Source organism: Lysobacter antibioticus, from assembly GCF_001442535.1.
Lineage (GTDB): Bacteria > Pseudomonadota > Gammaproteobacteria > Xanthomonadales > Xanthomonadaceae > Lysobacter > Lysobacter antibioticus.
In genome coordinates this window covers 2,410,839-2,467,198 of record NZ_CP013141.1, presented here as the reverse complement: position 1 = coordinate 2,467,198, position 56,360 = coordinate 2,410,839, and the positions used below count along the sequence as shown (strand labels likewise).

Sequence of the window (56,360 nt, the reverse complement as noted above, 5' to 3'; positions counted from 1 at the left end):
GTCCGGGTGCCCGGCCAGCGACAGACAGATCGCTTCCGCCCACCCGCAGTCGGGCGGATCCATACCGATGACGATGGGGACGTACAGGAGTTCCTCGGGCAACCCGCGTGCGATTGCGGCTTCGACGTCTTGCTTCGTCCATCCGTCTCGAAACGGTCCCATGAATGATCTGACTCCCGTATCGGCTGCGGCGCAGCCGTTTTGAGGTTCGCGCCAAGTCTGGCATGGTCCCGATGGCGCGTTCGGAAATGTCGGCGTCGGGTGAACGTTCATAGGCTGAATGGGTGCAGGGCGGTGCGCGGAATTTCACATCGAGCCTGCATGGCCTCATTACCCTGAGTTCGACACCCTGGCGAAGAGGAGCTCGGTATGTCTGCGGATACCAAGACACCGTTGGATCAGGTCAATGCGGCGCTGAACCAGCTCAAGGAAATGCGTCATTACGCCAAGAACTACGTCGAGCAGTTGACCGCGCAGTGGCTGCTGTTCGACGGCGAGTTGAAGAAGCTCAAGCAGGCGGAAAACATCGAGGAACTGATGACGCGGCAGGGCGAGTTGTACGACGCCCTGGAGAAGGAGATCGCCGAGTTGGAGGTCGTGGTGGTGGCCTTGCAGCCGGCGCCTGAGGAAGCGGCGGGTACGACGCATTGACGCCGGCCTCTCGCGATCTTCGTTTGAGGCGGGCGACCGAAGGTTGTGGCGGTTCGGCTTTGCCGAAGTAAGCGCCGAACCGGCTTTCGCAGGGGGCGCGTCAGGGCTTCGTTGATCGATAGGAACGCCAGCAGGCCTGCGGCTGCGCGGCCTTGTCGTGAGGGGCGTGGCGTCGATGCGTGGCCATGAGGCTGCGACTGTGCGCGTCCCTTGATCGCGGCTTGCGCCGCTCCTACCCCTGTGGGGTGCAGCCTCGCTGTGCGGCGATGAGGCTGCGGGCTCCGTGCGTCCTTTGGTCGTGGCTCACGCCGCTCCTGCAAGGTGCAGGCCTTTACAGAGCGGGGGCGCTTTCGGGAAAGGAGGCAGCTCCGTCCCTGTCAATATCTTAGTCGACTGGGGGCTTGCGGCAAGCCCCCGGGCGTGGTGCTCAATCGCCCGCCGTAGCGAGGCTACGGAACCGGGAGACGAGCTATGAGCATGTGGCTATCGAAGTGGGCGGTGCGGGAACAGGGCCGTGAGGGGCGCTCCGGCGAAGCGGCGACGGATATTCATGACCGCGAGGCGTGCGCGCATGACGGGCGCGAGCCGAACGCGGCAAGCGGGCACGCCGTGGTCATCGCCGGTAGCGGGCCGACCGGGTTGATGTTGGCGGGCGAGTTGGCCTTGGCGGGGATCGACGTGGCGATCGTCGAGCGGCGTGCGACCCAGGAGCTGGCCGGGTCGCGTGCGGGCGGGCTGCATGCGCGCACGCTCGAAGTGCTGGATCAGCGCGGGATCGTGGATCGGTTTCTGGTTGAGGGACAGGTGGCGCAGGTCACCGGCTTCGCTGGGGTCATGTTGGATCTGGGCGGCTTTCCGACCCGTCATCCCTACGGACTCGGCCTGTGGCAGAACCATATCGAACGCATTCTCGCCGACTGGGTCGACGGGCTCGGGGTCACGGTCTATCGCGGATGCGAGGTAAGCGACTTGGTGCAGGACGAGGCTGGCGTCGAGGTCGCGCTGTTCGATGGTACGAGCTTGCGTGCGCAGTATCTGGTCGGCTGCGATGGTGGACGCAGCCGGGTGCGCAAAGCGGCCGGCATCGATTTTCCCGGTTGGGACGCGACGACCAGCCATCTGATCGCCGAGGTCGAGATGGCGCAGACGCCGCCCTTGGGCATCCATCGCAGTGGCTTCGGTATCCACTCCTTCGGTCGGGTGGACTACGAGATCCGCAACGGCGAAGTGATCTACGGCGACACCGGGCCGGTGCGGGTGATGCTGACCGAAGCGCAGGTCGGGGCCGTTGGCGAGCCGACGCTGGAGGATTTGCGCGCGGCCTTGATCGCGGTGTGCGGGAGCGATTACGGCGTGCACAGCCCGGTCTGGATTTCGCGTTTCACCGATGCGACGCGGCAGGCCGCGGCCTATCGCGAGCGGCGCGTGCTGTTGGCCGGCGACGCCGCGCATGTGCACGCGCCGGATGGCGGGCAGGGGTTGCAGCTCGGCATGCAGGATGCGGTGAACCTGGGCTGGAAGCTGGCGCAGGTGGTGAAGGGGATATCGCAGGAGAGCCTGCTCGACAGCTATCACGCCGAGCGTCACCCGGTCGCGGCGCGGGTGTTGCGCACGACCATGGCGTCGATCGCGCTGCGGCGCGGCGACGAGCGTACGACGGCGTTGCGCGAGACCGTGGCCGAGTTGCTCGGAATGGACGAGCCGCGCCGGCGGTTTGCGGCGATGTTGTCGGGGTTGGATGTTCGCTACGGACTCGGCGAAGGGCATCCGCTGCTTGGGCGGCGGATGCCCGATCTGGATCTGTTCGTCGCCGGTGGGCCGATGCGGGTGTATGCGCTGTTGCACGGGGCTCGGCCGGTGTTGCTCGATTTCGGTGCATCTGATGCCGTCGATATCGGGCCTTGGGCGGACCGGGTTCGTGCGATCGAGGCTCGTTACGACGGTGTCTGGGAGTTGCCGGCCTTAGGTGCGGTGACGGCGCCGACGGCGGTATTGATACGGCCGGATGGGTATGTGGCCTGGGTGGGCGATGGGAGCGATGCTGGGTTGAACGAGGCGTTGAACGAGTGGTTCGGCGGTGCGAATACGGCGTAGCGGTCGTGATGTCTATCGATCGCGACGGCCTTGTGGTTTCTGCGCGTTCCGCGGTCGCGGCTTGCGCCGCTCCTACCCTTTGCTGCGTCGCGTTGTGTAGGAGCGAGGTGAGTCGCGAGGTCGCGGTCGCGGCTTACGCCGCTCCTACACAGGGAGCGGCGTGACGCGGATGCCGCGCCTGCAAGATGCGGTCAGGCCTTCGCCGCCTGTTCGCGTTCGATCGCGCGCCAGCCGATGTCGTTGCGGTGGAATTCGCCGTCCCAACGGATCTTGGCGAGGGCGGTGTAGGCCTCGCGCTGGGCCTGGGCGACGTCGTCGCCGAGGGCGCAGACGCACAGGACGCGGCCGCCGGCGGTCAGCACTTCGCCGTCGGGGCCGAGTTGGGTGCCGGCCTGGAACACCTTGGCGTGCGGCGGCTGCGGCGCGGTCAGGCCGTGGATGACGTCGCCGGCCCGCGGCGTTTCCGGGTAGTTCGCCGCGGCCATGACCACGCCGAGCGAGGGGCGCGGGCTCCACTGCGCCTGCACGCTATCGAGCTTGCCGTCGAGCGCGGCTTCGACCAGGTCGAGCAGGTCGGACTCCAGGCGCAGCATCACCGGCTGGGTTTCCGGGTCGCCGAAGCGCACGTTGAATTCGATGACCTTGGGCGCACCGGCCTGGTCGATCATCAGGCCGGCATAGAGAAAGCCGGTGAACGGCACGCCGTCGGCGATCATGCCGTCGACGGTCGGCATCACCACCTCGCGCATCACGCGTGCGTGCACGTCGGGCGTGACAACCGGCGCCGGCGAGTAGGCGCCCATGCCGCCGGTGTTGGGGCCGGTGTCGCCGTCGCCGACGCGCTTGTGGTCCTGCGAGGTCGCCATCGGCAATGCGTGCTTGCCGTCGACCATCGAGATGAAGCTGGCTTCTTCGCCGTCGAGGAATTCCTCGATCACCACGCGTGCGCCGGCGGCGCCGAAGGCGTTGCCCGAGAGCATGTCGATGACGGCGGCTTCGGCCTCGTCCAGGGTCATGGCGACGATGACGCCCTTGCCGGCGGCCAGGCCGTCGGCCTTGACCACGATCGGCGCGCCTTTCTCACGCAGGTAGGCGAGGGCGGCATCGACCTCGGTGTGCACCGCGTAGTACGCGGTCGGGATGCCGTGCCGGGCCAGGAAGTCCTTGGCGAAGGCTTTGCTGCCTTCGAGCTGAGCTGCGGCGGCGGTCGGTCCGAAGATGCGTCGGCCGTCGGCGCGGAAGCGGTCGACCACGCCGGCGACCAGCGGCGCCTCCGGGCCGACCACGGTCAGCGCCACGCCTTCATCGGCGGCGAGCTTGAGCAGGCCGTCGATGTCGGTGGCGGCGACCGCGACGTTGCGGCATTTCTCCTCGTGCGCGGTGCCGGCATTGCCGGGCGCCACCAGCACCTCGTCGATGCGCGGCGACTGGGCCAGCTTCCAGGCCAGCGCGTGCTCGCGTCCGCCGGAACCGATAACGAGGATCTTCATGCGTGCTCCAGCGGGGGTAAGGACAACAGCCGCCGATTTTACGCGCTGGCAGGGGGCGGGGCGACCGCTGCACGACAAACCCGGCGCAGCGAGGCTCTGGGTAGGAGCGGCGCAAGCCGCGACCTCCGGCCGGAGAGGTGGTCCAGCGGGAGGGACGCCGCTACGGAGGAGTGTGTCGCGTTCGAGAGGCCGGGCTTCGAGCGGTCGCGGCTTGCGCCGCTCCTACCCTGAAAGCAAGGTGCGCGACCGCGCGCTACTGGATCAGCGCCTCGGCCCGGATCACGCCGTCCTCGCGCATCCGCGCCATGGCCAGGTCGGCCAGGCTGTCCCACAGCGGCGGCGGCAGACGGTTGTGGCGCAAGTGCCAGAGCAGGGCCAGCGATTGGTAGCGGCCCTCGCGCCAGGTCAGGGTCGCGCGCCAGGCCGGCTGCAGGGTCTGCGGGTCGAGCAGTTCGATGCGGTAGGCCTGTTCGGCGATTTCGCGGCCGTCGCGCTTCATGCCGTCGAGCGACACCCGCAGCACCGGTGCGCCGACTTCGCGGATCGTCTGGGCGGTGCGAGCCTGGTGCTGGATCGCCGCGGTGCGCGCGCTGGTTTGCGCGGTCAGGCCGAAGCGTTCTTCGTCGCTGCGCGCGGACAGCGCCTGGGTTCGGTAACCCAGGTCGGCCAAGCGCCGGTCGAGCGCGCGCGCAAGCCGTGCGGTGGAGTCGCGGCGCAAGCCGGCGTCGAGGTTCAGGGACACGTCCGGCTCGACCAGCAACAGCGTGATCGCGCGCCCGTCGGCGCGGTAGTCGCCGAGGGTTTCGCTGTCGACCGCCTGCCGGCGCGAATACTGCCAACCGGCCCAGCCGGCGATGACCACGCACAGCATCGCCAGCACGAGCAGCTTGCGTGCGATCGAGCGGCCCAGCGTATGTCGCAGCGACGGTCGGTTCATGACAGGGATGGCGCCGCCAGCGGGCGGCAGCGATAAGTCGGGCGTTCGGAATCGGCGCGGATGCAACGCATCCGCGCCGTTCGATCAATGACGGAAGTGACGCACGCCGGTGAAGACCATGGCCAGGCCGTGCTCGTCGGCGGCGGCGATGACTTCGTTGTCGCGCATCGAACCGCCCGGCTGGATCACCGCCTTGATGCCGGCGGCGGCGGCGGCGTCGATGCCGTCGCGGAACGGGAAGAAGGCGTCGGAGGCCATCACCGAGCCGGGCACGATCAAGCCGGCTTCCTCGGCCTTGAGCGCGGCGATCTTGGCGCTGACCACGCGGCTCATCTGGCCCGCGCCGATGCCGATGCTGCGATGGTCGCGCGCATAGACGATGGCGTTGGACTTGACGAACTTGGCGATGCGCCAGGCGAACAGCAGGTCGGCGAGCTGGGCGTCGGTCGGGGCGAGTTTGCTGACCACCTTGAGTTCGTCGCGGCCGACTTCGCGCAGATCGCTGCTCTGGATCAGCAGGCCCGAGCCGATGCGCTTGACGTCGTGCCGGTTGCGGCCGTCGCCGTGCGGGATGCGCAGCACGCGCACGTTGGCCTTCTTCTTGGCGTAGTCGAGCACGCCGTCTTCGTAGTCGGGTGCGATCAGCACTTCGACGAACTGACGGTCGAGGATGACCTTGGCGGTCGCCGCATCGAGCTTGGTGTTGAAGGCGATGATGCCGCCGAAGGCCGAGGTCGGGTCGGTGGCATAGGCCAGCTCGTAGGCGTCGCCGCAGGCCACGCCCTCGGCCACGCCGCAGGGATTGGCGTGCTTGACGATCACGCAGGCCGGGCGCTCGAACTGGCGCACGCATTCCCAGGCCGCATCGGCGTCGGCGAGGTTGTTGAAGCTCAGTTCCTTGCCCTGCAACTGGGTGAAGGTGGCCAGCGTGCCCGCCACCGGATACAGGTCGCGGTAGAACGCGCCCTGCTGGTGCGGGTTTTCGCCGTAGCGCAGGTCCATGACCTTGACGAAATTGGCGTTGTGCTGGGCCGGGAAGGTCTGCGCGCTGCCGTCTTCGGCGATCGCCGAAAGATGGTTGCTGATCGCGGCGTCGTATTGGGCGACGCGGTTGAACGCGGCGACCGACAGGGCGAAGCGGGTTTTGGCGCTGAGGGCACCGTCGGCGGCGTCGAGTTCGGCGATGACGCCGGCGTACTGGGCCGGGTCGGTCGCTACGGCTACGCGGGCGAAATTCTTCGCCGCCGAGCGCAGCATCGCCGGGCCGCCGATGTCGATGTTCTCGATGATGTCGTCGAAGCTGCTGGCCGGATTGGCCGCGACTTTCTCGAACGGATACAGGTTCAGCACCAGCAGGTCGATCGCGGCGATACCGTGTTCGGCCATCACCGCATCGTCGGTGCCGGCGCGGCCGAGCAGGCCGCCGTGGACCAGCGGATGCAGGGTCTTGACTCGGCCGTCCATCATTTCCGGGAAGCCGGTGACCTCGGACACGTCGCGCACGGCCAGGCCGGCGTCGCGGATGGCCTTGGCGGTGCCGCCGGTGGAAAGCAGTTCGACCCCGCGCGCGGCCAGGGCCTGGGCGAGTTCGAGGAGACCGGTCTTGTCGGACACGGACAGCAGGGCGCGGCGGATTTTAACCGGCGTGCCGGGCAGGCGATCGGAGGTCATTCGGGGAGGTAGGGCAGCGGAAGGGCGCGGGAATTATAGGCCCCGGGGGCGTCGGGCGCCGGCCGTTCATGCGGGTATGGCGGTATCGGCGAAGTTTCGACGGCCTGCGGCGCAAAGGGCCAAGGCAAAGCAAACCCCCACGCCTGCTGTGCAGGCGCCGCCCTCTTCTCCACGGGGCAACCGTGGGAGGGGCTGCGGTTCTTCAATTTCCAGTCTCTGTCTCTCTCTCCCGTCCCCAATCGCCAGTCCTCAGCCGGCGCCAGGCGCAGCCCCGCCTGTTGCTGTTCCCCCTTTGAAAAAGGGGGCAGGGGGATTTCGCCTTTCCGCCTGGCAACGCAATCCCACCTCCGCGTCGCCGCGACGGCCGCGCCGCCGCCGCCGGGCACGGCACTGTCATCGCCCCGGCCAGCGGCTAAGCTGATGCGCGACGGCCCACGCCGGGCAGGATGGAACGCACAGGGAATGGCATCGATCTACGCTTTGAAAGGGCGCTTCCAGGCGCTGCTGCGGCCGCTGGTGCGCCGCCTGCATGCGCTGGGCGTCAGCGCGAACCAGGTCACCGTCGCGGCGGCCGTGGTTTCGCTCGCGGTTGCCGCAGCGGTCGGCTGGGGCGCCGCCGCGCGGCCCTGGCTGTTCGCGCTGTTGCCGCTGTGGATGTTCCTGCGCATGGCGATGAACGCCATCGACGGCATGCTGGCGCGCGAGTTCGGCCAGCAGTCGCGCCTGGGCGCCTACCTCAACGAGCTGTGCGACGTGGTCTCCGACAGCGCCCTGTATCTGGCGCTGTTCGCGGTGCCGGGCCTCGCGCCGGCGCCATTGTTCGTGTTCGTGCTGCTGGCCGCACTGACGGAGTACGCCGGCGTGCTGGGGCTGATGGTCGGCGCGCCGCGCCGCTACGACGGGCCGATGGGCAAGAGTGACCGCGCCTTCGGCATCGGTCTGCTCGGCGTCCTGCTCGCCGGCGGTTGGATCGGCGCGGCGATTACGGAACTCGCGCTCGCCTTGATGGGTCTGATGTGCGTGTGGACCGTGGTGCGCCGGGTGCGCGCCGGTTTGCGGCATGATGCCGCGCAAGACAGTGTCGGCCAACGACAAGGAGAACAACGATGAGGGAACATCAGGAACGCCACTACGCGAGCTTCGACGACGCGCAGTTGTTCTATCGCCACTGGCCCGCGACGGAAGCCGCAGCGGGGCAGCCGCGCCGCGCCGTCGTGCTGTTGCACCGCGGCCACGAACATTCCGGCCGGGTCGCGCACCTGGTCGGCGAGTTGAACCTCAACGACTGCGACTTTTTCGCCTGGGACGCGCGCGGCAATGGCCGCTCGCCGGGCGAGCGCGGCGATGCGCCCGGTTTCGAAGCCCTGGTGCGCGACCTCGACCGCTTCGTCGCCCATATCGCCGATGTCCATGGCATCGCCGTGGACGAGATCGCCCTGGTCGCGCAGAGCGTCGGTGCAGTGGTTGCGGCGACCTGGGTCCATGATTACGCACCGCGGCTGCGCGCGCTGGTACTGGCTTCGCCCGCGTTCAAGGTCAAGCTGTACGTGCCGTTGGCGCGGCCGGGCTTGAAGCTGATGCAGAAGCTGCGCGGCAACTTTTTCGTCAACAGCTATGTGCAGCCGCAATGGTTGACCCACGACCCCGAGCGCATCGCCAGCTATCGCACCGATCCCTTGATCGCGCGGCCGATTTCGGTGCGCGTGCTGCTGGGCCTGTACCAAGCCGCCGACCGCATCGTCGCCGACGCCCAGGCGATCACGGTGCCGACGCAGTTGCTGGTGTCGGGCGCCGACTTCGTCGTCCATCGCGGCCCGCAGGACCGTTTCTACGAGCGTCTCGGTTCGAGCATCAAGGAACGCCACCTGTTGCCGGACTTCTATCACGACACCCTCGGCGAGAAAGGCCGGGCGGCAGCGGTGAACCGCATCCGCAGTTTCGTCCAGGCGCGTTTCGCCGAACCATTGCGCCGCGTGGATATGCTCGATGCGCACCGCCACGGCCCGAGTTTCGAGGAATCGGAAAAGCTGTCCTGGCCGCCCGAGCGCTGGTCGTTGGCCGACTTGCGTTGGCGTTTCGTCCGCGCCGGCCTGCGCTTCGGCGGCAAATTCTCGGAAGGCATCAAGCTCGGCATCGACACCGGTTTCGATTCCGGCAGCAGCCTGGACTATGTCTACCGCAACGAGGCGCGCGGCAGCGGGCCGCTCGGCCGCATCATCGATCGCAATTATCTCGAAGCGATCGGCTGGCGCGGTATCCGCGTGCGCCGCACCCATCTGCACGAGTTGTTGCGGGTCGCGATGTGGCGGTTGCGCGCGGCCGGTCTGCCGGTCGACGCGGTCGATATCGCCGCCGGCCATGGCCGCTATGCGCTGGAAGCGCTGGCGGGCAGCAGCGAGCGCGCCGATTCGATCCGTCTGCGCGATTACAGCGAGCTCAACGTCGACAAGGGCCGCGCCCTGATCGATGAGCTGGGCGCCGGTGCGATCGCGCGCTTCGACCAGGGCGATGCCTTCGACCGCCATGCGCTCGCGGCTTTGCACCCGCGCCCGACCCTCGCGGTGGTGTCGGGCCTGTACGAATTGTTCCCCGACAACGAGCAGGTGCGGCGTTCGCTCGACGGCCTGGCCGCGGCGGTGCCGGTGGGCGGTTATCTGGTCTACACCGGCCAACCCTGGCACCCGCAGCTCGAATTCATCGCCCGCGCCCTGACCAGCCACCGTGGCGGCGAAGCCTGGGTGATGCGGCGTCGCAGCCAGCAGGAGATGGACGACCTGGTCGCCGCGGCCGGCTTCCGCAAGATCGACCAGCGCATAGACGCCTGGGGCATCTTCACCGTATCGCTGGCGCAGCGGGTCGAGGCATGACAGCTGCGCCGGCGCGGCGTCCGTGGGGAAGAGCGCTGCTGTGGCTGTTGTTGCTGGGGCCGCTGTTCTTCCTGAGCTACGGCTACGCCAATTCGGTGGCGGCCGCGCGCACGGACGTGCCGCACATCGTCTTCGCCTGGGAGCACGCGATTGCGTTCTGGGCCTGGACCATCGTGCCGTACTGGTCGATCGACCTGTTCTACGGCATCTCGCTGTTCGTCTGCCGCGACCGACGCGAGCTCGACAACCAGGCACTGCGCCTGTTGACCGCGCAAATCATCGCGGTCGGCTGCTTCCTGTTGCTGCCCTTGCGCTACACCTTCCAGCGCCCCGACAGCGACGGCGTGTTCGGCTGGCTGTTCGACGTGCTGCTGGGTTTCGACAAACCCTTCAACCAGGCGCCGTCGCTGCACATCGTGCTGCTGATCGTGCTATGGGTGCGTTTCGCCCATCATCTCGGCGCGACCTGGCGCTGGCTGCTGCACCTGTGGTTCGCCCTGATCGGCGTGTCGGTGCTGACCACGTTCCAGCATCACTTCATCGATATTCCGACCGGCCTGCTCGCCGGCTGGCTGTGCGTGTGGCTGTGGCCCGAGCGTGTTGCCGCACCCTGGCGCAGCGCAGCCCTGGCGCGCGACCCCCAGCGTTGGCAGTTGGCGGCGGTTTACTGCGCTGGCGCGGCGGTGTTCGCGTTCGCGGCGTGGTCGTTCGGCGGGGCGGCGTGGTGGCTGCTATGGCCTGCGTGGTCGCTGGCGATGGTCGCTTCGAACTACGCGGTGTTCGGCGCCAACGGTTTCCAGAAGCGCGCCGACGGCCGCTTGAGCCTGGCCGCGCGCTGGCTGTACGCGCCCTACCTGCTGGGCGCCTGGATCAATTCGCGCTGGTGGACGCGGCGTGCGCCGCAGCCGGTGGCGGTGATCGACGGGGTCTGGCTCGGCCGCGTGCCGGGGGCGGGCCAGCGGGGCGAGTTCGCCGCGCTCGTCGATTGCAGCGCCGAGCTGTCGCTGCCGGTGTGGCGCGAGGGCGATGCGGTGCGGCCGATGCTCGACCTGGTCGCGCCGACCCCGGGGCAATTGCGCGAGGCGGCGCAGGACATCGAGTGTTTGCGTCAACGCGGCAAGACCTTGGTCTGCTGCGCCCTGGGCTATTCGCGCAGCGCGGCGGCGGTCGCCGCCTGGTTGCTGCTCAGCGGGCGCGCCGACAGCATCGAGGAGGCAATCGCGATCCTGCGCAAGGCGCAGCCGGCGATCGTGCTCGGCGCGGCGCATCGGCGGGCACTGGAGGCCACGCTCGGCAGCGTAGACGCTGCCGATGCGGGGCTGCCGGGAGGGCAGGTGGCATGACGGGCTCAACCACCACGTCGTTCGACCTGCGCGCCATGGCCGCGCTGCTGGCGCAGGGAAGGCAACTGCGCGCGCTGTCGTGGCTGTTGCTGGCGGCGGCGCTGCTCGCGCTGGTCGTGCCGACGGCTTCGCCGCCACCCTGGCCGCTCGCGCTCAGCCTCGTCGCAGGCTTGCTGCAATGCTATTACGCGCTGCGGGTGGATTTCGACGCGCGCCTGTTCCAGGCCGCCTCCGAAGACGAAGACAGTGTGCGCGCCGCACAACGGCTCGACGCGAGTCTGCTCGCGCTGGGTTTGCTCAAGCCCGGTCGCGCAGGCCGCGACTGGCCGGCGCGTTGGCGCGGTGCGCGTGGTTTGATGGTGCGTCAGGCGGTCAGCCTGTCGGTGCAGGCGGCGGCCCTGGTGTGGGCCTATGGACGAGCGTGGGCATGAACGGAATTCCCTTGGACGATCACGAGGTTTGGACGCCGCAACGGCAGGCGTTGTGGCAGCGCCTGAGCGATTACCGCTTCGGCGGTGAGCAGCCCGAGGCGTTCGTCGAGCGCGTTGCGCACGCCTGCCAGTCGACCCGCGAAACCGCGCAAGAGGCGATCGAGGAGTACCGGCGCTTTTGTTTTCTCGCGGTCGGCGCCGGCCATGCGGTGACCCCGAGCGAGATCGTCGACCGGGTCTGGCATACGCATATGACCGACACCCGCGACTACTGGCTGAAGTTCTGCCCCGAGGCGCTCGAACAGCCGTTGCATCATTCGCCCTCGCTCGGCGGGCTGGCGGAAGACGAGCGCCATCGCCGCCAATACCTCGACACCGTCGACAGCTATCGGCGCTATTTCGGCGATCCGCCGTCGCGGTTCTGGGCGGGCGACCCGCTGCCGGCGCGCCTGACCGCGGACGAGTCGGTGTGGTTGCCGCTGACCCGGGTCAACTCGCCCTGGTTGTTCGAGCCGAAGGGGCTGGGCCGCTGGTTCTGGGGCTGGAGCGGGCTGTCGGCCGCAGTCTTTCTGCTCGGCGGCGCCGAGAACGGCACGTTCGATCCGTTGGAGTGGCGCGGCGGCTGGTTTCTGGCGCTGTATTTCGCCGTAATCGGTTGGACCTACACCGCAGGCAACGCGGTGCAGCGCGCGTTGCGCGGCCGCGACGGTGCCGGCACGGAGCTGCCGGCCGACTCGATCGAACTCGGCTTCCTGGCCGGCGGCGCCGAGCGCGCCGCCGATGTGGCCGTAGTCGAGTTGCTCACCCGCGATGCGATCAAGCTGGATTATCCGGGGGCGCCGGAGAAGGCCGCTTCGCTGCGTCTGCCGGTGTGGCTGCGCGCCAGCGCGGGCGCGGCCGGCGTGCCGTCGCGGTTGCTGGGCCTGACGAAGATCGTGCAACGCACCCAGCATTTGAGCGAGGCGATGCCGGCCTTGCGAGAGCACTACGGGCGTCTGGCGGAACCCATGCGGGCCAAGGGCTGGTGGCTGAGCGAGGGGCAGCGTTGGCGCGGGCGCCTGGCCGCGGCGTTGCCGATGTTCGCCGTCGTCGTATTCGGCGTGACCAAGATATCGATCGGCGAAGCCCGCGGGCGGCCCGTCGGGTTTCTGGTGGTGTTGACCGCCTTGGCCGGATTGATGGTGCTGGTGCAACTGTGCACCGCGCAGCGCCGTACCCGCGCGGGCGACCGGGCGCTGCAGAGCGCGACGATCAAGACCCGCCGTTCCGACGACCTGGCCGAGCGTGTCGCGCTGGCCGGGACGATGGCGCTGATCGGCACGCCCTTGGCCGATTACCACACGCTGCGCACGCCGGTATCGGGTTCCAGCGATTCGAGCAGCAGTTCCAGCGGTTGTGGCAGCGGCGGCGACAGCGGCGGCGGTGGCGGCTGCGGTGGTTGTGGCGGTGGTGGCGATTGAACGGAGCACAGCGATGACGACACGACCCGATTCCGACCAACCTGGTACCGATTTGCACGGCCCGGATGAGTCCGCTAAACCCGGTGCAGGCGGACCGGCAGCGGGGCGGCGCGACGACTGGCGCCTGGCCTTGGCCGCGCGCTTGCGCGCGCGCGGCGCGACGCCCAACGGCATCTCGTTGTTCGCGATCGGCCTGTCGGCGCTGGCCGGGCTGTCGTTCTTCTTCGCCTTGCGCGATCCGCCGCATTCCGGCGCGGTCTTGTTGTTGTTCGCGGCGCTGTGCCTGGTCGGGCGCCTGCTGTGCAACCGGCTCGACGGGTTGCTGGCGCGCCGCGGCGGCATGGTCGGCAAGGCCGGCGAAGTCTATAGCGACGCACCGGACCGGCTTGCCGATGCCCTGGTGTTCCTCGGCGTGGGCTACGGCCTGACCCCGTGGATGGCGTGGGCTTCGGACCTCGGCTGGGCGGCCTCGCTGCTCGCGGTCGGCACCGCCTACGTGCGCGTGCTCGGCATGGCCTGCGGTCTGCGCGAACACGACGAAGGCCCTATGCCGCGGCGCACGCGCATGATCGCCACTGCCATTGCCGCCGTGCTCGCGGCGATCGGCCTGGCCTTGGGCCATGCCGTGATCGTCGCCTGGGTGTTGCTCGTGGCCTTGGCCGCGGTGATCGCCGGCGCGGCCTGGACTATCGCCCTGCGTCTGCGCGCGATCGTGCGCGAGCTGGAGGCACGATGATTTCGCAGTGGCTGGCCAGCGGTTTCAGCGGCGCGATCCGGTTGCTGACCGGCGCACGCGCGTTGTGGCGATGTGCGCCCTCGTCCGATCATCGGGTCTATTACGGCAACCACGTCAGCCACGGCGATTTCGTGATGATCTGGTCGGCGCTGCCGCCGGCCTTGCGACGCGAGGTGCGACCGGTGGCCGGCGCCGATTACTGGCAGCGCGACGCGCTGCGCCGTTATCTGATCCGCGAAGTCTTCAACGGCGTGCTGATCGAGCGCGACCCGGCCGAGCGCAAGCAGGACGCCATCGAGACCTTGTGCGAGGCGGTCGATGATGGTTGTTCGCTGATCCTGTTTCCCGAAGGCACGCGCAACCAGAGCGACGAGCCGCTGTTGCCGTTCAAGAGCGGCCTGTATCACCTGGCGCACCGGCGGCCCGAACTCGAATTCGTGCCGGTGTGGATCGACAATCTGGCGCGGGTGATGCCGAAGGGTAAGCTGCTGCCCTTGCCGCTGCTGTGCACGGCGACCTTCGGCGACACCTTGCGGCTGGGCCCGGACGAGGACAAGCCCCAGTTCCTCGAACGCGCACGCAATGCCTTGCTGGCCTTGTCGGATCACGCGCATGCGCACGACCACGGCGGCCAGGCAGGCCGCTCATGATCGAGATGCTGCGCGGCCTGCCGCATTCGCTGCTGTTGTTCATCGGCGTGGCCGCGGTGTTGCTGGTCGCTACCGCGATCGCCGAATACTTGCGTTGGCGCACGCGCGAGCGGCCGAGCGCGGTGATCGCCAATCTGGTCGCGCGTATCCGCGCCTGGTGGGTGATGGCGCTGGTGGTCGGGCTGGCATTCGTGGTCGGCCGGGTCGGCATGATCGTGCTGTTCGCGCTGGTGTCCTTGTTCGCCTTACGCGAATTCATCACCCTGACTCCAACCCGGCGCAGCGATTACTACGCCTTGCTGGCCGCGTTCTATCTCGCGCTGCCGCTGCAGTACTGGCTGGTCTACACGGACTGGTACGGCCTGTACACCTTGCTGATTCCGGTGTACGCCTTCTTGCTGTTGCCGATACTGGCGACGGTCGGCGGCGACACCACGCGGTATCTGGAGCGCACGGCGAAGGTGCAGTGGGGCTTGATGATCTGCGTGTTCTGCATCTCGCACGTGCCGGCGCTGATCAATCTGCGCATCCCCGGATACGAGGGGCGCAACCTGTTGCTGATCGCGTTCCTGGTGATCGTGGTGCAGTCCTCGGACGTGCTGCAGTACGTCTGGGGCAAGCTGTGCGGCAAGCGCCTGATCGCGCCCAAACTGTCGCCGTCGAAAACCGTCGAGGGCTTCGTCGGCGGCGTCGCTTCGGCGACCGCGCTCGGCGCGGCGTTGTGGTGGATCACCCCGTTCACGCCGTGGCAGGCGGCGGCCCTGGCCCTGGTCATCAACCTGATGGGTTTCTACGGCGGCCTGGTGATGTCGGCGATCAAGCGCGATCGCGGCATCAAGGACTGGGGCCACATGATCGAAGGCCACGGTGGCGTCCTCGACCGTCTCGATTCGGTCTGCTTCGCCGCCCCCGTCTTCTTCCATCTGATCAGATATTGGTGGGTGTAGCCGACGCGCTCGCGAGCCATTGGCTCGCGAGTCGGCTACACGCCCGGCCGAGGATGGCCGGGCCGGGCGATACGAAGCCCGCGCAGGCTTTGCCAAGGACGGCAGCGAGTACATGAAGAAGCGCCGTACGCGCGCATTGCGCGCTGGTCCGGCTACACGCCCGGCCAAGGATGGCCGGGCCGGGCGATACGAAGCCCGCACAGGCCTTGCCAAGGACGGCAGCGAGTACATGAAGAAGCGCCGTACGCGCGCATTGCGCGTTGGTCCGGCTACACGCCCGGCCAAGGATGGCCGGGCCGGGCGATACGAAGCCCGCGCAGGCCTTGCCAAGGACGGCAGCGAGTACATGAAGAAGCGCCGTACGCGTGCATTGCGCGCTGGTCCGGTCACACGCCCACCCGCAGCGGTGCACGCAAGCGAAGTAACCGAAGCCCGGACAATCGGAGGCCCGTAGAGTCGGCGCTCCGGTGACCGCGTGGTATCCGTCCCCTGCACCTGTCGCGGCTTGCGCCGCTCCTACCCCGGAGGATTCGTCGCCTCTGCAAGAGCGGCGTATGCCACGCCCAACCGCAGCGGTGCACGCAAGCGCAACAGCCGAAGTCCGGACAATCGGACGCGACCCGATGAGTCGACGGCTTCGGTAAACGCGTGATATTCGCCCCTTCGGCTGTCGCGGCTTACGCCGCTCCTACAGGGTTCGAATCAGAGGATTTGCGCGCGCAGAAACTTCGCTGCGCTGCGAGGGTTGTTACTCCAGCCCGTACTCGCGCAGTTTCTTGCGCAGGGTCGCACGGTGAATACCGAGCATGGCCGCGGCGCGGCTCTGGTTGCCGTCGCAATGCTGCAGGACTTCGGCGAACAAGGGGATTTCGAGCTCGCGCAAGGCGATCTCGTAGAGGTTCTCGGTGCCGCTGCCGTTCAAGTCGCCCAGGTAACGACGGATCGAAGTCGCGACATGGTCGCGCAGCGGAACGCGAGGTCCGGAGCGGGCGGCTTCGTTGCGGTCGTTGAGAGCGTTCAAGTGCATCCCCGTGGCAAGTGACTTCCGCCGGGAGCTTCCCGATACGCTCGCTGCGCATCGCCGACGGGAGGGGGAGTCTAGCGCGCGGGAGTCGCTGTAGACAACGCGACGGTGCGATATTTCAACGGAAATCGAACGTGAACGCGACTACGCGCGGTGCCGGTTCGAGCACGTCGAACTGCACCGCGGCACTCTGCCCCGGCGCGATCAGTTCGCCTTCCCTGTACCCCTTGCGGTAGTCCTCTGGAGAGAACGCACGTTGGCCGACGCGGCGGCCATCGACGTCTTCCAGGCTCAGCAGCAGGGTCGGCCAGGGCTGCGCCCAGCGCGCATCGTTGCGGAAGCTGGCCGATACCCGCAACACACCGGTGCGCTCTGCGACCGGCAGCACGTTGCGATTGAGCATGGTCAGCGCGGCCGGTTCGCGCCATGCCGGAATCGTGCACGGCAGCGCCCCGCACAAGGCGCCGACGAGCGGGCGCCAGCGCGCGTCGGCGGCGAGTTCGTCGCGTTGCGCAAGCAGCAGTTGCAGGGCCAGCAACAGGCCGAGCGCGACCGCCACCGCCGGGCCGCTCCAGTGCCGGCGCGCCGCCGGCGCAGCGGCGCGGGCGCGGCTGCGCACGAAGCTCGGCGCGAGGCGCGCGTGCGCCACCGCGGTTTCGGATTTGCCGGCCCGCTTGCGCGTCGCGCGCTTCGGCACGACCGCATCGGCGGCGGCGCTGAGCGGCGCCAGGGCCGCGGTCGGGGCGGCCATCGCCGCTGGGTCGTCGCTCGTGTTCGCGCTGTCGCGGGTCGCCGGCTCGGCCGGGCTGGCCGGACCGGCAAGATGGCCGGCCTGGTCGTATTCGTCTTCAACGTCGGCGGCTTGAGCTGGCGTTGCGATGCCGCCCGCTTCGGAAACCTCGGCGGCCGCCGCATCGGTCCCATCGGCAACCGCCGTGCTCGCCGATTCGGAGGAAGCCGGTTCGCTCGACGCGGCTTTGACCGAAGCAGATTCGCCGGGCATTGATTCGATCGCGGCCGCGGCGGCCAGATCGCTGCCGCAACGCGGGCAGGCCCGGGTCGGACCGTCCTTGGCGACGATCAGCGCGACGAGGTATCCGCAATGAGGGCAGGCAGCGAACATTTCAGTATTCAATCATGCCGTCGCGCTCAGCGCCGGCGTACGCCTGTGACGCGCATCCAGTCTTCGAGACGGTCGGCGCGCAGCTGCTCGAAGTCCGCCGCGTAGCGCGCGAGCACTTCGTCTTCCTGCCCGGCGAGGATGCCCGACAGCGCGATGCGCCCGCCGGGCGCGACCCGCGCGGCCAGGGTATCGGCCAGGGCGACCAGCGCCGAGGCGAGAATGTTGGCGACCACCACCGGATAGGTCGCGGCCGGTTCGTCCTGCGGCAGATGCACTTCGATGCGTTCGGCGACTTCGTTGCGTTCGGCGTTGTCGTGGGTGGCGATGACCGCCTGCGGATCGTTGTCGACGCCGACCGCGTGGGCGGCGCCGAGCTTGAGCGCAGCGAGGGCGAGAATGCCCGAGCCGCAGCCGAAGTCGAGCACGCTGCGGTCGGCGAGGGCGCCTTCGTCGGCCAGCGCGTCGAGCCATTGCAGGCACAGCGAGGTGGTCGGGTGGGTGCCGGAGCCGAACGCCAGGCCCGGGTCGAGGCGCACCACCGCGGCATCGGCCGCGTCGGCGCCGGCGGGCAGCTCGTGGTTCCACGGCACGATCCAGGTGCGGCGGCCGAACTGCAGCGGCTCGTACTGGTCCATCCAGGCGCGTTCCCAGTCCTGGTCCTCGACCTGGCGAAAACGCACCTGGGTCCACTCCAGGCCCGGGTCGAACGACTCCAGCGCGGCCAGGATCACCAGCGCGTCGGCGTCGTGCGGGAACAGCGCACTGAGTACGATCGACTGCCACAACGGCGTTTCGCCGACGCCGGGTTCGAGGATCGCGTGCTCGTTGCCGGTGTCGGCATCGGCGTCGAGCATCGTCACCGCCAGCGAGCCGACGTCGTCGAGTGCGGCCTCGTAGCGCGGTTGTTCGGCTTCGCTGCAGCGCAGGGTCAGTTCGAGAAAGGGCATCGGTTACGGCGAGGGGCGAAAACGGCGGTCATTATTGACCCGTTTTATGGCGATCAGATAGCGTGCGGGCTCTTCTCAGGAGTCAGACGCCATGGAATCGCAGGCCAACCCCTCTATCGTCGCCGTCATGCGGGCCTGGATCGTGCTCGGATCGCTCGCCCTGGGCGCCTGCGCGGACGGCGGCGGCACCACCCCAGCGGGCGCTAACCAGGTCAGAGCGAGCGAAGCCGGAGCTGGCCAAGTCGGCGCGAGCCAGATCGGTGCTACCCAGGCAGACGCTGCCGGAGTCGCCACCCCCCAGGTAGATGCTGCCCAGGTGGGCGCCAAGGGCCAGGTCGAGCAGTTGCGCCTGGAAGCGGTGACCGAGCTGCCCCGCTATGTCGCGCCCACGCCGGCGCTGGCCGACGACGGCAGCGTTCCGGAGTGCGCCGGGGAAGCCAAGTCGAGCGAGGCGCGGGCAGCGGTCGCGGCCGGCTGGACCATCCGCACCGACATGGCCTGGGGCAAGGACTACCGCGTGGTCGGGGTGGCGCCGCGCGCGACCCAGGTGGCCGGCTTCGGCTGCATGTTCCCGGCCGCGCGGGTGCTGTTCTTCCGTGACGGCCGGGCGGTGGCGCAGTTGCGCGACCTCAAGGCCGACGAGGAAAGCTTCGACAGCGGCGTGCAGGGCGTGTTCGAGCACAGCGCCGAACCGGCCGAGCCGGCGGGCAAGGCCGGCAGCGAGCTGCGGGTCGGCGAATGGCAGGTGGCGCGTGCGCGCGTGCTCGCGACCGCCGCCGGGCTGGAGCTGACGGCGTTGCCGGCGCTGGACGCCTACTGCGGTGGCGCGGCGAAGGTGCCGCGGATCGAGGGCCTGAGCCTGCCGCAGGCGCGGGCGAAATTGCTCGCCCAGGGCTGGCGCGGCGTGCAGCCAGACCGCGAGGAGGGCGCCGAGCGTTTCCTGGGTGGCCTGATCGAAGCCGGTTACCCCGAGGTCGTCGACTGCGCCGGCACCGGCCAGGGCTACTGCAGCTTCGAATACGCCGCCGACGCCGGCCACGGCCTGGCGGTCACCACCGCCGGCGAACACGGCGAGGACGACGGCAAGGCCTACTGGCCCACGGTCGTCGGCAGCGAAGTGACCTGCGCGGCCAAGGTCACCGCCGCTCCCGCTCCGGGCGGCTGAGGCACCGTCTCGCCGAAGCCGGAGATCCATCACGGTTCAGGGTCGCGCGGGCATCGGCGCGGCGCTTGACTTACTATCGGCGTCTCGACGAAACACGGTTCATGCCGGCACATGCCGGACAGGCGGGCTGGGTAGCGCCAGTGCGGCGCCCCGGCCGCGGTCGCGTTGCGTCCGGTTCGTGCCAGCAGCGTAGAGGCTCAGAGAAACGGTCTTGATGTCCGATGCCTACCCCTCCGGTTACAAGCAAGGCCCTGGCGGGACGCCGGCCGGTGTGCGCGTGTCCGGACGCTCGCTGATCGCGATCATGGGCGTGGCCTTGTTGGCCGCGGCCTTCGTCTATGCCGGCCGCCGCACTGCCAGCGAACAAGCTGCGCCGGGCGAGAGCGTGCCGGTGCGGGTCGCGGCGAAACCGCAGCCGACGGCGCGCAAGGCCGATGCGCCGCGCGACGATTCGGTGCCGGTGGCCGAGGCGAAAGTCGTGCCGCGCGGCGCGGTCGCGCCGTCGCCGCTGCGCGTGCAGTTCGAGCAGGCGCCGGACTTGTACGCGTATGCGCAGTCGATCCGCTCGCGCGCCGATGCCGGCGAGCCCGAGGCGATCTGGCTGTTGAGCCGGGTCTACGACTACTGCTCGAACTACGCCAACGCACCGGTCGACTACGGCAACGACACGCGCACGATAGAGAGCATGAAGCTGCGCGGCGCCTCGACGATGACCGAGGCGCGCAATCGGGTCAGCTCGCGCTGCGCGCGTTTCGCGCCGAGCGACAACCTCAGTTACCAGATGATCTTCCTCAAGCGGGTCGAGGCCGCCCAATCGGGCAGCCTGCCGGCCGAGGCCTCGTTGCTGGCCGCCGGCAAGCCGCTGGAGAAGACCGAGGAATACCGGCTCAATCTGGTCGACCGCGTGCAGCGCTCGAAGGACCCGGAAGCGTACTCGGCGTTGTCGCCCGGTATGGGCATCGCCGCGAACGGCCGGCGCTGGGGCGACATGCGCGTGGCCGGCACTCAATTCGCGGAACTGGCTTGGCAGTTGGCGGCATGCGAGCTCGGGCAGGATTGCAGTCCGAAAGGCTCGTTGATGACGTCCTACTGCGCCAACGGCGGAATTTGCTCGCAAGACGCCAAACAGGATTTTGCGAGTTTCGTATACGACGCGGCGATCCCGCGTCAGGGGGCGGATGTGGTGGAAGACATGGTCGATTCGCTGCTAGGCGAACAGAGGACAGTGCAATGAAACGCGAGCACTTCGTAAACACGGCCAAGATCGGTTTCTGGGCATTGCTGCTCAGCGCGTACTCGGTCGGCGCAGCCGGCGTGATGATCGACGTATTCGGCGAGGACTACCGCGAGCTGGGACAGGTCGCGGTGACCTCGGTGGATTCGAAGACCGAGTTGCGTTCGCTGAGCGCGGCCCAGATCGCGGCCGTCTATCGCGCCCAGAGCGGTGCGCCCTTCTCGACCCTGCCGCCCGGCAGCACCTTCAAGGTGGTCTGGCCGGACGGCTCGAGCGAGTACGTGATGGTGGTCAGTCCATCGACGAGCGGCGGCGTGCAGCCGATCCCGGGCACCCAGGTGCCGGGTTCGGGCAAGAAGTCGTCGGGCAACTCGGCCAAGGGGCCGACCCTGTTGCCGGCCTCGTCGGAGCTCACCGAAGCCGACGTGCGGGAGATGACGTCCTGGGTCGAGCCGGTATTGCGATGAAGCCGGGCGCAGCACCGGCGACGGTCCGCTGGCGGTAGCAGCGGCCTAAGCCGCGACCGCCGACGGCGGTGTCGCGGCTTAGGCTGATGCTGCTGCGAGACCGCGCCGGCGAGGGGCCGGAAACGAAACGGCCCGCGTCGATGGCGCGGGCCGTTTCGTTTTTGTCGCAGGCGTTCTTGCCGCAAGCCCGCCGACTGCGGGCGCCAGCTCAGACGATCGAGCTCAGACGATCGAGATCGTCTTTTCCTTCTGTTCCTTGAGCCGCTTTTCCAGGTAGTGGATGTTCATTCCGCCCTGCTGGAAGCCGGCGTCCGACAAGATCCGCTGTTGCAGCGGGATGTTGGTCTTGATGCCGTCCACGACCATTTCGCTGAGCGCCACGCGCATGCGCGCGATCGCGGTGTCGCGGTCGGGGCCGTGCACGATCAGCTTGCCGATCATCGAGTCGTAGTTCGGCGGCACGCGATAGCCTTCGTAAATATGGCTGTCGACGCGCACGCCGGGACCGCCGGGCGCGTGGAAGTGCTGGATCAGGCCCGGGCAGGGCATGAAGGTTTCCGGGTCCTCGGCGTTGATGCGGCACTCGATGGCGTGGCCTTCCAGGACGATGTCGCTCTGCTTGATCGACAGCTTGCGGCCGGCCGCGATCATCAACTGCTCGCGCACCAGGTCGATGCCGGTGACCAGCTCGGTGACCGGGTGCTCCACCTGGATGCGGGTGTTCATTTCGATGAAGTAGAAGCGGCCGTTCTCGTACAGGAACTCGAACGTGCCGGCGCCGCGGTAACCGATGCGGATGCAGGCTTCGACGCAGACCTTGCCGATCTCGGCGCGCTGTTCCGGGGTGATGCCCGGCGCCGGCGCTTCCTCGACCACCTTCTGGTGGCGGCGCTGCATCGAGCAGTCGCGTTCGCCCAGGTGGATCGCGCTGCCCTGGCCGTCGGCGAGCACCTGGATCTCGACATGGCGCGGGTTCTCGAGGAACTTCTCCATGTAGACCATGTCGTTGCCGAACGCGGCCTTGGCCTCGGACTTGGTGGTCTGGATCGCGGCGTTGAGGTGGGCCTCGGTATGCACCACGCGCATGCCGCGGCCGCCGCCGCCGCCGGCGGCCTTGACGATGATCGGGTAGCCGATCTCGCGGGCGATCTTGATGTTGGCGGCGTTGTCGTCGCCGAGCGGACCGCCGCTGCCGGGCACGCAGGGCACGCCGGCGTCCTTCATCGCGCGGATCGCCTCGACCTTGTCGCCCATCAGGCGGATGGTCTCGGCGCGCGGGCCGATGAAGATGAAGCCGGACTGCTCGACGCGCTCGGCGAAGTCGGCGTTTTCGCTGAGGAAACCGTAGCCCGGGTGGATCGCCTGGGCGTCGGTGACTTCGGCCGCGGCGATGATCGAGGCCATGTTGAGATAGCTCTCCGACGACGGCGCCGGCCCGATGCAGACCGACTCGTCGGCCATGGCGACGTGCTTGAGATTGCGATCGACGGTGGAATGCACCGCGACCGTGCGGATGCCCAGCGCGTGGCAGGCGCGCAGGATGCGCAGCGCGATTTCGCCGCGATTGGCGATGACGACTTTATCAAGCATGGGATTCGGGATTCGAGAATTGGGATTCGTGAAGCGCGGGCGTCTCGCTGACGGCGCGCGGCGATGAGCCGAGCGAGCGGATCAGAGCGTTCAGACGGGCGAAGGTTCGGTCCAGCAAGTCCGTGTCCGTGGCGTTGTCGGTGAGGTAGCCGAGGCGGCGGGCGATCTCATGTTGCGTGCTGATTTCGGCGAGCGAGCCGCGTGCCATCGACAGGAACCGTAAGTACTCCGGCCTCGACCGCCGGGCCGCGCCCTCGGCGATGTTCGACGGGACGCTTACCGCGGCTCTGCGCAACTGCATCGACAAGCCCAGACGCTCGCTGTCGGGAAAAGAGGCGGTGATGCGATAGATCGACTCAACCAGCGACATCGCATCACGCCAGACCTCCAGGCGCTCGTGCGGTCGCTGCTTGTCCGAATCCCGAATCACGAATCCCGATTCCCGTCGTGACCGGCTTCAGCCGATCACGAACAAAGGCTGATCGAACTCGATCGGCTGGCCGCTCTCGGCCATGACCTTGAGCACCGTGCCGGAGACGTCGGCTTCGATCGGGTTGAACATCTTCATCGCTTCGATGATGCCGAGCGTGTCGCCGGCCTTGACCGCCTGGCCGACGCTGACGAAGGAGGGCTTGTCCGGCGCCGGCGAGGCGTAGAAGGTGCCGACCATCGGCGCGCGCACGACGTGGCCGTCGGGCAGGTCGCTGCCGGGCTTGGCGCTGCCGCCGGTGGCCGCTTCGGTCGGCGAATGCATCGGCATGGCCGGGGCCGGGCGCTGCTCGGCGTAGGGCGCGGCCTGCATCTGCGGCGGCGCGTAGGCATAGCCGCCCTTCGGGGTGCGGGCCAGGCGGACGGATTCTTCGCCTTCCTTGATCTCGATCTCGGCGAGGTTGGATTCCTCGAGCAGGTCGATCAGTTTCTTGATTTTGCGCAGGTCCATGGAGCGGGCCTCTGGTTGGATCGTCGTTGCGGCCCGCGCGAACGCGGCCCGGGCTGGGTGGGTATCAGGTCGCCAGTCGCTTGATGGCGGCGTCGAGCGCGTAGCGGTAGCTGTCGGCGCCGAAGCCGCAGACCACGCCGACGGCGTGGTCGCTGAAATAGCTGTGGTGGCGGAACGGCTCGCGGGTGTGCGGGTTGGACAGGTGGATCTCGATGAACGGGATCGCCACCGCGGCCAGGGCGTCGCGCAGGGCGACGCTGGTATGGGTGAAGGCGGCCGGGTTGATCAGGATCATCGCCGTGCCGTCGGTGCGCGCCGCCTGGACCCGGTCGACCAGGACGTGCTCGGCGTTCGACTGCAGGCTGTCCAGGGCGTGTCCGGCGGCCTCGGCGTGCTCGCGCAGCCCGGCATCGATCTCGGCCAGGGTGGTGCGGCCGTAGACCTCCGGCTCGCGCGTGCCGAGCAGGTTGAGGTTGGGGCCGTGCAGGACCAGGAGCTTGGCCATTGGGACCGGACGGTTGCCTTCAAAGGGCGGCAGTTTGCGTGAAGGCCGGCCCGGTGTCCAGAAGTTGCCCGCCAAATCGGCGAAGTTGCCGCGATTTAAGCGGTTGTTTGAGTGGCGACTCTAGAATGCCGGCACGTTCGCCGGCGTCGCCGTGTTTTCGTGACCGGATCGGCGCATTTGCCGGCACGACGGCGATTCTGGGGCTGGTCCCCGGAGACCATTCGAGCACGATCGGGCCGGGCAAGCCGGTAACCCGTTGGCGGAATCGGCGCTTGCCGGTCGCTCGCGGCTGGCGCGGCTAGCCGACGATCGGCGAGTTTTCGCGGAGGTTGCCGCCGCGAGGTGGCGCGGGCATGACAGCCCGGTTTCGGCCCGGAGCGGGCTCAGTCGACCCAGCCCTCAATCTCGCCGTCCTCGAACGGGCCGATCCGCTGCTTGATCAGCTTGCCGTCGGCGCCGATCAGCACGGTATACGGCAGCACGCCCTTGAGGTTGCCGAGGCGGACGCCGGCATCGCGCGGGCCGGGGGCGTCGAGCAGGATCGGGTAATCCACCGGCACCCGCTGCAGAAAGGCGGCGACGTCCCCGGCGTTGTCGAGGGCGATGCCGACCACTTGCGTGCCTTGGCCGCCCTGGGCCTTGGCGTAGCGGTTGAGCTCGGGCATTTCCTTGATGCAGGGCCCGCACCAACTGGCCCACAGGTTGATCATGATCGGCCGGCCGGCGTAGGCCTGCGGCAATTGTGTCGGGGCGCCGTCCAGGCCGGGCAGGGTGATCGGCGGCATCGCTTGGCCGCGGCTCGCCACCGCCAGGTCGGCCGGCGGCTTGGGCGCGCCGCTGACCATGCGGTCTTGCAGGAAACGCTGGCCGAGTTCGGTGCGCATCAGCCAGCCGCCCCCGCCGACGAACTGCCCGGCGAGCAGGCCGAGCGCGCCCGCGCCGAGCGCCAGGGCGACGAGTTTGACGGTCGAGGAGATCGCCATGGCCCGGCCTCAGCGCGTCGCGGCACGTGCGCGCTGCGCGCGTTCGGCGAAGGCCGGGGCCTTCTCGTAGCCGAACAAACGCAGCTCGCGGCGCTCGGCGCCGGCGACGAAGTACAGGGTCGCCGGCGGGCCGATGATCTCCAGCCGCTTCATCAGCGCCTGGTCGATCTCGTCGTTCGCGGTCACGTCGACTTTCAGCAGGACGAAGCCCTTCAGCGCCTCATGGACCTGCGGTTCGGGGAAGGTGTACTTCTCCATTTCCTTGCAGGCCACGCACCAATCGGCATAGAAGTCGAGCATCAGCGGCTGGCCGGAAGCCTGCGCGGCGGCGATCTCGCGGTCGAGGTCGGCGCCGGACTTGATCTTGCGGAACGGCAGCTCGGCGCCGTGCGCGGCGTTGCCGCCACGCAGGCCGGCCAGCGGCTGCAGCGGGTCGTCGCTGCCGGCGAGGGCGCCGAAGACCTGCGCTGCGCCGGCCAGGCCCAGCAGCAACGCCAGCAGCCAGGCGAACGCGCGCAGGCCTTGTCCAAGCGTCTTGCCACCGGCTGCCAGCGCGATCATCACCGCGGCGCCGAGCAGCAGCGCGCCCCACAGCGCCAGCGTCACCGGGCCGGGCAGGATGCGCGAGAGCATCCACACCGCCATGCCGATGAAGATCAGGCCGAACGCGCGCTGCACCGCGACCATCCATGGGCCGGTGGTCGGCAGGCCCTTGCCGGCGGCGACGCCGAACACGATCAAGGGCGCGCCCATGCCCATGGCGAGCGCGAACAAGGCCGCGCCGCCGAACACCGGGTCGCGGGTCTGGCCGATGTACAGCACCGCGGCGGCGAGCGGCGGCGCCACGCAGGGGCCGACGATCAAGGCCGACAACGCGCCCATGCTGGCGACGCCGAGCCAGGAGCCGCTGCGCTGGCGATTGCTGGCCTCGCTGAGGCGGCTGCGCAACGCATGCGGCAACTGCAGCTCGTACAGGCCGAAGCTCGACAGCGACAGCACCACGAACAGCAGGGCGAACAGCACGATCACCCACGGCGTTTGGAAGGCGATCTGCAGATTGGCGCCGGCCAGGCCGGCGACGATGCCGGCGAGGGTGAACACCACGGCGCTGGCCAGCACGTAGACCAGCGACAGCGAGAACGCACGGCGCGCGCTCAGCCCGGGGCCCTGGCCGACGATCAGGCCTGACAGGATCGGCACCATCGGCAACACGCAGGGCGTGAACGCGAGCAGCAGGCCGAAGCCGAAGAAAGTCAGCAGCGCCCAATAACGGTTGGCGCCCTTGAGCGAGGCGGCGAGCAGGCTGTCTTCGGCCTGCGGCGCGGCCGCGTCCGAAGGATTCGTCGCGGGTGTTTGCGCGTCGTTGGCGGGTGCCAGGCTGGCTGCGTCGGTGGCGGGCGTTGCGTCGCTCGCGGCCGTGCCGACGGCGGATGCATCGCCGGCGATGTTCGCGGTGTTCGTTTGCGTCGATGCTGCAGCGGTTGCAGGCAATACAGAGGTTGCAGCGGCCGTCGTGCCGGCGGCCGGTTCAGTCGGCGCGGCCACGCTCGCCGCCACGGTGCCGCGCGGCAGATCCAAGGTCACTTTGCGCGTCATCGGCGGATAGCAGATGCCGTCGGTCTGGCAGCCCTGGAAGTTCGCGGTCAGGGTCAGCTTGGCGGCGTCGGCGTGCTTGCGCAGCAGCGGCAGCGGCACGTCGATCTGGTCGAAGAACACGGTGACGTCGCCGAAATGCTCGTCGCGGTGCGCGGTGCCGCGCGGCCACTGCGGTTTGCCGGTGGCGATCGCGGCCAGGTCGGTCTTCAGCGAGGTCTTGTCGCGATACAGGTAATAGCCGCGCGCCGGGGTGAAGCGCAGCAGCAGGGTGTTGCCGTCGCTGACGATGGCCTCGAAGCCGAAAGCCTGTTCCGGCGGCAACGGCAAGGCATCGGTGCCGGCGTTGGCGGCCGAGGGCGCGCCGAGCGGGCTGCTGCCGAGCAGCGGATTGGCACCGCCGCGCGGGCCGAACGACACCAGCGGCGCGGCGGCCGGGGCGGCATCCATCGCCGCTGCGGCGGGCGCAGCCAGCGCCACGTTGACGGTGCGGGTCTGCGGCGGGTAGCAGATGCCGGCGTCGGCGCAGCCCTGGTATTTGACGGTCAACTTGGCGCTGCCGGCCTTGGCCTGGCCGGGCAGGGTGGCGACGATGCGGTCGCGATAAGTTTCGACGTCGCCGAAGAACTCGTCCTTGTAGGCCTTGCCCTTCGGCAACTGCAGCGCCTGCGCGGCGAAGCCGGCGTCGCTCTTGACCGAGATGCGGTGCTTATAAAGGTAATAACCCGGCGCGACCTTCCACGACACCGCGATGCGGTCCGCGCCGCTGGCCTCGGCCGCGAGCACGAAGGCCTCGTCGACCGGCAGCAGGTCTTTTTCGTCGACCGCGAGCGCCGGCGCGGCGAATAGCGCGGCCAGGCTGGCGAGGGTGAAGGCGAGGGCGGCGCCGGCGCGCGGGCGCCGACCGGGAAGCAGGTCGTCAGTCATCGGTCTCGGGTCTGTTCGGCCACCCAGTGCAGATACGGGTCGAGGCCGTCTTGGACTTCGACCACCAATGCCTCCGGCAGTTCATACGGATGCAGCTCGGCGATCCGTTTGAGCACGGCCGAGGCCAGGGCGGGGGTGGTCTTGATCAGCAACTGGACTTCGGTCGCGTGTTCGATGCGGCCTTGCCAGCGATAGGTCGAGCGCACGCCCGGCCAACGGCTTACGCAGGCGGCGAGCCGTTCCTCGACCAGGGCCAATGCGATGGCGTCGGCCGTGGCCTCGTCGGGGCAGGTGCTGAGCACCAGCCTCGGCAGCGGGGTGGAGTCGGTGAGGGACATCCGGGCAAGTGTAAGGCCGCCGCCGGGACCGGCCTAACCCGAAGCGTGCCGGATCGGGCCGGATCGGTACCGGAGCAGTGCCCAATAGGGCCGGAAATCCGCCGGCGTCACAGAAAGCGTCGCTCTTGCAGCCGCTGAGTCCGATCCCATCGCGGAGGCAATGGGCCGTCCAAGCGCCCTGGCTCCTTCCAACGTTCCCCCCTTTGGAAAAGGGGCAGGGGGATTTGCTCTTAGCCGAATCCGCCCAGCCCATCCAACCCTGGTGGTATAAGCCGTGCATCCAGGAGGTGCAGCGCGTGCCTATAACGATTCCTGCCAGGTGGGTCCTGTCTCTAACGCTGATCGCTGCGTCCTGCACAGCGATGGCGGCGCCAACGGCGACGACGGCCGCGCCTGCGCTCGCGCGCAGCGTGTCCCACGGCCGCTTCCAAAACATCCCGGTGCGTCTGCCCTCCGGCGAAGCGCAGCGCTTCGTGCTCTGGTTCGCCGATGGGCTCGATGCGGCGCAACGCAAGGCGCGCATCGACGCCTTGGTCGCCGATGGCGCGATGGTTGCGACCGTCGACGTTGCCGCGCTCGAACGCGAGTTACGCGAGGACGGCGGCGCCTGCGCGGTCTCTTCCGGCGATGTCGAGAACTTCTCGCGTTTCGTGCAGGCCTATTACCGTTTGTCGACCTACCGCCTGCCTTTGTTGCTCGGCGATGGCGAGGGCGCCGCTTTGGCGTATGCGATCGCCGCGCAGGGCGGCGCGACGCTGTTCGCCGGCGCGGTCGCGGTCGATTTCTGCCCGCGCCTGGCTCTGCCGCGCGCATTGTGTCCATCCGGCGCCTTGAAGCTGGTGACGGCTCGCGACGGACGTTCGGCGCAGTTGCAGCCCTCGGCGTTGTCGTTGCCCTGGTTGGTCGCCGCCGCGCGCACGGGACGCCACGATGCGCAGTGCCCGAAGGCGGCGAGCGATGCTTTCGTTGCCGCGATCCCGCAGGCGCGTCGTTTCGCCCGCGATGCGCGCGGCGATGCCACGCCGGGCCTGCGCGCGGCCTTGCTCAGCCTCGGTGCGCAAGGCCATGTCAGCGCGCCGTTGCCGCCGGCCGATCTGAAGGGCTTGCCGCTGACCGAGGTCGCTGCAAGCGGCGGCGGCCACCGCGACAGCTTCGCGATCTTCGTTTCCGGCGACGGCGGTTGGGCCGGTTTCGACCAGAGCGTGGCCGAACGCTTGGCGAAAGCCGGCGTGCCGGTAGTAGGCATCGACTCGCTGCGCTATTTCTGGAGCCCGCGCACGCCGCAGGGCTTCGCCGCCGACCTCGATCGCATCGTCCGCTACTACCGCGCTCAGTGGCGGCGCCCGCGCGTGCTGTTGATCGGGTTCTCGCAAGGCGCCGACGTATTGCCGGCGGCCTACAACCGCTTGCCGTCGCCGACCCGCGAGGTGATCGCCCTGACCACGTTGATCTCGGTGGGCGAGAAAGCCGAATACGAGTTCCATCTTAGCAATTGGATCGGCAGCAGCGACCGAGGCCTGCCGATCGCGCCGGAAATCGCGCGCATGCCGGCGGTGCGCACGCTATGCCTGTACGGCGCCGACGACGGCGATGCCTTGTGTCCGAAGTTGCCGGCGGCCGCCGCACGGACCGAGAAACTGCCGGGCGATCACCACCTCGACGGCGACTACGACGGCGTCGCCGCGCGCGTGTTGTCGGCCGCCGGTATCGCGCCGGGTTCCTGAGCCTCGGGCGCGCGGGTCGGGAAACGCGCGATGCGATGCTCGCCGTCGTCGTGCCGGCGCGGGTCGAGCGAGATCAGGCGGGTGACATCGATCAACGCCGCCGGCAGATGCATACCGCCGGGCGCGGCGAGGTAGCGCGTGCGCCAGACCGGATCGTACTTGGCCTTGAAGCGGCGCAGGCCGACGAAGCCGTAGAAGCGTTCGCCGTGGCGCGCGACTAGGTTGGCGAAGCGGTTCCAGCGCCCGGCGAGGCGATGCTGCGACAGCCCCGACAAGGGTGCCATGCCGAGCGAGAAACGCTCGTAGCCGTGTTCGCGGCCCCAGCCCAGCAACTCGGCGAACAGAAAATCCATCGTGCCCTTAGGCGCGGCCTCGCCGTGGCGCATCAGGTCGACCGACAGCTCGCGGCCGTTGCTGGCGTTCCACAGATTGGCGAAGGCGACGATGCGGCCTTCCTGTTCGACCAGGGCGACGGGCAAACGTTGCAGATAGCCGGCATCGAAGTGGCCGAGCGAGAAGCCTTTCTCTTCGCCGGATTTGTGTTCCAGCCAATCCTCGGAAATCTCCGCGAGCACCGGCAGCAAGGCTTCGACCTCGTCGGCCGGGGCGATGCGGAAGCTCAGCCCGGCGCGCTTGCCGCGGTTCCAGGCCTGGCGCAGTTCGGCGCGGGTTGATCCCTGCAGGCTGAAATCGGTCAGCGGCACCAGGGCTTCCTCGCCGAGCTTGACCAGGGTCAGGCCGAGGTCGAGGTAGGTCTGCCAATGCTGCTCGCCGACCTGGTAGAACACCGGCCGCATGCCGAGCCGGTCGGCTTCCTCGCGAAAACGCCAGATCAGCGCACGCGCCACCTCGGGCGGCCCGACCGGGTCGCCCATCGCGATCAGCGAACCGCCGTAGCGCTGCATCATCGCGAAGCCGCGTTGCTGGGCATCGAGCAACAAGGCCTTGTCGCCGGTCAGGGCCAGATGCGCCTGGCTGTCGTCGGCCTGGGCGAGGATCGGCCGGATCGCCGCGAGCTCGGCATCGCTCGCCGCCGGCAGCGGCGCGCGCGCCGCATGCAGCAAGCGCGCCAGGCCGAACGCGATCACGGTGACGCTGACTAGCAGCATCGCGCGCAAGGCGCGCGGCGCGTTGCTCGATACCAGGAATTCCCACCAAAGCTCGTTGCGGTATTCGACGTGGCTGTAGGCGAAGAACAGCAGCCAGATCGCGGCGATCAGCACCAGGCCGAGATTGCGCAGCCAGCGCCACGACCAGGCTTCGTCGAGCAGGGCGCCTTCGCGATAGAACTCGCGCCGCGCCGCCCACAAGGCGACCGCCACCAACGGCGGCGCAAGGGCCAGGCTGAGGTGGCCGCCGCGCAACCAGGTCGGCAAGGGCAGCACGATGCACACGGCCAGCGCCAGCGCCCACGCGGTATGGCTGCGGCGTTGCAGGCCCTGGCCGATCAACAGCAGGCCGACGCCGCCCAGGCTGGCGAGCAATTGCGAGGTCTCGATCAAGGGCAGTGGCGCACCGGCCAGACGATGACGCGGTTTCGGCAAGGTGCCGTCGAGGATCAGCGCGGCGCCGAGCACGAACGCGGCGAGCGCGATCACGTGCGGCAACCACGGCCGGATCGCGAGCCAGGCGGTACGCAGGGCGCCGGCGCGCGCCGCGACCGGCCCGCGTACGGCGCCGATCATGCCGACCACGGTCGCCAAGACCAGCGGCAAGGCGTAATAGGTGATCCGATAGGCCAGCGCCGCCGCCAGCAGGCTTGCCGGCGCGACCCCCGGCAACAGTTTAAGCAGGCTCCACTCGAACACGCCGATGCCGGCGGGCACGCTCGACAGCAGGCCGGCGACCACCGCGACCAGATACAGACCCACGAAACCGATGAAGTCGGTGCCGGCGATCGGTGTAAGCAGGACGTACAGCGCGCTGCCGGCCAGGGCCAGTTCGACCACGCTCAAGGCGGTCACTTCGAGCACGGTGCGGCGATCGGGCAACCACAGGGCATGGCCACGCAAGCGCAGGGTGCGGCCGTTGCGCCCGACCGCGAACAGCAGACCGACGAAGGCGAGCGCGATCGCCGCGCCGATGGCGCGGATCGCCGGCTCGCCGAGCGGCAGCAACAACGCCGCCGGCGCCGGCTCGAACATCAGCGCGCAGGCCAGCAACACCCAGGCGCCGAACACGAAGCCGAGCGTGCTCATCAACACCACTTGGCCGATGTCGGCCAGCGACAGACCGGCCGCGCCGTAGCCGCGCAAACGCACCGCGCCGCCGGTCAGCGCGGCGAAACCGAGCGTGTGGCCGACCGCATTGGCGAGGAAGGCGGTGACGACCAGGCGCAGCGGTTTGACCTTGCTCGCATTGCGGCGCAGACCGATCGCGTCGAAACCGACCAGGCAGGCATAGCTGGCCAGGCCGAGCAGGAAGGCCAGGACGATGCGCCGGTCTTCCAATTGCGCGAAGGCATGGCGGATCGAACGATAGCCCTGCTCGCTGAATTCGCCGGCGAGCGCATGCAGGGCCAGGGCGAGGATCGCCAGGCTGGCCAGCATCGACAGCGCGCGGCGCCAGGAGCTGGAGGTCGTTGCGACGGGAGTCGGCGGAGTCATCGGCGGGCCGTGGGAGCGATGAGCCAGCTTTCAGCAAACGGCGCGAAAGCGGAATGAGGGACCGGGCTTGGAGTGGGGCGGGGGCGGTTGGTTCCGGACTCGAAGGCAGGAGCAAATCCCCCCTGCCCCCTTTTTCAAAGGGGGGAATCCTTCGAGTGGGTGGTCGGGGACTGGAGGTTTCGTTTTTCTGCACCTGCACCTGCTCTTGGTTCGGCGGCGAGTTGGGGCCGACTACGCGATACCGACATAAGCACGGCCCACCATCGCCCCCTTCGACGAAGGGGGCGAGCGCCCGGCGTAGATTCGATGCCGATGCAGAACCTCAGCGCGGGGGATTTGCTCTGTCCGAAACGATCCCGCGGGGCTCAGCCATCATTCGCGCCCGGCAATCACCCGGTCCCACACCGCCGGCTCGCCGATCGTCGCTTCGACGAAGTCGATGAAGGCCTCGACCTTGCGCGGCCGGTAGTCGCGGCTCGGGTACACGGCATAGATGCCGATCGGCAGCAGGCTCCAGTCCGGCATTACTTCGACCAGGCGTCCGCTGGCGAGCTCATCGGCGACGGCGAAGGTCGCGGTCTGCAGGATGCCGCGGCCGTGCACGGCGGCATCGACCAGCGGCACGCCGTAGTTCGCTTTCAAGCGGCCCCGCACCGGTACGCGCAGCGGTTCGCGCTCGCGGTGGAATTCCCAGGTCGGGGTGTCGCGGAACAAGGTGTAGTGCAGGCAGTCATGGTCGATCAGTTCGGCTGGCGTGCTCGGTGCGCCGTGCCGCGCCAGGTAATCGGGCGAGGCCACCAGAATCCGCCGCGTCTGCGCGATGCGGCGCGCGACCAGGCGCGAATCGCTGAGCGCGCCGATGCGGATCGCGGCGTCGAAGCCGGCGCCGATCAGGTCGACGAAGCGGTCGTCGAACTGCAGGTCCAGGTCGATGCCGGGCCAGCGCTGCAGGAAGGCCTCGACGTGCGGCATCACGTACAAACGGCCGAAATTCATCGGCAGCGATACCCGCAGTTCGCCGCGCGGCTGCGCCGACAGGTCGTGCACGCGTTCGCCGGCGGCGAGGATCTGCGCCAACGCCGGTGCGACTTGGGCGTAGTAGTTGCGTCCGGACTCGGTCAGGCTCAGCCGCCGGGTCGAACGGTTCAGCAGCTTGGCGCCGAGCCGGGCCTCCAGGGTGTTGAGCCGGCGGGTGATCGCCCCCGGCGTGACCTGCAGTTGCCTGGCCGCGGCGGTGAAGCTGCCGTGCTGGAGGATGGCCTCGAAGGCCTCGAGTTCGGAATAGAGCCCGCCGATCATTGTTGAGACATCCTCAATGATGAGTTGCCATCGCGATCCTATATCAGCAAGTGACTCAACAATAGTCTGGGCATCCCCCCCCGGCCGGTCCGCGGACCGGCAACGGAGAACCACGATGGATGCCTACCAACTCCAGGGTCACAGCCTCGACAGCCTGCGCCGCGTCGACTTGGCCGAACCCCAGCCCGGCCCGGGCCAAGTCCGGATCCGCGTCGCCGCGGCCTCGGTCAATTACCGCGATTACGCCCTGGCCACCGGCCGCTATCAGCCGGAACTGCCGCGGCCGTTCGTGCCGCTGTCCGACGGGGTCGGCCGCATCGAGGCGGTCGGCGACGGCGTCGAGGGCTTCGCGCCCGGCGATCGCGTGCTCGGCCACTACACCACCGGCTGGATCGACGGGCCGTTCAAGTCGGCGAACCACCTCAGCAAACTCGGCGGCCCGCTGGATGGCTGGCTCGCGCGGCAGGTCGTGCTGTCGGCCGATGCCATCGTGCGTGCGCCGGAATTCCTTGGCGACGAAGCGGCTTCGACCTTGCCGGTGTCCGGCCTCACCGCCTGGAGCGCGCTGCAACGCATGCAACTGCGCCCCGGCGCCAGCGTGCTGGTGCAGGGCACCGGCAGCGTGTCCCTGATGGCTTTGCAACTCGCGGTCGCGCGCGGCGCCGAGGTGATCGCGACCACCAGCGATGCCGGCAAGGCCGAGCGTCTGCGCGCGCTCGGAGCGCGCGCGGTGATCGATTATCGGCAACGTCCCGATCTGGTCGCGGCGGTGCGCGAACTCACCGACGGCCGCGGCGTCGACGGCATCGTCGACGTGGTCGGCGGCCCGCAGTTCCTCGAACTGTTGCAGGCGGCCGCCGACAACGCCCACATCGCGGTGATCGGCTTCCTGCACGGCATGCAGGTCGAGGGCAATCTGATCGGCCCGATCATGGCGCGCCAGCTCAACATCCATGGCATCAGCGTGGGCAGCCTGCGCGATTTCGAGGGCTTTCTGGCCGATGTCGAACGGCATCGCATCGAGCCGGTGGTCGGCGCGCGCTACGGTTTCGACGACGGCGCCGCGGCGATCGCTTCGATGGCCGGCGCGCGCGAGATCGGCAAGCCGGTGGTGGTGTTCGATTGAGCTTCGTAAGCTCCGCGCGGAAATCCACCGGACTTTCGTGCGAGGACACTTGAGGTCTCGACGGCCCGGCCAGGGCGCACCGCGCCCTGGCGTTCATGGATGCGCGAGCCGGTGGCTCGCAAGCGCATCCATTCACCCCCGCCTGCGCGGGGATGACGGTAGGCGGGTTGCGACCCATACGGCCACACGGTCAATACCGGGTAGTGCAAGCAAGCGTTCTGCCAGGCACTGCGATTTCTGTTCCCCAGAAAAACGAACGCCCGCAGAAGCGGGCGTTCGTCGTTGCCTGTTAGGTCGCGATCAGGGAATCAGCTGGCAGCTCGCCGGCTTGGCCGAGTTGAACAGCGAGGCGGTGGCCCACTCCGGGTGATCGATGAAGGGGTTGCGGTTGCCCTGGAAGCTGAAGATCACTTCGTTGCGCGCCAGTTCGGCGGCATCCGGCGGGTCGGCCTGGTGCCACGACAGCAGCGTGGTCAACAGACCCATGTAGGCCGGCGAGGAGGAGGTGATGACGATCTTGCTGCGGTCGTCGGTCAGCTCCAGGTCCGGTTCGCTCTGGCCGTTGTTCGGATCGGTGCCGCCTTCGTAGCGGATGGCCATGTACAGCACCGCGCGCGCCATGTCGCCCTTGCGCTTGCCCCAGACCTGGAACGAACCGGCGTTGCCGTCGGGCGTCTTGAACCAGTTCGAGTTGCCCGGATACACGCCGCTGCCGCCGCCGCTGCCGTTGTTGACCTCGGTGACGCGCTCGCCGCAACCGCTCGACAGCGAGCAGTCGGCGAAGGGCTTGTTGCCGCGGTCGGCGTTATAGCCGGCATCGGTGAGGTACAGCATGTGGGTGTCGGTGTAGGGCGCGTACGGCAGGCCGAGATTACCGGTGGCCGAACCGAAGCCGAGCGAGTTCGGCCAGGTGTGTTCGCGGTTGTACTTCACGCCGCTGCCGCTGCCGGCGCGGTCGGTGACCTTGACGAAGCTGCGGTTCTTGTAAGCGTCGAGGATGCGGCCGGCGTTGTTGGGATCTTCGTCGGCGATTTCCAGGATCGTCCAGGCGTTGGTGGTGCCGCCGCTGTACGGATAGACGGTGTGGCCCTTGATCGTCGCGTGCAGCGAGCAACGCAGCTGGCTGGCGCTGCTGGTGTTGACGTGCGAGTAATAGCCGGTGCCGCCACCGCCGCCGCTGAGGACGGTGAAGTTGGCGACGGTGTTGGCCGCCGGATGCGCGCCGCCGGCGTCGCTGACCTGGCTGGCCACGACCGTGAAGGTGCAGCTTTCGCCGGCGTGCAGGGCGGTGCCGGTGGAGGCGGTGATGGCGGTGCCGCTGGACGGATAGGTCAGGGCGACCGTGCCGGAGGTCGCGCACTGCAGGGTCAGCGCGCCGCTGGCCAGGGTCACCGCTTCGCTGAAGTTCGCGATCAGGTCGCCGGCGGCCGGGAAATTGCTCGCGCCGTTGCTCGGCGTGGTCGAGGTCACGCTCGGCGGCGTGTTCGGCGTCGAGGTGGTGAAGCTCTGGCCGTTGTTGCAGGCGCCGAAGGTCTGGGTCGCCGAGTTCTGCCAGGCGAACTGCGAGTAGGCGCTGCCGCTGCCCGACAGCTGCAGCGAGGTGCCGGCCGCTGTCGAACCGGACTCCGACACCGGCAGGTTGGTGCTGGTGCGGCCCGAGGCGGGGCCGCCGCTGGCGGTGATCTGGCCTTCGTAGCTCAGGAACTGGACCACGTTGCCGCTGCCGTCGACCAGCGCGAAGCCGTCGTTGGAACCGTTCTGGATGCCGTTGGTGGGATAGCTCAGCGTCGCGATGCGCACGCTGCCGCCGCAGGTGACGACGCTGCCGGCCGGCACGAGGTCGTTGTCGTAGGTCACCGCCGACGAGGGCGAGCTGCCGTTGTACAGATAGACGCGGTAGTTGCTCAGCGTTTCGCCGGCGGTCGCGACGATCTCGATGCGCTCGCCGACATCGCCGGCGGAGGTCGCATCGTCGTAATGGAATTCGTTGATGAAGACGGCGGCCGAGGCCAGCGACGGCAACAGGGCGCAGACCGCCAGGGCCAGGCGCGCGGCTTGGCGCGGCAGGGCGGGGCGCGGACTTGCGGGGTGAGGGCGTGCGGGGTGTGAACAGTGCAGGGCGGTGGATCGGCCACGAACGGACATCGGCATCGAACGGCTCCTTATGTATTGACGACGCGTGCGTGCGGAACGACGCGGTCGATGCACCCTCCCCGGGCGCATCCGGTCGAGTCTAGTCGGGGTTTATGACATCGCCCGCTGCCCTGCGTCACGGTTCGCGCCCGGACTTGCGACGGGCTTCTCAGGTCGTTGTGCGCTTGCCGCCGCCGGCGACCGAGCGCGCCGGCCGGCCGGTGCGCAGTTCGGCCATCTGTTCGACGACTTCGACCAGCGGTGCCTTGGCGCGTGTGGGCGCCTCGCGGAAGGCCAGGATCAGGCGCAATTCCAGCGGGTCGTCGATCAGCAAGGCCTCCGCCGCGGCGACCGAGTCCATCGCCGTGTCCAGCGACAGGCTCATCTTGCCGCGCCCGGTCGCCAGCCACTCGAACTGCACCCCGGTCACCAGGGCCAGTTCGCGCAGGTGGGCGACGCTCGGGAATTTGCTTTGCGCCGACTCCCAATGACCGACCGCGCTGCGTTGCACCCCGACCGCGGCCCCGAGCGCGGCTTGTGATAGTCCGGCGTGACGGCGGGCGAGGCGGATGCGCTGTTGCGGCGTCATATGACAGTTCCTGACAGGTTTGAGGCCGATATCACACGTTCAGCTACTGATAGTCACCAGGTGATCGATAGTCGCATCAGCCAGTGCGTTTACGCTGTCGTGTCGTATCAGTAGGTCTATTTATTACAATGACTTAGGCCGATAAGCAATCATGAGCGCTACCGAAAGTAGCGTAATTTCCGGTCGCGCTCCCTAGCAACCGTAGCGTGGACTTTGGAATATGGCCGCACGCCGATAAGGACTTCGGAAAGACAAGAGGTCGGTTCGGGGGGAGGGCGCCGGATAGCGCCATGCAGAGGACAGGCCATCTCCGCACCAAAGAGCGCGTTCCACGGGACGCGCTCTTTTCTTTTATGGCGTCGGGTCTTCGGCGTCGACACCGAATCGTCCGGCCGGAGCGGCCGTGAGCATCGGTAGCGGCAACCGCGATCGAGCGGTGATGCGTCCATCGATGACGCCTCGGTTGCCAGGTCATCGCGCTCGCGGGTCATCTCGTCGATAGCCCTGGTTGCGCCGGCTCAGCCCAAGGGGCGCAGTTGCTCGTCGAGCGAACGGGTCTTGTCGGTGACCACGTCGCCGGTGTGCAGGGTGGTCTTGCGCTCGATCAGCATCAGATGGCATTCCTCGTCGGCGATGGGGTTGTGGCGCACGCCCTTGGGCACGACGAACATCTCGCCCTCGCCGAGTTCGACCTTGCGGTCTTCCATCTCGATCACCAGCCGGCCCTTGAGTACGAGGAACAACTCGTCCTCGTCGGCATGGCTGTGCCAGGCCAACTGCCCCTGCACACGGGCGACCTTGATGTAGGCGTCGTCGACTTCGGCGACCACGCGCGGCGACCAGAACTCGGTCAGCGAAGCGGCGATCTGTTTCGGTGAGGTCACGGATGACATGCGGCGGTCCTGGCTATGGCGGGGATGGCTGCAGTCTAGGACGCGGCGCGGTGCGGCGCGCGGCAGGGAAGTCATGGTCGGCGTGGAATGTCGGGCACCGCAGTGACGCGGCAGGCGGAGCGATCACGGTCGCGGCTCGCGCCGCTCCTACCCTTAAAGCAACGTCGCTGCTCTTGGGTAGGAGCGGCGCAAGCCGCGACCGCGAATCCTCAGGTGCGACGAAACCTCGGTCGGCCTGCGTTACCGCCATCCTCACCCAAGCCTCGCAACCAACACGCGCAACCGTGGGTCGCGAATCTCCAACACCTCGAACAGACCCAACGCGCGCAAGGCCGGCAGCGCCTCGACGATATGCCGTTCGGCCTGCGCACGCGCATCGGCATCGCCATCCGACCATACCCGCGCATTGGCGAGAAACGCACCGACCGATCCTTTGCGGACGAGGACGCCGTCGATGCGGGTGTGGTCGAGATGGTCGGGCAACAAGTCTTCGGCTCGCATGGCGCGGCTCCGTTCGGGATGAGGCGACCATGCTGGGTTCGGCGCCGGCGCTCTGCTACGTTGCCCCGGCCATTCGATAGCGCGTTCCAGCCAATGTCCGACCCTCTGCTCGCCGCGCTCCGCGCCGATTCCGCCGACGGACCGGTGGTGATCGCGGTGACGATGACCAGCGCCGGCGTGCGCGACACCGCGGCGCATCGGCATGCGCGCGGGCAATTGTTCGGTGCGCACCGCGGCCTGCTGACGGTCGGCACCGCGCAGGGGCGCTGGGTCGTGCCGGCCACCGACGCGGTGTGGGTGCCGCCGCAGGCCGAGCATTCGCTGCGCTCGCACGGCGCCGCTTTCTCCGGCTGGAGCGTCTACGTCGCCGGGTCCGCCTGCGCAGCGCTGCCGGCCCGGGCCTGCGCCCTGCGCGTGTCCGGCCTGTTGCGCGAGGCGGTCGCGCGCGCCGCGCAATGGCCGGACGCGGCGCCCCTGGATCCGGCCCAGACCCGGCTCGCCCAGGTGCTGCTCGACGAGATCGCTCCGGCCGGGCCCGCTCTGGGCGGGTTCGCACTGAGCGGGCTCGCGGACCCGGCGCAGCGGCCGATCGGCTTGCCGATGCCGTCCGATCCGCGCCTGCTGCGCGTCGCCCAGGCCCTGGCCGACGATCCGGCCGACCCGCGCAGCCTGGCCGACTGGGCCGAGTTCGCGCACCTGTCCGAGCGCAGCCTGAGCCGGCGCTTCGCCGCGCAGACCGGCCAAAGCCTGCTGCAATGGCGGCAGCGCGCGCGCTTGATGCGGGCGCTGGAGCGCCTCGCCGCCGGCGATGCGGTCACCGCGATCGCCCTGGACCTGGGCTACGACAGCGTCAGCGCCTTCATCGCCATGTTCCGGCGCAGCCTCGGCGCCACCCCGGCCGCCTATCAGAAGCGACTGGGGACCTGAGCGCTCGGGCCGAGGACGGCTGCCCGAGCGGGCCCGCCCCCCGGCCTGTCATCGACCGGTGCCAGGATTTCGTCGCCCACCCCTTGAAAGGCTCCCGGGACCGCCTCATTTAGCGTGCAGTCCCGGTTCGTCCGGGCGCTTTTGTCCCCGGCGTTGGCACTCTCCGGGGGCGACTGCTAAAATTCCCGTCCTTTCTCCACCCATTCAAGCACTTACAGAGGGTTGCCATGAATCTCAAGCCGCTTTACGACCGCGTTGTGGTCAAGCCGATCGAAGCCGACGAAATCTCGGCCGGCGGAATCATCATCCCCGACGCCGCCAAGGAAAAGTCGACCAAGGGTGAAGTCGTCGCCATCGGCGAAGGCAAGGCCCTGGACAACGGCAGCGTGCGCGCGCCGAAGCTCAAGGTCGGCGACAAGGTCATCTACGGCCAGTACTCGGGCAGCTCCTACAAGCAGGACGGCGTCGAATACAAAATCCTCAAGGAAGACGACGTCCTCGCGATCGTCGGCTGATCGGGCGGGAGTCGGGAACAGGGGATCGGGAATCGGCAAGCGCTTGCGCTGCCTCCCGGGTTTCCGTCCCGACTCCGTAATGCGCTCTCTCGATTCCCTATTCCCCATTCCCTATTCCCGGAGTTCCAACCATGTCCGCTAAAGAAATTCGTTTCGGTGAGGACGCGCGCGCCAAGATGGTGCGCGGCGTCAACATTCTCGCCAATGCCGTGAAGGCCACCCTCGGCCCGAAGGGCCGTAACGTCGTGCTCGAGAAGAGCTTCGGCGCGCCGACGATCACCAAGGACGGCGTGTCCGTCGCCAAGGAAATCGAGCTGTCCGACAAGTTCGAGAACATGGGCGCGCAGATGGTCAAGGAAGTCGCTTCCAAGACCTCCGACAACGCCGGCGACGGCACCACCACCGCGACCGTGCTGGCCCAGGCGCTGATCCGCGAAGGCATGAAGGCCGTTGCCGCCGGCATGAACCCGATGGACCTCAAGCGCGGCATCGACAAGGCCGTGATCGAGGCCGTGGCCGAGCTGAAGAAGCTCTCCAAGCCGTCCTCGACCAGCAAGGAAATCGCCCAGGTCGGCGCGATCTCCGCCAACTCCGACGCCGACATCGGCGACCTCATCGCCCAGGCGATGGACAAGGTCGGCAAGGAAGGCGTGATCACCGTCGAAGACGGTTCGGGCCTTGAGAACGAACTCGACGTCGTCGAGGGCATGCAGTTCGACCGCGGCTACCTGTCGCCGTACTTCATCAACAACCAGCAGTCGATGTCGGCCGAGCTCGACGACCCGTTCGTGCTGCTGTACGACAAGAAGATCTCCAACGTCCGCGACCTGCTGCCGGTGCTGGAAGGCGTCGCCAAGGCCGGTAAGCCGCTGCTGATCGTCGCCGAGGAAGTCGAAGGCGAAGCGCTGGCGACCCTGGTGGTCAACACCATCCGCGGCATCGTCAAGGTCTGCGCCGTCAAGGCGCCGGGCTTCGGCGACCGTCGCAAGGCGATGCTGGAAGACATGGCCGTGCTGACCGGCGGCACCGTGATCTCCGAGGAAGTCGGCCTGCAGCTCGAAAAGGCCACGATCAAGGATCTCGGCCGCGCGAAGAAGGTGCAGGTCTCCAAGGAGAACACCACCATCATCGACGGCGCCGGCGACGGCGATTCGATCCAGGCCCGCATCAAGCAGATCAAGGCGCAGATCGAAGAGACCTCTTCGGACTACGACCGCGAGAAGCTGCAGGAGCGCGTGGCCAAGCTGGCCGGCGGCGTGGCGGTGATCAAGGTCGGCGCATCGACCGAGATCGAGATGAAGGAAAAGAAGGCTCGCGTCGAAGACGCGCTGCACGCTACCCGCGCTGCCGTGGAAGAAGGCATCGTCCCGGGCGGCGGCGTCGCGCTGCTGCGCGCCAAGGCTGCGATCTCGGGCCTGAAGGGCGCCAACGAAGACCAGAACCACGGCATCCAGATCGCCCTGCGCGCGATGGAAGCCCCGCTGCGCGAAATCGTCACCAACGCCGGCGAAGAGCCGTCGGTCATCCTGAACAAGGTCCAGGAAGGCAAGGGCGCGTTCGGTTACAACGCCGCCAACGGCGAATACGGCGACATGCTCGAGTTCGGCATCCTGGACCCGACCAAGGTCACCCGCACCGCGCTGCAGAACGCCGCGTCGATCGCCGGTCTGATGATCACGACCGAAGCGATGGTCGCCGAGCTGCCGAAGAAGGACGAGCCGGCGATGCCGGGCGGCGGTGGTATGGGCGGCATGGGCGGCATGGATTTCTGATCCCCCGATCGCCGTAAGCACCGCGAAAACCCCGCCGAAAGGCGGGGTTTTTTTATGTCGATGCGAGCTACAGGATCGCGCCGAGAAAATCGCGATTGAACGGCATCACGTAAGCGGCCATGTCCAGCACGGTGTAGCGCGCGCCGGCGCCGGAGCGGGCGAACTGATCGATCACGCTGACGCAGCGGTCGCGTTGCCGGGGCGGCAGGAAGCGCAGGATCGGCACCAGCCGGCGATGGCCGATGGTGGCCCACAGCTCCACCGCATCCAGTCCGGCCGTCCATTTCAGCGCCATTTCGTCCGACAGGCCCTGCGCCGGATGCCCGCCGACGGTGCGGATGCTCTGCTGGCGCAACTGGCGGATGTGGCGATGCTCGGACAGCCGGCTGTCGCCGCGCGCGTAACCGATGTCGCCGCTGGCCGGACCGAAACGGGTGGGCGCGTCCTTCGCGGCGGCGCCGAAACCGAAGCCCGACAGCAGTTGCTCCTGCTCTTGCAGGTCTTCGCTGATCGTACTGAGCGAGCGCATGCGGGTGCCGCCGAGCAGCGCCTCGCACGGGAAGAAATAGCCGAAGTTGGCGAACACGCGTTCGTGCAGCGCTTCGTATTGCCCGGCCCGGCCGGGTGTCGCCAGCGCGCGGTCGACCGCTTCGACCAGTTCGGGCGCGACCTCCAGGTCGGTGTCGGGATCCAGCATCAGCACGACCTTGGGCACGATCATCTCGTCGACCAGATGGATCGCGGTGACTTCGTTGCGCTGCAGGCGTTCGAGATCGCGACGGAAATCCGCGGCCAGACCGAAGCCGTTGACGCCGCCGCCGGCGTTGGCGTTGTGGATGCTGCGCGTGTGCAACGCGTGCAGCACCCGGCTGGCGGTGGCGCTGATGGTCCAACTGGAGGTGAACGAGACCCCGCCCGAATGCGGCGGCCGCTGAGGATGCCGGTACACCACCGGCGAACGCGGCGCGCGCGCGCCGAACAAGACGTCGTTCGGATCGGGGCCGAAACGCAGGCCGCGGTCGAGCCTGTGCGCGGCGAACAGCGCCTGCACCGTCGCCAGCGGCAGCGCGGTGAAATCGTCCGGCGTGCGTACGTTGAATCCGGCCATCTGGGCTTGCAGATGCGCCAGCAGGTCCGGCGTTTCGTCTTCGCCGCGCAATCCCCAACTCGCTTCGGTAGGCCGCGCGGTGGGCGCGGTCGGGCGCAGCGCCGGGCGCGCGGGCGGCGGCTCGGGTTCGGGTTCCGGTTCTGGTTCCGGCTCCGGCTCCGGCTCCGGCTCGGGTTCCGGCGCGCGCGGCGCGGGACGCACGGTCAGCACGCCGTCCTCGCTGATCAATTCCTTGAGTTTGGTGTCGGCCTCGATCGACGGGTCCAGGCGCGCATTGCCGAACTGGAAGCGATCCCCCGGCGCCATCGCGTCCAGCGCCGCGAGTTGTTCGCGAATCTGGCGCAAGGACGTGTCCGGCTCCAAGCGCAGGACCAGGTTGCGGTCGGAGTCGCCGGCGAATGCGATGGTGACGAGCATGCTCAGCCCTCGGTTGTGCGATACGGCAGGCGCGACGCGCGGCCGTTCAATCCGGATCGACGACGAAAAAATGCACGCGCAGCCGGCCGGAGAACTCCCGATCCGGATCGGCCTCGGCCTGCACCTGGATGCGTTCGAAGGTCTGCTCGGCGCTGCCGTCGGCCCAGATAACCCCGGCGTTGACCTGCAGCGCGGGGCCTCCGGCAGCGTCCCGCGCGCTGCCGCGCCGGGTGTCCACCGGCCCGGCCGGCGGGGTCGGCGGGAAGCGCGGGTTGTTGCGGGTATAGACGCGCGCGCTGATCGGATCGAGAAACTGATGCACGTCCCAGGTGGTGATGTCGCAGGTCCACAGCTGTTGCAGCGCGTCCAGGCGGTGCGAATGGCCGAGCCGCGCGCGCATCAGGTCGACGGTGATCAGGCTCGCTTCGTGCTGGAACCGGCGCACGGTGACGCTGCGATAGCCCAAGGCGTCGGCGCGGTGGACCGCGTAGAGACGATCCACCACCGGATCGGCGCCGGTGGCGATGCGGAAACCGAAGCCCAACGGCCCGCGCGAGCGCGCGCGGATCTGGATCGACAGCGCCGCGCCGCGGCTTACCGCGACCAAATTCGGAAATACGCGATCGGGCGCGAGATGCGGCAAGCGCGCGTCGGTGAACATATGCGCCTGCGCGCCGCGATTGCGATGGCGGGCGTCGGCGTCGGCGTCGTTGAGACCGAAGCGAACCAGCAGATTCTCGCTGTCGCGCAGCCAATCGGTGGCTTGACCTTCCAGCGCGTGCGACGCGGTCATGGGCGGATGCCTCAGATGCGGTTGATCGTGAAACTCAAGGTGGTGCCGCGCACGCTGAAGGTCGCGGTATGGCCGTTGGGCGCATAGGCCACCGACGGACCGTCGCGGCGCGTTCCGCCCATCGCGCGCGCGCGGATGCGCACGCGGTCGCCCACGTCCAGCGTCTGACCGTGAAAGCGCAGCGCGGACAAGTCGACGCTGCGGGTCTGCCCGGCCGCGAATCCGCGGCCGGTCGGGGCCTGGCTGATCACCCGGTCGCCGTCCAGGCGCTGGATGATGAAACGCAGCACGAACGCGGCGTTGTTGGCGCAGGCGATGTGCTGGACGTGCAGTTCGGGCTGGCCTGACTCTGCGGGATTTCCGAGCGGATGCATGGCGGGGCGCCTCGTGCGCGCAAGACAGAAAGCGGAGGAGTCGATACGGGAAACGCCCTGGCGGGCTGGGCGTGAAGGCGCGCCGGTATTTACGCCGGAGCGGGCGCGCTCGACAATGCCAACGGTTTTCGCCCGGTGGATAGGACATGCGTGGTTTGGTCGGCTTGTTGGCGGGACTGGTGCTACTCGGCGGCAGCGGCTGCGCCGTGGTCAAGGTCAAGGAACGCGCCTTCGGCGATGTCGCGGTCGAACGCAACGTCGACGCGCTCAGCGGCGGGCGCCTGAGCACCTCGGCGGCAACCGCGCTGGGCTCGGCCGGCCTCGACTCGGAGCAGTGCGCGCGCGAGCCCGACCCCTGCATTGCGCAACTGCGGCCGCTGGCGCCGGTCGAAGACTGGCTGGCGACCGCGGCGGAGCTGCAATTGCTGCGCATGAACGCCGCGCCCGCGACGGTGACCAAGGCCGCCGAGAGCGCCGGGATGGCGAAGCGCGCCGAGCCGCCCAAGAGCGAGCTGAGCGCCGTCGCCGCGCCCGACGTCGACAGCGACCTGCGCACGCGCGCGGCGATCGAGACCGCGCGTTATGCCTACGCCTATCTGTTCCTGAGCCCCCGCACGCCCGAGCAACGCGTGTTCGAGGCGCGCCAGGAGCGCGTGCTGCGTTTCTACAACCGCGCCATCGACGTCGTCGCGCAAGCCGCATTCGAGGCCAGCCGCGGCCAGATCGGGGCGACGCCGCTGCAAGTCGGCGGGCTCGAACTGAGCATCGCCCTGCACGGTTACGAAGCCACCGAGCTGACCCAGCAACCGGAAGCCCTGCTCGCATCGGACACCCTGGGTTTCGACAACCTGCGCGCGGTGTATCGCCGCGACGGTTTCGGCACCGCGCTGGTGGCGGTGTTCCCGCGCCGTTCGCGCAGCAACCCGGAGGCCGCCGACACGCCGTACCGCGACACCCGCTACCTGCCGGTCACCGCGACCCTGCGTTTCGACGGCGACGGCGGGCTCGACGCCGTGCTGGCCAGCCGCACCGCGCGCATGGACGTCTATAACCCTTACCGCATCGACAGCGAAACCATCGCCGGGCGCAAGGTGCCGCTGGCGGCGAATTACTCGGCTGCCTACGGCATCTGGCTGGCGCGTTCGGAGCTGGCGCGGTTGAGCCTGTCGAGCCTGTTGCGGCCGAAGCAGGCGCGCGCGTTCAAGCCGCGCATCTATCTCAACCAGCCCTACGACCCCGACAAGCGCGTGATCGTATTGGTGCACGGCCTGGCCAGCAGCCCGGAGGCCTGGGTCAACCTCGCCAACGAACTGCTCGGCGACGAAACCCTGCGCAAGCATTACCAGCTGTGGCAGGTGTTCTATCCGACCAACCTCAGCATCCTGTCCAATCGCGCCGCGATCGACTCGGCCCTGACCCAGACTTTCGCCCACTACGATCCCGAAGGCGACGACGTCGCCGGCCGCGATGCGGTGCTGGTGGGGCACAGCATGGGGGGGGTGATCTCGCGCCTGTTGGTCAGCGACAGCGGCGACCGCGTTCTCGATGCGACCCTGCAGGCCTTCGACCCGGCCGCCGCGCAGCGCCTGCGCAACGAGCCGGTGGTGCGCGAACTGACGGTGTTCAAGGCGATGCCGCAGTTCGAGCGCGCGGTGTTCCTGGCCTCGCCGCATCGCGGCGCTGTGGTCACCGACGGTTGGCCCTTGCGGATGGTGCGCAAGCTGATCCGGCTGCCGTTCGACGTGCTGCGCGAAACCGCCGAACTCGCCCAGCGCAACGAAGTGGACCAGGACGAGTTGCAGAAGATCGGTTTCCGCAAGGGCCGTCCGCCGACCGGCCCGGACGACCTCAGCCCGAATTCGTTGTTCATGCGCAGCACCGAAAACCTGCCGATCGAATCGGGCCTGCCGTACCACACCATCGTCGGCCAACGCGATCTCAAGTTGCCGCTGCTGCAGTCCAGCGACGGCGCGGTGCCGTACCGCAGCGCGCATCTCGACGGCGCCTTGTCGGAGAAGGTGATCCCCTCCGGTCACAGCGTGCAGGAGACCCCGCAGGCGATCCTGGAACTGCGCCGCATCCTGCGCATCGACATGGCCGAGTATGCGAAGCGCGCGAAGCCTTGAGCGGCCGTCGCCGCGGCGCGTGCGGCGCGTGCGGCGCGTATGACGCATGGCGCTCCTGGGGAGGAGCGGCGCCAGCCGCGACATGCGTCATGGCCGAAGCGGCGCGGTCGCAGCTGGCGCCGCTCCTACCCAAAGCGGTTCGCCGCCCGCGGCAGCCGGTGATGTTCCTGAGGTAGGAGCGGCGCAAGCCGCGACCCACCGAAGCGATTGATACCATCCGGCAACCCGAAGCCCGGAACCCCCAGGCGAAACCACGCCTGCGCGGTTGCCGCAACTGCGCAGTCGCGGCTTGCGTCGCTCCTACAAAGAAACGCGACATCGCGGCACGAAGCGATCCGCCTCGCGCCGCGAGGTCGTCACTGCCTCAATGGTGGGCGTTGCCGATGCCGCCACCCTTGCCGTCGGGCACCAGCATGCGCACGTTCTGCATCATGCCCTGGTCCTCGTGGTCGAGGATGTGGCAATGCAGGACGTACTCGCCGATGTAGCGTTCGTAGCGGGTGCGCACGAACAACTTGTAGTTCGGCTTGACGAACAAAGTGTCCTTCCAGGTGCCCTGCGTGTTGGCGTATTGCGAGTCGCCGGGTTCGCCGGTGACGCTGACCTCGACGCCTTGCGGATTGAGGATGCTGACGACCTGGAACGGATTGACGTGGATATGGAAGGGATGGGCGCCGACCTTCGAGGTGAGCGTCCATTCCTCGATGTTACCCAGCACCAGATCGCGTGCGCTGTTCGGGTCGTAGGACTTGCCGTTGACCTTGTACTCCAGCGGCACCGCCTTGGTGTCGATGTCGAACACCAGTTCCTGCTTGCCGGTGACCTCGCCGGCCGCGATGTCCTTGTGCGGCACGAACGCATTCAAGCGCAGGCGGTCGCTGAGGTCGGCGACGACCTTGGCGCGGATATCCTCCGGCATCAGGTACTTCGCCGAGGTGATCAGGTTCTGGGTCAAATAGGCGCGGATGTCGTTGACCGGAGGGGCACTGCCGGCGGCCACATTGGCCAGGCCGAGCAATTGCCGGTCCTCGGCGGCGTTGGTGATGCTGCCGCCGGGCGGTGCGGCACCGTCGATCACGCAGTACCGGCCGCCCTGCGGGAACACCACCAGGGCATCGCTGCGGTAGCCGGGCTGCAGGATGTTTTCGCCTTTCTCGATCGCCTGGGCATGGCTCAGGCCGTCGGCGGCGACCTCGAACTGCGGCAGCAACGGGCCGGTGCAGTTCTGGGTCACCCAGCCGTCGAGCGCCGTTCCGGACAGGCCCTCGATGCTGGCGGCGCCCGCGCGTACCGCGCGCAGTTGCAGGTTGATGGTGTTGCGCACGCCGGCGTGCAGCAGGCGCCAGCGTTCGGCGCGGCCGGCGACCAGGCCGAAGAAGGTCGGCAGCACTTCGCCGTTGATGCTGGTGTAGCGGCCGGAGACGTTCCACAGGTTCTTGCCGTCGGCGGTGAAGCCGAACTGATCGTAGGCCTCGAGGCCGCCGACGTCGTCGGGATTGCAGACCCAGGCGCCGGTGGCAGGGTCGGTCTTGATCTTGCCGAGCGGATCGGTGGGCGTCGGTGCGCCGCGGCAGGCATAGGCGACCTGCTGGAACAGCAGCACGCGCTCGGGGTAGGGCGTGCCGCCCGGGTCGCGCAGCAAGGTGTCCAGGTCGCCGTTGCGGTTGGCCGAAGGCAGGCGATTGCCGCGCACCAGCAGGGCGCCGGCCATGCCGCTGGAGACTTGCAGCGCGGTAGAGCCGTGCAGGTGCGGGTGGTACCAGAAGGTGCCGGCCGGATGATCGGCGGGCAGGTTGTATTCGTACTCGAACTTCACCCCGGGACGCAGGGTCAGCAGCACGTTGTCGCTGTTGCCGGTGGGGCTGACCCACAGGCCGTGCGAGTGCAGGTTGGTCGAGTTGAAGCAGTGCGGCACGTTGATGCCCGAGGAGCCGCATTGTTCCGGCGGCAGGGCGTTGTCGAGACGCACGCGCACGGTTTCGCCGGGCGAAGTGACGATGGTCGGCGCTACGAACGGCACCGAGGGGTCGGTGCCGGGGCTCTGGTACGAACGCAGTTTGACCTTGTCGAAGCGGTTGTGCTGCGGGTTCCAGATATTCGACATGGTGTAGGTAATGCGCAGGTCGAGGATCGCTTCGTGGGTGTCCAGCGGTTGCGGGCCGCTTTGGGTCAACAGCATCGAAGGCGTTTTAGCGTCGCCCGAGCGCAGCATGCGCGCCATCACCGGTTGGTCGAGCTCGCGCGGTGCGTCGTCCTGCGCGCAGAGGGTCAGGGGGGCAGCAGCGAGCAGGCAGGCGAGAGCGAGAGGTCGCGCTCGCGGTGTCGGCCAGCGTTGCGCATTCACAGCCGAGGTCTGGGAATTGCGGTCCATGCTTGGGTTCCTGGTGGCACTACGGTGAAGTGCCGGGTCGGCACTGGAAGGTGTCTCGGTGGACCGCCGGCGCCTTGCGCGCCGGCGGTCTGAATCGCCGCGGTGCTGGTGCTGTTGTTTACAGTGCGGGGGTCGCTCGCGATGCGGTTGGTTGCTGCGCTTGCGCGGCCTGCTGGGCCGGCGCCTGGGCCTGGTTCAAGGCTTCGAGCTGGCGGAAGGATTCTTCCGCCGGCGCGGTGCGATCGGTCGCCACGCTGACGCGGGTATGGGTGGGGCTGGCGAGGTCGCCCTGCACCAGGAATGCGGTCTTGCCGACTTCCTTGGTGGCCGGATCGACGCTCAGCACGACGTGATCCGGAGTGAGCTGGTTGCGCTTGCTCTCCAGGGTCAGGCCGGCGGCGATGCGGTCGGCGTCGCGTTCGGACACGCTGCCGCCGTGCTTGTTGAACTCGCCGTTGACCTTGTCGAGGATGCCGCGGAACAAGGCGTGGTCGGGATGCTCGGCATGGCGCGGATCGCCTTTGCCGTGCGCGTGCGGGTCGCCGCGCAGTTCGTTGAGCAGGTCCAGCGGCGAGGCGTTGATGTTGACGTGGGTGTGGGTCGACTTGGTGTGGTCGAAGTGCCCGGCCCTGGGCGGCGTACTGCTGGTGTCGAAGTAGGGCTGACGATTGGCGGAATTGGCGCCGAGGTCGATGCCGTTCTGCTCCATGATGTTTTCGTTGAGCTTGAGCTGGGTCAGGTTGACGTGCAGCTCGGGCTTGCCGCCGGCCGCGGTCTTGCCGTGGGCGTGTTCGAGTTGGCTGACATAACTGATATAGCCGGCGCCGTAGTAGTTGGCGTAATCCGAATTGCCGTTGTGGCCCAGGCGCGCCTGCGCCGGCGGCATGTCGAAGTAGTACTTGCCCATCGCCTTGACGTTGTCGGCGCTCATCGCCATCGACAGGTTCGCATCGACGGTCAGGTCGGCCTTGAGCGCATAGGTGAAGTTGGGCGCGGTGCCGCCGCGGGTCATGAAATCGCCGGCGCGGCCGGGCGAGGCGTTGTAGACGTCGGCCAGGGTCGCGGTCGGCTTGGCTTCGCGCACGCTGCCGACCAGGGCGTTCCAGCCGGCGATGTGCGCCTTGGCTTCGTTGTCGCGATCGGCCTGGATGACCTTGCCGATGGTCGCGGTGTAGTCGTGCTTGTCGGCGACGGTCTTGGCCAGTGCGGTGGCTTCGGTGGCGAAGGTCTTGAGCGCGGTGTCGCGGTCGGTGCGGTAGAAGCCGTGCTGCACTTCATGGCCGAGCACGAAGGTCATGTTGCCGGCGTTGTAACTGCCCGCCGGCGGCTTGGTCAGGCCGTTGATCGGCAACAGCATGGCCTGCTCTTTGCCGTTGTAGGCGCCGCCGGCATGCGCATCGGTCAGCGGTTTGAACGATTTCAAGTGGCCCTTGGCGATGGCGTCGTCGATCTGCGCCGCCAGGGTGGGCGAGTTGGCGATGGTGGTCTTGAGGTTCGCGGTGACCTCGGCGGTGACGCCGGGTTGCTTGGCGAATTCGTCGAGCAGCTTTTGCAGCTCGGTACTGGTCGGAGTCGGCATGACGGCTTCCCTGCCTTATTCGATGGTGATGGTCTTGACGCAGCGATGGCCGATCTTCTCCGGCGAATCGTTGGACTCGCCCTCGATGAAGACCTGCAGCGACAGCGTCGGGCGCTGGAAATTCCAGTGGTCGACGCGGCCGTGTTCGCCGTACGAAGCGCTGTCGCTGAAGCCCATGCCCTTGAGTTCCTTGGCATAGGCGTCGAAGTCGAGGCCGCAGATCGGGGTCATCGGCGCGCGCTCGTTGCCGGTGCGGGCGAAGTCGAAGATCAACTTGTTCTTCTGCGAACCGGCCGGGCGGGTGACGTAGAGGTTGTACGACCAGTCCGGATGAATCTGGGCGCCGGCGCCGAACGAGCCGTCGCCGCTGTCGGCCTGCCGCATGGCCAGTCCTGTGTGCTTCTCCAGGTGCTCGGCGGTCAGGTCGGCATTGGACGCCAGGCTGCCGATCAGCTTGAGCATGCGGCGGCTGACCTCGTCGCCGCTGAGTGGGGTAGTGCCGGTGGCGGCGGTCATGGGGTCCTCCTGGGGTGCGTTGGTACTTGAACGGGGCGATGAGGCATGGCTACAGGCCGACAGGACTAGGCACGCGGCCCAGGTGGTCAGCAAGCTGCGGGGGGATGCTTGATTGCGGGGCATAGCGCCTCCTCCGTGGACGCGGGTGGCTTCCATATAGATACGGGGAGCACGCCAAATCAACGGCAGGACCGTGGCCGACAGGACAAAGCGGTTCACGAGCGAGCGCGGCGCCACGCTGTTCATGCCGGCGGCCGGCCTTCCTTTGGCGCAAGCGTGCGCAGGGCTTCCCTATTCAGGTTTCTTCGGCAATCAGGACGCCACGCGCTTACGGTCACAGCGACGAATCCGATGTCATCGGTAACATCCGCGCCACGACGGGCTTTGCCGATGCGTATCGGGAATCGTTCTCAGTGTTTCAAATGAACTGGCGAGTTCTGTTTTGCAGTGCAGCGTGCAAAGGGGATAACGCTTCCTTCACGATCGCCCCGCATCCCGACGTGGGGGAGGGAGCAAGCCCGCAACCGGTTCTACCGGAAGCGGGCTTTTTTATGCCCGAAGGTTTTGCGGCGGGTTCGGCGTTGCGGCGAACGGCCGCGCCGGCCGATCGAGTTCGTGCGGACCCAGCGAACGAGAGCGAAGCGGGAGCGCGGTGACTGCCGGCGCATACAACGCGGCCGAACGCAGGCATCGGCCTCGCGATCGATCGATGCATCGCGGCACCGGGCATCGCCGCTGCGTGCGGTTTATCTCGTTCCTCACTCCTCGTTCCTCACTCCCAGCTCCTAGCTCCTCACCCACCCACCACGATTCCGATGGCGCGCAACGGCATGCCATCATCGCCGCATGTCTGCGTCTTTCTCTTCGACTCTTCCCCACGACGGCCCGGCACTCGAACACGCGCTCGCCGAGCGCGCGCTAACGCGCTTGCGCGCGGCTTCGCCGCAAGCGCGCGCCGCGCTCGACGATGCCGGACTGGCCGCGCGGGTGGCGCGCGTCGCCGCGGTCAGCGACTTCGCCATCGATACTTTGGTCCGGCAACCGGCCTTGCTGCTCGCACTCGGTGGCGACGACGGCGCCGCCGAACCGCCGCCGCCCTCGCTCGACGCCGAGTTCCGCGCCGACTGGGGCGCACGCCTGCGCCGCTACCGCGCGGCCGGTTCGACGCGGCTGATCTGGCGCGACACGCTCGGCCTGGACCGGGTCGAGGACACCTTGGAGGGCAGCACCCGCCTGGCCGAGATCTGCCTGCGGATCGCGCTGAGCGCGCTGGAGGACGAGTTCGAACGCCGCCACGGTGCGGTGCGCACCCGCGACGGCGAACGCGTGCGCCTGGTCGTGTTCGGCCTGGGCAAACTCGGTGGCGGCGAACTGAATTTCAGTTCCGACGTCGATCTGGTCTATGCCTACGAGCACGACGGCAGCACCGAGTTCGACGGCCGCGACGCCGCGCGCGCGCTCGACGCCGAGGCCTATTTCGCCAAGCTCGGCCAGCAACTGGCGCGCTTGCTCGACGAGATCACCGCCGACGGCTTTTGCCACCGCGTCGACCTGCGTCTGCGCCCTTACGGCAACGCCGGTCGCGTGGCCTGGTCGTTCGCGGCGATGGAGCAGTATTTCCAGCGCGAAGGCCGCGACTGGGAGCGTTACGCCTGGCAGAAGGCGCGCCCGGTGGCCGGCGACATCGAGGCCGGCGAGCGCTTCCTGGATGCGCTGCGGCCGTTCGTGTATCGGCGTTATCTCGACTTCGGCGCGCTCGACGGTTTGCGCGCGATGAAGGCGGCGATCAGCGCCGAGGTCGCGCGCAAGGAGCTCGCCGACGACATCAAGCGTGGTCCCGGCGGCATCCGCGAGATCGAATTCCTGGTGCAGGCCCTGCAGCTGATCCGCGGCGGCCGCGAAGCCGAATTGCGCGGGCGCCGTTTGTTGCCGGCGTTGCGCGAGTTGATCGCGCTGCGCCAGATCGCCGAGGAGACCGGCGAATCGTTGGCCGAGGCCTATCGCTTCCTGCGCCGGCTGGAGAACCGCCTGCAGATGCTGCGCGATGCCCAGACCCATGCCTTGCCGGCGGCCGATAGCGACCGCCTGCGCATCGCCGTCGGCCTGGGTTATCCGGATTGGGAGACGCTGTCGAGCGAGCTGGAGCGTTGGCGCGAACGCGTGACCGGCGAATTCGAGGCCTTGCTGGCGCCGCGTCGGCGCCGCGCCGCGCCCGATGCCCTGACCGCGTACTGGCGCGCGCTGCCCGAGTCCGGCGACGCCGAGACCCTGGCCGAGGCCGGCTTCGAGGCCGCCGCCGATGCCGACGGCGCGCTGCGCGATTTCGCCCGCAGCCCCGGCGTGCGCGGTTTGTCGGATGCGGCGCGTACGCGCCTGGACCGGGTGTTGCCGGCGCTGCTGCAGGGCGCGGCGACCTCGTCGCAGCCGATGCTCGCGCTCAAGCGCCTGCTCGCCTTGTTGCACAACGTGCTGCGCCGCAGCGCCTACCTGGCCTTGCTCGATGAGCAACCGGCGGCGTTGTCGCGCCTGGTCGAGGCGGTGTCGCGCAGCGCCTTGTTGGCCGAGCGCCTGGCTTCGCATCCGCTGTTGCTCGATGAGTTGCTCGATGCGCGCGTGGTCGGCCCCTTGCCGGGGCGCGAGGAACTGCAGGCGGCCAGCGCCGAAGTCGACGGCGGCGACGATGCCGAGGCGACCCTGCAGGCGCTCAACGAAGTGCGGCAGTCGCTGAGTTTCCGCATCGCGATGGCCTTGCGCGACGGCCGCCAGAGCGCCGAGCAGAGCGCGCGCCAGCTCGCCTGGCTCGCCGACGGCGTGGTCATGCGCATCCTCGCCTTGGCCGAGCAGGAAGTGGCGAGCGCGCACGGTCGCGTGCCCGGCGCGCGTTTCGCCGTGCTCGGCTACGGCAGCCTCGGCGGCGAGGAACTCGGCTTCGGTTCCGATCTCGACCTGGTGTTTCTCTACGACGCGCCGGCGATCGAAGGCGGGGCGCAGTCCGACGGCGCGCGTCCGCTCGACGCCGGGCGCTGGTTCGCGCGCCTGGCGCAGAAGATCGTCGCCCTGCTCGCTGCGGTCACCGCGGCCGGGCGTTTGTTCGACGTCGATGTGCGCCTGCGCCCGGACGGCGCCAAGGGCCTGCTGGTGTCCTCGCTGGCGAGCTTCAGCGAGTACCAATACGAGCGCGCCTGGACCTGGGAGCATCAGGCTCTGGTGCGTGCGCGCTTCGTCGCCGGCGATGGCGGCCTGCACGAGCGTTTCGAGGCGGTACGCGAACGCACCCTGGCGCGCGAGCGCGACGCGGCCAAGTTGCGCGACGACGTCGCCAAGATGCGCCTGAAGATGCGCGCCGAGCTCGACCGCAGCGAAGCCGCTTACTTCGACCTGAAGCAGGGCGAGGGCGGCCTGGTCGATCTGGAGTTCCTGCTGCAATACCTGGTGTTGCGCGATTCGGTGCGCGAGCGCGCGTTGTTGTCGCCGCGCGACTCGGCCGGCTTGATCGAGGCGGCGCGCCGCAGCGGCGCCTTCGACGACACCCAGGCCGCTTCGCTGCGCGTCGCGCATACGACCTTGTTGGCGGCAGGCCTGGAATGCACCCTCGACCGCCGTCCGCGCCGCGTGGTCGAGACCGAGGCGATCGCCGCCTCGCGCGCCGCTATTTCCACGGCGATGCAGGCGCACGGCCTGCGCGAAACCGCATGAGCATGCCGCCGGCATGATCGACGACACCGCGCGCGGCATGATCTCGGTGTGGATGGGCACGACCACGCAATCGCCGCAGGCGTTCGAACGCTATCTCGACGGTATGGAAGCGAGCGGCTCCGGTTGCCCCGCGCACCGCGACTTCGGCTGCGATTTTCTCGATGCGGATTTCTTCATCGCCTATGCCACCGCCGGGCATCGGCCGGTACCGGTAGAGACCTTGGTGTTGGAAGTCGGCACGCATACGCCGCAGACCGAGCGCGCGATCCTGGCGCGCTGTCATGAGCTCGGCGTGGTCGAAGGCAATGCGCTGTACTTCTACGACCACTGCAGCTTCCACGAGGAGCAGCCGGGCCGCTTCTACAACGAGCTGCGTTTCATCGGCAGCTTCGCCAACCCGCGCCAGGCCCGCTAGGCGCGGCCGTCGGCCGAAGGGTCAGTCGCGCAGACCCAGCCGTTGCCGGACTTCCTGCGCTACCCGCGCGGTCTCGCGCAACGGCGTCACCGGATAGGCCGACAAGCGTTGGTCGAAGGGGCGCACGCGGCCGAGGCTGAGCAGACTGTCGACGAAACGGCCGGGGCGGCCGTCTACGCGCTCGATGCCGAAGGCGAACACCGGCACGCGCGTGGCCGCGGCTTCCGACAGCATGTTGACCGAGTCGGCGGTGCAGACGATGCGGTCGGCCCAGCCGAGCAGGCCGGGATAGGGGTTGGCGCCCTCGCCGGGCTCGTACCAGGAAACGCGCGGCAACCGCGCCAGGCGCTGACGCAGGCGCGCGCGGATCTCGACCGGGGTGCGTCGCGAGGTGGTCGCCAGCAGGCTGCCGGACTCGCGTTCGAGCAGGGTCTGCAGCTGCGTCGCCAACACGTCGAACGCGGCCTGGTCGAATTTCGCGTGCGCGCTCGGGCCGCCGAGCAGCAGAGCGGTGCGCGGCCCGGGCAGGGCGCCGAACGCGGGGAAGGCGCTGCGTGCGCCGGCCAACCACAGGTCGTCGACCGGGTTCAGGCTGCCGAGCAGGGTGATGACGTTGCCGCCGTGCAGACCGTCGTGCTCGGGCGCGATCACCAAGTCCCAATGCTTCGGCGAGATGCGCGGGTCGAGGATCTGCACCGCCGCGCAGCCGTCGCCGCGCAGCAGCCGGGTGGCGAGCGCAGCCTGGCGGCCGCAGCCGATCACCAGCG

Annotated in this window: 48 protein-coding genes (1 of these 48 only partly in view); 21 read left to right on the top strand and 27 right to left on the bottom strand. The window is 68.5% G+C overall.

Going from position 1 to position 56,360, the window contains the following annotated elements; all coding sequences use genetic code 11:
- Positions 1-162: the 5' end (the start) of a hypothetical protein gene (locus tag GLA29479_RS09990; RefSeq protein WP_144436440.1), read on the bottom strand. The gene continues 198 nt to the left of window position 1, outside the view; the window shows 162 of its 360 coding nt (coding positions 1-162); it begins with the start codon at positions 160-162; the stop codon falls past the left edge of the window.
- A 207-nt stretch (positions 163-369) separates the two neighbouring features.
- On the opposite strand from GLA29479_RS09990, the gene GLA29479_RS09985 reads away from it, so the two are divergent.
- The gene (locus tag GLA29479_RS09985; RefSeq protein WP_057919169.1) at positions 370-651 is read left to right on the top strand and encodes a hypothetical protein; all 282 of its coding nucleotides are present in this window, start codon (positions 370-372) and stop codon (positions 649-651) included.
- Between the two features lie 471 nt (positions 652-1,122).
- Positions 1,123-2,745 (top strand): FAD-dependent monooxygenase, encoded by a 1,623-nt coding sequence (locus GLA29479_RS09980; protein WP_211265051.1) that lies wholly within the window; start codon positions 1,123-1,125, stop codon positions 2,743-2,745.
- 191 nt (positions 2,746-2,936) lie between these two features.
- Here the strand turns inward: GLA29479_RS09980 and purD are convergent, their stop codons facing one another.
- The 3 genes from purD to purH form a co-directional block, all read right to left on the bottom strand.
- The gene (gene purD, locus GLA29479_RS09975) at positions 2,937-4,235 is read right to left on the bottom strand and encodes a phosphoribosylamine--glycine ligase (RefSeq protein ID WP_057919167.1); all 1,299 of its coding nucleotides are present in this window, start codon (positions 4,233-4,235) and stop codon (positions 2,937-2,939) included.
- 253 nt (positions 4,236-4,488) lie between these two features.
- The gene (locus GLA29479_RS09970) at positions 4,489-5,172 is read right to left on the bottom strand and encodes a hypothetical protein (RefSeq protein ID WP_057971484.1); all 684 of its coding nucleotides are present in this window, start codon (positions 5,170-5,172) and stop codon (positions 4,489-4,491) included.
- Positions 5,173-5,256: 84 nt separating this feature from the next.
- Positions 5,257-6,843, bottom strand: a complete 1,587-nt coding sequence (purH, locus tag GLA29479_RS09965) for a bifunctional phosphoribosylaminoimidazolecarboxamide formyltransferase/IMP cyclohydrolase (protein ID WP_057971483.1) — start codon at positions 6,841-6,843, stop codon at positions 5,257-5,259.
- A 462-nt stretch (positions 6,844-7,305) separates the two neighbouring features.
- On the opposite strand from purH, the gene GLA29479_RS09960 reads away from it, so the two are divergent.
- Genes GLA29479_RS09960 through GLA29479_RS09925 form a run of 8 tightly spaced genes read left to right on the top strand, consistent with a single transcriptional unit; the run spans position 7,306 to position 15,277 of the window.
- Positions 7,306-7,953, top strand: coding sequence for a CDP-alcohol phosphatidyltransferase family protein (locus GLA29479_RS09960; RefSeq protein WP_057919164.1), 648 nt, complete (start codon positions 7,306-7,308; stop codon positions 7,951-7,953).
- A complete protein-coding gene (locus tag GLA29479_RS09955) occupies positions 7,950-9,710 on the top strand; it encodes a bifunctional alpha/beta hydrolase/class I SAM-dependent methyltransferase (protein ID WP_057971482.1) in 1,761 nt (586 codons plus the stop codon). The genes GLA29479_RS09960 and GLA29479_RS09955 overlap by 4 nt, the downstream gene beginning before the upstream one ends.
- Positions 9,707-11,053: a phosphatase PAP2/dual specificity phosphatase family protein gene (locus GLA29479_RS09950; protein WP_057971481.1), complete on the top strand. Its 1,347-nt coding sequence runs from the start codon at positions 9,707-9,709 to the stop codon at positions 11,051-11,053. Before GLA29479_RS09955 ends, GLA29479_RS09950 begins: the two co-directional genes overlap by 4 nt.
- A complete protein-coding gene (locus GLA29479_RS09945; protein ID WP_248842827.1) occupies positions 11,050-11,484 on the top strand; it encodes a hypothetical protein in 435 nt (144 codons plus the stop codon). Before GLA29479_RS09950 ends, GLA29479_RS09945 begins: the two co-directional genes overlap by 4 nt.
- Positions 11,481-12,944, top strand: coding sequence for a TIGR04222 domain-containing membrane protein (locus GLA29479_RS09940; RefSeq protein WP_082638486.1), 1,464 nt, complete (start codon positions 11,481-11,483; stop codon positions 12,942-12,944). Before GLA29479_RS09945 ends, GLA29479_RS09940 begins: the two co-directional genes overlap by 4 nt.
- A 13-nt stretch (positions 12,945-12,957) precedes the next feature.
- A complete protein-coding gene (locus GLA29479_RS09935) occupies positions 12,958-13,680 on the top strand; it encodes a CDP-alcohol phosphatidyltransferase family protein (RefSeq protein ID WP_082638484.1) in 723 nt (240 codons plus the stop codon).
- On the top strand, positions 13,677-14,330 hold the full coding sequence (locus tag GLA29479_RS09930; RefSeq protein WP_057971478.1) for a lysophospholipid acyltransferase family protein: 654 nt from the start codon (positions 13,677-13,679) through the stop codon (positions 14,328-14,330). Before GLA29479_RS09935 ends, GLA29479_RS09930 begins: the two co-directional genes overlap by 4 nt.
- A complete protein-coding gene (locus tag GLA29479_RS09925) occupies positions 14,327-15,277 on the top strand; it encodes a phosphatidate cytidylyltransferase (RefSeq protein WP_057971477.1) in 951 nt (316 codons plus the stop codon). The genes GLA29479_RS09930 and GLA29479_RS09925 overlap by 4 nt, the downstream gene beginning before the upstream one ends.
- A gap of 748 nt (positions 15,278-16,025) precedes the next feature.
- Here GLA29479_RS09925 and fis read toward each other — a convergent pair.
- The 3 genes from fis to prmA all read right to left on the bottom strand — a co-directional run bounded on the left by fis (position 16,026) and on the right by prmA (position 18,371).
- Positions 16,026-16,298 carry a DNA-binding transcriptional regulator Fis gene (gene fis / locus GLA29479_RS09920; RefSeq protein WP_031370276.1) on the bottom strand — a complete coding sequence of 91 codons (273 nt, stop codon included), beginning with the start codon at positions 16,296-16,298 and terminating at the stop codon, positions 16,026-16,028.
- 121 nt (positions 16,299-16,419) lie between these two features.
- Positions 16,420-17,424: a DUF3426 domain-containing protein gene (locus tag GLA29479_RS23650; RefSeq protein WP_082638482.1), complete on the bottom strand. Its 1,005-nt coding sequence runs from the start codon at positions 17,422-17,424 to the stop codon at positions 16,420-16,422.
- Positions 17,425-17,450: 26 nt separating this feature from the next.
- Positions 17,451-18,371, bottom strand: a complete 921-nt coding sequence (gene prmA / locus GLA29479_RS09910; protein WP_057971476.1) for a 50S ribosomal protein L11 methyltransferase — start codon at positions 18,369-18,371, stop codon at positions 17,451-17,453.
- A 91-nt stretch (positions 18,372-18,462) separates the two neighbouring features.
- On the opposite strand from prmA, the gene GLA29479_RS09905 reads away from it, so the two are divergent.
- The 3 genes from GLA29479_RS09905 to GLA29479_RS09895 all read left to right on the top strand — a co-directional run bounded on the left by GLA29479_RS09905 (position 18,463) and on the right by GLA29479_RS09895 (position 21,237).
- Positions 18,463-19,536, top strand: coding sequence for a hypothetical protein (locus GLA29479_RS09905; protein WP_057971475.1), 1,074 nt, complete (start codon positions 18,463-18,465; stop codon positions 19,534-19,536).
- A 214-nt stretch (positions 19,537-19,750) separates the two neighbouring features.
- The gene (locus GLA29479_RS09900; protein ID WP_248842826.1) at positions 19,751-20,770 is read left to right on the top strand and encodes a hypothetical protein; all 1,020 of its coding nucleotides are present in this window, start codon (positions 19,751-19,753) and stop codon (positions 20,768-20,770) included.
- Positions 20,767-21,237, top strand: coding sequence for a hypothetical protein (locus tag GLA29479_RS09895; protein ID WP_338039878.1), 471 nt, complete (start codon positions 20,767-20,769; stop codon positions 21,235-21,237). The genes GLA29479_RS09900 and GLA29479_RS09895 overlap by 4 nt, the downstream gene beginning before the upstream one ends.
- Positions 21,238-21,459: 222 nt before the next feature.
- Here the strand turns inward: GLA29479_RS09895 and accC are convergent, their stop codons facing one another.
- The 7 genes from accC to cutA all read right to left on the bottom strand — a co-directional run bounded on the left by accC (position 21,460) and on the right by cutA (position 28,113).
- Positions 21,460-22,827 carry an acetyl-CoA carboxylase biotin carboxylase subunit gene (gene accC, locus GLA29479_RS09890; RefSeq protein ID WP_031370283.1) on the bottom strand — a complete coding sequence of 456 codons (1,368 nt, stop codon included), beginning with the start codon at positions 22,825-22,827 and terminating at the stop codon, positions 21,460-21,462.
- A complete protein-coding gene (locus GLA29479_RS09885) occupies positions 22,820-23,257 on the bottom strand; it encodes a four helix bundle protein (RefSeq protein ID WP_057919154.1) in 438 nt (145 codons plus the stop codon). The genes accC and GLA29479_RS09885 overlap by 8 nt, the downstream gene beginning before the upstream one ends.
- A 27-nt stretch (positions 23,258-23,284) precedes the next feature.
- Entirely contained in the window at positions 23,285-23,767 is a 483-nt protein-coding gene (accB, locus tag GLA29479_RS09880; protein ID WP_057919153.1) for an acetyl-CoA carboxylase biotin carboxyl carrier protein, read from the bottom strand.
- 64 nt (positions 23,768-23,831) lie between these two features.
- Positions 23,832-24,272 (bottom strand): type II 3-dehydroquinate dehydratase, encoded by a 441-nt coding sequence (aroQ, locus tag GLA29479_RS09875; RefSeq protein ID WP_057971474.1) that lies wholly within the window; start codon positions 24,270-24,272, stop codon positions 23,832-23,834.
- A 383-nt stretch (positions 24,273-24,655) separates the two neighbouring features.
- Positions 24,656-25,255, bottom strand: a complete 600-nt coding sequence (locus tag GLA29479_RS09870; protein ID WP_082638480.1) for a TlpA family protein disulfide reductase — start codon at positions 25,253-25,255, stop codon at positions 24,656-24,658.
- 9 nt (positions 25,256-25,264) lie between these two features.
- Positions 25,265-27,775 carry a protein-disulfide reductase DsbD gene (locus tag GLA29479_RS09865; RefSeq protein ID WP_057971473.1) on the bottom strand — a complete coding sequence of 837 codons (2,511 nt, stop codon included), beginning with the start codon at positions 27,773-27,775 and terminating at the stop codon, positions 25,265-25,267.
- Positions 27,772-28,113 carry a divalent-cation tolerance protein CutA gene (gene cutA, locus GLA29479_RS09860; protein ID WP_057971472.1) on the bottom strand — a complete coding sequence of 114 codons (342 nt, stop codon included), beginning with the start codon at positions 28,111-28,113 and terminating at the stop codon, positions 27,772-27,774. The genes GLA29479_RS09865 and cutA overlap by 4 nt, the downstream gene beginning before the upstream one ends.
- Before the next feature lie 362 nt (positions 28,114-28,475).
- Here cutA and GLA29479_RS09855 point away from each other — a divergent pair, with 362 nt between their 5' ends.
- Positions 28,476-29,837: a virulence factor family protein gene (locus GLA29479_RS09855; RefSeq protein WP_144436439.1), complete on the top strand. Its 1,362-nt coding sequence runs from the start codon at positions 28,476-28,478 to the stop codon at positions 29,835-29,837.
- On the opposite strand, the gene mprF is transcribed toward GLA29479_RS09855, so the two are convergent.
- Both mprF and GLA29479_RS09845 read right to left on the bottom strand, forming a co-directional pair.
- Positions 29,780-32,443 (bottom strand): bifunctional lysylphosphatidylglycerol flippase/synthetase MprF, encoded by a 2,664-nt coding sequence (mprF, locus tag GLA29479_RS09850; protein ID WP_082638478.1) that lies wholly within the window; start codon positions 32,441-32,443, stop codon positions 29,780-29,782. The two genes, GLA29479_RS09855 and mprF, sit on opposite strands and share 58 nt — an antisense overlap.
- Positions 32,444-32,815: 372 nt before the next feature.
- Complete coding sequence (locus GLA29479_RS09845; protein WP_057971471.1) at positions 32,816-33,742, bottom strand: LysR family transcriptional regulator; 927 nt, start codon at positions 33,740-33,742, stop codon at positions 32,816-32,818.
- Between the two features lie 115 nt (positions 33,743-33,857).
- Between GLA29479_RS09845 and GLA29479_RS09840 the strand changes: the two genes are divergently transcribed.
- Positions 33,858-34,868: a zinc-dependent alcohol dehydrogenase family protein gene (locus GLA29479_RS09840; RefSeq protein WP_057971470.1), complete on the top strand. Its 1,011-nt coding sequence runs from the start codon at positions 33,858-33,860 to the stop codon at positions 34,866-34,868.
- Between the two features lie 300 nt (positions 34,869-35,168).
- On the opposite strand, the gene GLA29479_RS09835 is transcribed toward GLA29479_RS09840, so the two are convergent.
- The 4 genes from GLA29479_RS09835 to GLA29479_RS09820 form a co-directional block, all read right to left on the bottom strand.
- Positions 35,169-37,019 carry an endonuclease gene (locus GLA29479_RS09835; RefSeq protein ID WP_248842824.1) on the bottom strand — a complete coding sequence of 617 codons (1,851 nt, stop codon included), beginning with the start codon at positions 37,017-37,019 and terminating at the stop codon, positions 35,169-35,171.
- Between the two features lie 151 nt (positions 37,020-37,170).
- Complete coding sequence (locus tag GLA29479_RS09830) at positions 37,171-37,590, bottom strand: helix-turn-helix transcriptional regulator (RefSeq protein ID WP_051884311.1); 420 nt, start codon at positions 37,588-37,590, stop codon at positions 37,171-37,173.
- Between the two features lie 518 nt (positions 37,591-38,108).
- On the bottom strand, positions 38,109-38,483 hold the full coding sequence (locus GLA29479_RS09825; RefSeq protein WP_031370296.1) for a cupin domain-containing protein: 375 nt from the start codon (positions 38,481-38,483) through the stop codon (positions 38,109-38,111).
- A gap of 252 nt (positions 38,484-38,735) precedes the next feature.
- Positions 38,736-38,984, bottom strand: coding sequence for a hypothetical protein (locus tag GLA29479_RS09820; protein ID WP_057919146.1), 249 nt, complete (start codon positions 38,982-38,984; stop codon positions 38,736-38,738).
- A 93-nt stretch (positions 38,985-39,077) separates the two neighbouring features.
- Here GLA29479_RS09820 and GLA29479_RS09815 point away from each other — a divergent pair, with 93 nt between their 5' ends.
- The 3 genes from GLA29479_RS09815 to groL all read left to right on the top strand — a co-directional run bounded on the left by GLA29479_RS09815 (position 39,078) and on the right by groL (position 42,198).
- The gene (locus tag GLA29479_RS09815) at positions 39,078-39,911 is read left to right on the top strand and encodes an AraC family transcriptional regulator (RefSeq protein ID WP_057971469.1); all 834 of its coding nucleotides are present in this window, start codon (positions 39,078-39,080) and stop codon (positions 39,909-39,911) included.
- A gap of 227 nt (positions 39,912-40,138) precedes the next feature.
- Positions 40,139-40,426 carry a co-chaperone GroES gene (locus GLA29479_RS09810; RefSeq protein WP_031370299.1) on the top strand — a complete coding sequence of 96 codons (288 nt, stop codon included), beginning with the start codon at positions 40,139-40,141 and terminating at the stop codon, positions 40,424-40,426.
- Positions 40,427-40,557: 131 nt separating this feature from the next.
- Positions 40,558-42,198, top strand: coding sequence for a chaperonin GroEL (gene groL, locus GLA29479_RS09805; RefSeq protein ID WP_057971468.1), 1,641 nt, complete (start codon positions 40,558-40,560; stop codon positions 42,196-42,198).
- Positions 42,199-42,265: 67 nt separating this feature from the next.
- On the opposite strand, the gene GLA29479_RS09800 is transcribed toward groL, so the two are convergent.
- From GLA29479_RS09800 to GLA29479_RS09790, 3 genes are read right to left on the bottom strand one after another with little or no spacing between them, the layout of a single operon-like run.
- On the bottom strand, positions 42,266-43,723 hold the full coding sequence (locus GLA29479_RS09800) for a hypothetical protein (protein ID WP_057971467.1): 1,458 nt from the start codon (positions 43,721-43,723) through the stop codon (positions 42,266-42,268).
- 46 nt (positions 43,724-43,769) lie between these two features.
- Positions 43,770-44,516 (bottom strand): hypothetical protein, encoded by a 747-nt coding sequence (locus tag GLA29479_RS09795; RefSeq protein ID WP_057971466.1) that lies wholly within the window; start codon positions 44,514-44,516, stop codon positions 43,770-43,772.
- Positions 44,517-44,527: 11 nt separating this feature from the next.
- Positions 44,528-44,890, bottom strand: coding sequence for a hypothetical protein (locus GLA29479_RS09790; RefSeq protein ID WP_057919141.1), 363 nt, complete (start codon positions 44,888-44,890; stop codon positions 44,528-44,530).
- A gap of 146 nt (positions 44,891-45,036) precedes the next feature.
- On the opposite strand from GLA29479_RS09790, the gene GLA29479_RS09785 reads away from it, so the two are divergent.
- Positions 45,037-47,016, top strand: coding sequence for an esterase/lipase family protein (locus GLA29479_RS09785; protein WP_057971465.1), 1,980 nt, complete (start codon positions 45,037-45,039; stop codon positions 47,014-47,016).
- Between the two features lie 364 nt (positions 47,017-47,380).
- Here the strand turns inward: GLA29479_RS09785 and GLA29479_RS09780 are convergent, their stop codons facing one another.
- From GLA29479_RS09780 to GLA29479_RS09770, 3 genes are all read right to left on the bottom strand, one after another.
- On the bottom strand, positions 47,381-49,387 hold the full coding sequence (locus tag GLA29479_RS09780) for a multicopper oxidase family protein (protein ID WP_057971464.1): 2,007 nt from the start codon (positions 49,385-49,387) through the stop codon (positions 47,381-47,383).
- A 118-nt stretch (positions 49,388-49,505) separates the two neighbouring features.
- Positions 49,506-50,966, bottom strand: coding sequence for an XVIPCD domain-containing protein (locus GLA29479_RS09775; RefSeq protein WP_057971463.1), 1,461 nt, complete (start codon positions 50,964-50,966; stop codon positions 49,506-49,508).
- A 15-nt stretch (positions 50,967-50,981) separates the two neighbouring features.
- Positions 50,982-51,482 (bottom strand): hypothetical protein, encoded by a 501-nt coding sequence (locus GLA29479_RS09770; protein WP_057971462.1) that lies wholly within the window; start codon positions 51,480-51,482, stop codon positions 50,982-50,984.
- 846 nt (positions 51,483-52,328) lie between these two features.
- On the opposite strand from GLA29479_RS09770, the gene glnE reads away from it, so the two are divergent.
- Both glnE and GLA29479_RS09760 read left to right on the top strand, forming a co-directional pair.
- Positions 52,329-55,178, top strand: a complete 2,850-nt coding sequence (glnE, locus tag GLA29479_RS09765) for a bifunctional [glutamate--ammonia ligase]-adenylyl-L-tyrosine phosphorylase/[glutamate--ammonia-ligase] adenylyltransferase (protein WP_057971461.1) — start codon at positions 52,329-52,331, stop codon at positions 55,176-55,178.
- A gap of 13 nt (positions 55,179-55,191) precedes the next feature.
- Positions 55,192-55,593, top strand: a complete 402-nt coding sequence (locus GLA29479_RS09760; protein WP_057919136.1) for an immunity 22 family protein — start codon at positions 55,192-55,194, stop codon at positions 55,591-55,593.
- Between the two features lie 21 nt (positions 55,594-55,614).
- Here GLA29479_RS09760 and GLA29479_RS09755 read toward each other — a convergent pair whose 3' ends face one another.
- Positions 55,615-56,355 carry a mitochondrial fission ELM1 family protein gene (locus tag GLA29479_RS09755; protein WP_425599980.1) on the bottom strand — a complete coding sequence of 247 codons (741 nt, stop codon included), beginning with the start codon at positions 56,353-56,355 and terminating at the stop codon, positions 55,615-55,617.
- Positions 56,356-56,360: the final 5 nt, after the last annotated feature.

Coding starts and splice junctions, on each gene's coding strand:
- GLA29479_RS09985 (WP_057919169.1), top strand. CDS start 370: ATGTCTGCGGATACCAAGACACCGTTGGATCAGGTCAATGCGGCGCTG.
- GLA29479_RS09980 (WP_211265051.1), top strand. CDS start 1,123: ATGAGCATGTGGCTATCGAAGTGGGCGGTGCGGGAACAGGGCCGTGAG.
- purD (WP_057919167.1), bottom strand. CDS start 4,235: ATGAAGATCCTCGTTATCGGTTCCGGCGGACGCGAGCACGCGCTGGCC.
- GLA29479_RS09970 (WP_057971484.1), bottom strand. CDS start 5,172: ATGAACCGACCGTCGCTGCGACATACGCTGGGCCGCTCGATCGCACGC.
- purH (WP_057971483.1), bottom strand. CDS start 6,843: ATGACCTCCGATCGCCTGCCCGGCACGCCGGTTAAAATCCGCCGCGCC.
- GLA29479_RS09960 (WP_057919164.1), top strand. CDS start 7,306: ATGGCATCGATCTACGCTTTGAAAGGGCGCTTCCAGGCGCTGCTGCGG.
- GLA29479_RS09955 (WP_057971482.1), top strand. CDS start 7,950: ATGAGGGAACATCAGGAACGCCACTACGCGAGCTTCGACGACGCGCAG.
- GLA29479_RS09950 (WP_057971481.1), top strand. CDS start 9,707: ATGACAGCTGCGCCGGCGCGGCGTCCGTGGGGAAGAGCGCTGCTGTGG.
- GLA29479_RS09945 (WP_248842827.1), top strand. CDS start 11,050: ATGACGGGCTCAACCACCACGTCGTTCGACCTGCGCGCCATGGCCGCG.
- GLA29479_RS09940 (WP_082638486.1), top strand. CDS start 11,481: ATGAACGGAATTCCCTTGGACGATCACGAGGTTTGGACGCCGCAACGG.
- GLA29479_RS09935 (WP_082638484.1), top strand. CDS start 12,958: ATGACGACACGACCCGATTCCGACCAACCTGGTACCGATTTGCACGGC.
- GLA29479_RS09930 (WP_057971478.1), top strand. CDS start 13,677: ATGATTTCGCAGTGGCTGGCCAGCGGTTTCAGCGGCGCGATCCGGTTG.
- GLA29479_RS09925 (WP_057971477.1), top strand. CDS start 14,327: ATGATCGAGATGCTGCGCGGCCTGCCGCATTCGCTGCTGTTGTTCATC.
- GLA29479_RS23650 (WP_082638482.1), bottom strand. CDS start 17,424: ATGTTCGCTGCCTGCCCTCATTGCGGATACCTCGTCGCGCTGATCGTC.
- prmA (WP_057971476.1), bottom strand. CDS start 18,371: ATGCCCTTTCTCGAACTGACCCTGCGCTGCAGCGAAGCCGAACAACCG.
- GLA29479_RS09905 (WP_057971475.1), top strand. CDS start 18,463: ATGGAATCGCAGGCCAACCCCTCTATCGTCGCCGTCATGCGGGCCTGG.
- GLA29479_RS09900 (WP_248842826.1), top strand. CDS start 19,751: ATGTCCGATGCCTACCCCTCCGGTTACAAGCAAGGCCCTGGCGGGACG.
- GLA29479_RS09895 (WP_338039878.1), top strand. CDS start 20,767: ATGAAACGCGAGCACTTCGTAAACACGGCCAAGATCGGTTTCTGGGCA.
- accC (WP_031370283.1), bottom strand. CDS start 22,827: ATGCTTGATAAAGTCGTCATCGCCAATCGCGGCGAAATCGCGCTGCGC.
- accB (WP_057919153.1), bottom strand. CDS start 23,767: ATGGACCTGCGCAAAATCAAGAAACTGATCGACCTGCTCGAGGAATCC.
- aroQ (WP_057971474.1), bottom strand. CDS start 24,272: ATGGCCAAGCTCCTGGTCCTGCACGGCCCCAACCTCAACCTGCTCGGC.
- GLA29479_RS09870 (WP_082638480.1), bottom strand. CDS start 25,255: ATGGCGATCTCCTCGACCGTCAAACTCGTCGCCCTGGCGCTCGGCGCG.
- GLA29479_RS09865 (WP_057971473.1), bottom strand. CDS start 27,775: ATGACTGACGACCTGCTTCCCGGTCGGCGCCCGCGCGCCGGCGCCGCC.
- cutA (WP_057971472.1), bottom strand. CDS start 28,113: ATGTCCCTCACCGACTCCACCCCGCTGCCGAGGCTGGTGCTCAGCACC.
- GLA29479_RS09855 (WP_144436439.1), top strand. CDS start 28,476: ATGGCGGCGCCAACGGCGACGACGGCCGCGCCTGCGCTCGCGCGCAGC.
- mprF (WP_082638478.1), bottom strand. CDS start 32,443: ATGACTCCGCCGACTCCCGTCGCAACGACCTCCAGCTCCTGGCGCCGC.
- GLA29479_RS09845 (WP_057971471.1), bottom strand. CDS start 33,742: ATGATCGGCGGGCTCTATTCCGAACTCGAGGCCTTCGAGGCCATCCTC.
- GLA29479_RS09840 (WP_057971470.1), top strand. CDS start 33,858: ATGGATGCCTACCAACTCCAGGGTCACAGCCTCGACAGCCTGCGCCGC.
- GLA29479_RS09835 (WP_248842824.1), bottom strand. CDS start 37,019: ATGCCGATGTCCGTTCGTGGCCGATCCACCGCCCTGCACTGTTCACAC.
- GLA29479_RS09830 (WP_051884311.1), bottom strand. CDS start 37,590: ATGACGCCGCAACAGCGCATCCGCCTCGCCCGCCGTCACGCCGGACTA.
- GLA29479_RS09825 (WP_031370296.1), bottom strand. CDS start 38,483: ATGTCATCCGTGACCTCACCGAAACAGATCGCCGCTTCGCTGACCGAG.
- GLA29479_RS09820 (WP_057919146.1), bottom strand. CDS start 38,984: ATGCGAGCCGAAGACTTGTTGCCCGACCATCTCGACCACACCCGCATC.
- GLA29479_RS09815 (WP_057971469.1), top strand. CDS start 39,078: ATGTCCGACCCTCTGCTCGCCGCGCTCCGCGCCGATTCCGCCGACGGA.
- GLA29479_RS09810 (WP_031370299.1), top strand. CDS start 40,139: ATGAATCTCAAGCCGCTTTACGACCGCGTTGTGGTCAAGCCGATCGAA.
- groL (WP_057971468.1), top strand. CDS start 40,558: ATGTCCGCTAAAGAAATTCGTTTCGGTGAGGACGCGCGCGCCAAGATG.
- GLA29479_RS09800 (WP_057971467.1), bottom strand. CDS start 43,723: ATGCTCGTCACCATCGCATTCGCCGGCGACTCCGACCGCAACCTGGTC.
- GLA29479_RS09795 (WP_057971466.1), bottom strand. CDS start 44,516: ATGACCGCGTCGCACGCGCTGGAAGGTCAAGCCACCGATTGGCTGCGC.
- GLA29479_RS09790 (WP_057919141.1), bottom strand. CDS start 44,890: ATGCATCCGCTCGGAAATCCCGCAGAGTCAGGCCAGCCCGAACTGCAC.
- GLA29479_RS09785 (WP_057971465.1), top strand. CDS start 45,037: ATGCGTGGTTTGGTCGGCTTGTTGGCGGGACTGGTGCTACTCGGCGGC.
- GLA29479_RS09780 (WP_057971464.1), bottom strand. CDS start 49,387: ATGGACCGCAATTCCCAGACCTCGGCTGTGAATGCGCAACGCTGGCCG.
- GLA29479_RS09775 (WP_057971463.1), bottom strand. CDS start 50,966: ATGCCGACTCCGACCAGTACCGAGCTGCAAAAGCTGCTCGACGAATTC.
- GLA29479_RS09770 (WP_057971462.1), bottom strand. CDS start 51,482: ATGACCGCCGCCACCGGCACTACCCCACTCAGCGGCGACGAGGTCAGC.
- glnE (WP_057971461.1), top strand. CDS start 52,329: ATGTCTGCGTCTTTCTCTTCGACTCTTCCCCACGACGGCCCGGCACTC.
- GLA29479_RS09760 (WP_057919136.1), top strand. CDS start 55,192: ATGATCGACGACACCGCGCGCGGCATGATCTCGGTGTGGATGGGCACG.